General features: G+C 59.2%; 49 protein-coding genes and 3 pseudogenes. 43 read left to right on the top strand and 9 right to left on the bottom strand.

Going from position 1 to position 55,786, the window contains the following annotated elements:
- Positions 1-16: 16 nt before the first annotated feature.
- Positions 17-277: pseudogene (locus BM374_RS35885) on the bottom strand (transposase); the annotation flags it as partial.
- Between the two features lie 765 nt (positions 278-1,042).
- On the opposite strand from BM374_RS35885, the gene BM374_RS35880 reads away from it, so the two are divergent.
- The 4 genes from BM374_RS35880 to BM374_RS35865 all read left to right on the top strand — a co-directional run bounded on the left by BM374_RS35880 (position 1,043) and on the right by BM374_RS35865 (position 5,446).
- Positions 1,043-2,137: an ABC transporter ATP-binding protein gene (locus BM374_RS35880; RefSeq protein WP_244552831.1), complete on the top strand. Its 1,095-nt coding sequence runs from the start codon at positions 1,043-1,045 to the stop codon at positions 2,135-2,137.
- Between the two features lie 106 nt (positions 2,138-2,243).
- Entirely contained in the window at positions 2,244-3,293 is a 1,050-nt protein-coding gene (locus tag BM374_RS35875; protein ID WP_244552829.1) for an ABC transporter substrate-binding protein, read from the top strand.
- A 67-nt stretch (positions 3,294-3,360) separates the two neighbouring features.
- On the top strand, positions 3,361-4,611 hold the full coding sequence (locus BM374_RS35870; protein ID WP_092303464.1) for an ABC transporter permease: 1,251 nt from the start codon (positions 3,361-3,363) through the stop codon (positions 4,609-4,611).
- Positions 4,612-4,615: 4 nt separating this feature from the next.
- Positions 4,616-5,446 carry an ABC transporter permease gene (locus BM374_RS35865; protein ID WP_092303462.1) on the top strand — a complete coding sequence of 277 codons (831 nt, stop codon included), beginning with the start codon at positions 4,616-4,618 and terminating at the stop codon, positions 5,444-5,446.
- Positions 5,447-5,792: 346 nt separating this feature from the next.
- On the opposite strand, the gene BM374_RS35860 is transcribed toward BM374_RS35865, so the two are convergent.
- From BM374_RS35860 to tnpA, 4 genes and pseudogenes are all read right to left on the bottom strand, one after another.
- Positions 5,793-6,368 (bottom strand): UPF0149 family protein, encoded by a 576-nt coding sequence (locus BM374_RS35860; RefSeq protein ID WP_244552828.1) that lies wholly within the window; start codon positions 6,366-6,368, stop codon positions 5,793-5,795.
- A gap of 41 nt (positions 6,369-6,409) precedes the next feature.
- Positions 6,410-7,967 (bottom strand): annotated as a pseudogene (gene tnpC, locus BM374_RS35855) (IS66 family transposase).
- Positions 7,968-8,017: 50 nt separating this feature from the next.
- Entirely contained in the window at positions 8,018-8,371 is a 354-nt protein-coding gene (gene tnpB, locus BM374_RS35850; protein WP_092303460.1) for an IS66 family insertion sequence element accessory protein TnpB, read from the bottom strand.
- Positions 8,368-8,829, bottom strand: a complete 462-nt coding sequence (gene tnpA / locus BM374_RS35845) for an IS66-like element accessory protein TnpA (RefSeq protein ID WP_092303458.1) — start codon at positions 8,827-8,829, stop codon at positions 8,368-8,370. The genes tnpB and tnpA overlap by 4 nt, the downstream gene beginning before the upstream one ends.
- Positions 8,830-9,460: 631 nt before the next feature.
- On the opposite strand from tnpA, the gene BM374_RS40395 reads away from it, so the two are divergent.
- The 13 genes from BM374_RS40395 to BM374_RS39715 all read left to right on the top strand — a co-directional run bounded on the left by BM374_RS40395 (position 9,461) and on the right by BM374_RS39715 (position 24,716).
- On the top strand, positions 9,461-9,886 hold the full coding sequence (locus BM374_RS40395) for a 3-keto-5-aminohexanoate cleavage protein (RefSeq protein ID WP_502689489.1): 426 nt from the start codon (positions 9,461-9,463) through the stop codon (positions 9,884-9,886).
- A gap of 3 nt (positions 9,887-9,889) precedes the next feature.
- On the top strand, positions 9,890-11,974 hold the full coding sequence (locus BM374_RS35840) for an acetate--CoA ligase family protein (RefSeq protein ID WP_092303456.1): 2,085 nt from the start codon (positions 9,890-9,892) through the stop codon (positions 11,972-11,974).
- Positions 11,967-12,764, top strand: coding sequence for a carnitinyl-CoA dehydratase (locus BM374_RS35835; protein ID WP_092303454.1), 798 nt, complete (start codon positions 11,967-11,969; stop codon positions 12,762-12,764). Before BM374_RS35840 ends, BM374_RS35835 begins: the two co-directional genes overlap by 8 nt.
- A gap of 1,280 nt (positions 12,765-14,044) precedes the next feature.
- Positions 14,045-15,241 carry an acyl-CoA dehydrogenase family protein gene (locus BM374_RS35825; protein WP_092303450.1) on the top strand — a complete coding sequence of 399 codons (1,197 nt, stop codon included), beginning with the start codon at positions 14,045-14,047 and terminating at the stop codon, positions 15,239-15,241.
- A gap of 49 nt (positions 15,242-15,290) precedes the next feature.
- Complete coding sequence (locus tag BM374_RS35820) at positions 15,291-16,451, top strand: acyl-CoA dehydrogenase family protein (protein ID WP_092303448.1); 1,161 nt, start codon at positions 15,291-15,293, stop codon at positions 16,449-16,451.
- Between the two features lie 148 nt (positions 16,452-16,599).
- On the top strand, positions 16,600-17,349 hold the full coding sequence (locus BM374_RS35815; protein ID WP_092303446.1) for an electron transfer flavoprotein subunit beta/FixA family protein: 750 nt from the start codon (positions 16,600-16,602) through the stop codon (positions 17,347-17,349).
- Positions 17,350-17,372: 23 nt separating this feature from the next.
- Entirely contained in the window at positions 17,373-18,302 is a 930-nt protein-coding gene (locus tag BM374_RS35810; protein ID WP_092303444.1) for an electron transfer flavoprotein subunit alpha/FixB family protein, read from the top strand.
- A 316-nt stretch (positions 18,303-18,618) separates the two neighbouring features.
- Positions 18,619-19,722 carry an amidohydrolase family protein gene (locus tag BM374_RS35800; protein WP_092303440.1) on the top strand — a complete coding sequence of 368 codons (1,104 nt, stop codon included), beginning with the start codon at positions 18,619-18,621 and terminating at the stop codon, positions 19,720-19,722.
- Between the two features lie 873 nt (positions 19,723-20,595).
- Positions 20,596-21,066 carry a thioesterase family protein gene (locus tag BM374_RS35795; protein ID WP_092303438.1) on the top strand — a complete coding sequence of 157 codons (471 nt, stop codon included), beginning with the start codon at positions 20,596-20,598 and terminating at the stop codon, positions 21,064-21,066.
- Between the two features lie 144 nt (positions 21,067-21,210).
- A complete protein-coding gene (locus BM374_RS35790) occupies positions 21,211-22,170 on the top strand; it encodes a 3-hydroxyacyl-CoA dehydrogenase NAD-binding domain-containing protein (RefSeq protein ID WP_092303436.1) in 960 nt (319 codons plus the stop codon).
- A 158-nt stretch (positions 22,171-22,328) separates the two neighbouring features.
- On the top strand, positions 22,329-23,213 hold the full coding sequence (locus BM374_RS35785; RefSeq protein ID WP_092303434.1) for a beta-keto acid cleavage family enzyme: 885 nt from the start codon (positions 22,329-22,331) through the stop codon (positions 23,211-23,213).
- 556 nt (positions 23,214-23,769) lie between these two features.
- A complete protein-coding gene (locus tag BM374_RS39720) occupies positions 23,770-24,297 on the top strand; it encodes a Rossmann-fold NAD(P)-binding domain-containing protein (RefSeq protein WP_244552827.1) in 528 nt (175 codons plus the stop codon).
- Positions 24,216-24,716, top strand: a complete 501-nt coding sequence (locus tag BM374_RS39715) for an NAD(P)-dependent oxidoreductase (RefSeq protein WP_244552826.1) — start codon at positions 24,216-24,218, stop codon at positions 24,714-24,716. Before BM374_RS39720 ends, BM374_RS39715 begins: the two co-directional genes overlap by 82 nt.
- A gap of 62 nt (positions 24,717-24,778) precedes the next feature.
- Here BM374_RS39715 and BM374_RS35775 read toward each other — a convergent pair whose 3' ends face one another.
- Entirely contained in the window at positions 24,779-25,009 is a 231-nt protein-coding gene (locus BM374_RS35775; protein WP_092303432.1) for a hypothetical protein, read from the bottom strand.
- Positions 25,010-25,241: 232 nt separating this feature from the next.
- Between BM374_RS35775 and eutB the strand changes: the two genes are divergently transcribed.
- The 15 genes from eutB (at position 25,242) to purU (ending at position 42,038) form a co-directional block, all read left to right on the top strand.
- Positions 25,242-26,228: a hydroxyectoine utilization dehydratase EutB gene (gene eutB / locus BM374_RS35770; RefSeq protein ID WP_092303429.1), complete on the top strand. Its 987-nt coding sequence runs from the start codon at positions 25,242-25,244 to the stop codon at positions 26,226-26,228.
- A complete protein-coding gene (gene eutC / locus BM374_RS35765) occupies positions 26,228-27,220 on the top strand; it encodes an ectoine utilization protein EutC (RefSeq protein WP_092303427.1) in 993 nt (330 codons plus the stop codon). Before eutB ends, eutC begins: the two co-directional genes overlap by 1 nt.
- Before the next feature lie 912 nt (positions 27,221-28,132).
- The gene (locus BM374_RS35760; RefSeq protein WP_092303425.1) at positions 28,133-28,966 is read left to right on the top strand and encodes a transporter substrate-binding domain-containing protein; all 834 of its coding nucleotides are present in this window, start codon (positions 28,133-28,135) and stop codon (positions 28,964-28,966) included.
- Between the two features lie 56 nt (positions 28,967-29,022).
- Complete coding sequence (locus BM374_RS35755; RefSeq protein ID WP_092303423.1) at positions 29,023-29,997, top strand: amino acid ABC transporter permease; 975 nt, start codon at positions 29,023-29,025, stop codon at positions 29,995-29,997.
- Between the two features lie 125 nt (positions 29,998-30,122).
- Positions 30,123-30,866 (top strand): amino acid ABC transporter ATP-binding protein, encoded by a 744-nt coding sequence (locus BM374_RS35750; protein ID WP_283807109.1) that lies wholly within the window; start codon positions 30,123-30,125, stop codon positions 30,864-30,866.
- 104 nt (positions 30,867-30,970) lie between these two features.
- A complete protein-coding gene (locus tag BM374_RS35745) occupies positions 30,971-32,167 on the top strand; it encodes a M20 aminoacylase family protein (RefSeq protein WP_092303421.1) in 1,197 nt (398 codons plus the stop codon).
- 61 nt (positions 32,168-32,228) lie between these two features.
- Complete coding sequence (locus BM374_RS35740) at positions 32,229-33,032, top strand: N-formylglutamate amidohydrolase (protein WP_092303419.1); 804 nt, start codon at positions 32,229-32,231, stop codon at positions 33,030-33,032.
- 141 nt (positions 33,033-33,173) lie between these two features.
- The gene (locus BM374_RS35735) at positions 33,174-33,647 is read left to right on the top strand and encodes a RidA family protein (RefSeq protein ID WP_092303417.1); all 474 of its coding nucleotides are present in this window, start codon (positions 33,174-33,176) and stop codon (positions 33,645-33,647) included.
- 543 nt (positions 33,648-34,190) lie between these two features.
- Positions 34,191-34,955, top strand: coding sequence for an aspartate/glutamate racemase family protein (locus tag BM374_RS39085; RefSeq protein ID WP_349510020.1), 765 nt, complete (start codon positions 34,191-34,193; stop codon positions 34,953-34,955).
- Positions 34,956-35,277: 322 nt separating this feature from the next.
- A complete protein-coding gene (locus tag BM374_RS39710) occupies positions 35,278-35,556 on the top strand; it encodes a hypothetical protein (RefSeq protein ID WP_244552825.1) in 279 nt (92 codons plus the stop codon).
- Between the two features lie 170 nt (positions 35,557-35,726).
- Positions 35,727-36,158 (top strand): peptidase dimerization domain-containing protein, encoded by a 432-nt coding sequence (locus tag BM374_RS39705; protein ID WP_244552824.1) that lies wholly within the window; start codon positions 35,727-35,729, stop codon positions 36,156-36,158.
- Between the two features lie 480 nt (positions 36,159-36,638).
- A complete protein-coding gene (folD, locus tag BM374_RS35720; protein WP_092303415.1) occupies positions 36,639-37,595 on the top strand; it encodes a bifunctional methylenetetrahydrofolate dehydrogenase/methenyltetrahydrofolate cyclohydrolase FolD in 957 nt (318 codons plus the stop codon).
- Between the two features lie 702 nt (positions 37,596-38,297).
- Positions 38,298-38,597, top strand: a complete 300-nt coding sequence (locus BM374_RS38255; RefSeq protein ID WP_143270333.1) for an acyl-CoA dehydrogenase family protein — start codon at positions 38,298-38,300, stop codon at positions 38,595-38,597.
- 8 nt (positions 38,598-38,605) lie between these two features.
- On the top strand, positions 38,606-41,113 hold the full coding sequence (locus BM374_RS35710; RefSeq protein WP_092303411.1) for a GcvT family protein: 2,508 nt from the start codon (positions 38,606-38,608) through the stop codon (positions 41,111-41,113).
- A 61-nt stretch (positions 41,114-41,174) separates the two neighbouring features.
- Positions 41,175-42,038 carry a formyltetrahydrofolate deformylase gene (gene purU, locus BM374_RS35705; RefSeq protein WP_210188623.1) on the top strand — a complete coding sequence of 288 codons (864 nt, stop codon included), beginning with the start codon at positions 41,175-41,177 and terminating at the stop codon, positions 42,036-42,038.
- 85 nt (positions 42,039-42,123) lie between these two features.
- On the opposite strand, the gene BM374_RS35700 is transcribed toward purU, so the two are convergent.
- Positions 42,124-42,600 carry an Lrp/AsnC family transcriptional regulator gene (locus BM374_RS35700; protein WP_092303409.1) on the bottom strand — a complete coding sequence of 159 codons (477 nt, stop codon included), beginning with the start codon at positions 42,598-42,600 and terminating at the stop codon, positions 42,124-42,126.
- A gap of 139 nt (positions 42,601-42,739) precedes the next feature.
- On the opposite strand from BM374_RS35700, the gene BM374_RS35695 reads away from it, so the two are divergent.
- The 4 genes from BM374_RS35695 (at position 42,740) to BM374_RS35680 (ending at position 47,681) form a co-directional block, all read left to right on the top strand.
- Positions 42,740-44,131, top strand: a complete 1,392-nt coding sequence (locus BM374_RS35695; protein ID WP_092303470.1) for an FAD-dependent oxidoreductase — start codon at positions 42,740-42,742, stop codon at positions 44,129-44,131.
- A 28-nt stretch (positions 44,132-44,159) separates the two neighbouring features.
- Positions 44,160-44,534 (top strand): cupin domain-containing protein, encoded by a 375-nt coding sequence (locus tag BM374_RS35690; protein WP_092303407.1) that lies wholly within the window; start codon positions 44,160-44,162, stop codon positions 44,532-44,534.
- Between the two features lie 168 nt (positions 44,535-44,702).
- Positions 44,703-45,692 (top strand): threonine/serine dehydratase family protein, encoded by a 990-nt coding sequence (locus tag BM374_RS35685; protein WP_092303405.1) that lies wholly within the window; start codon positions 44,703-44,705, stop codon positions 45,690-45,692.
- An 807-nt stretch (positions 45,693-46,499) separates the two neighbouring features.
- Entirely contained in the window at positions 46,500-47,681 is a 1,182-nt protein-coding gene (locus BM374_RS35680) for a M24 family metallopeptidase (RefSeq protein ID WP_092303403.1), read from the top strand.
- Here BM374_RS35680 and BM374_RS35675 read toward each other — a convergent pair.
- Positions 47,674-47,895: a hypothetical protein gene (locus BM374_RS35675; RefSeq protein WP_092303401.1), complete on the bottom strand. Its 222-nt coding sequence runs from the start codon at positions 47,893-47,895 to the stop codon at positions 47,674-47,676. The two genes, BM374_RS35680 and BM374_RS35675, sit on opposite strands and share 8 nt — an antisense overlap.
- Before the next feature lie 1,251 nt (positions 47,896-49,146).
- Here BM374_RS35675 and BM374_RS40390 point away from each other — a divergent pair.
- The 6 genes and pseudogenes from BM374_RS40390 to BM374_RS40195 all read left to right on the top strand — a co-directional run bounded on the left by BM374_RS40390 (position 49,147) and on the right by BM374_RS40195 (position 53,088).
- Positions 49,147-49,443 (top strand): twin-arginine translocation signal domain-containing protein, encoded by a 297-nt coding sequence (locus BM374_RS40390; protein ID WP_143270332.1) that lies wholly within the window; start codon positions 49,147-49,149, stop codon positions 49,441-49,443.
- Positions 49,346-50,200 (top strand): extracellular solute-binding protein, encoded by an 855-nt coding sequence (locus tag BM374_RS35670; protein ID WP_092303399.1) that lies wholly within the window; start codon positions 49,346-49,348, stop codon positions 50,198-50,200. The genes BM374_RS40390 and BM374_RS35670 overlap by 98 nt, the downstream gene beginning before the upstream one ends.
- Positions 50,201-50,358: 158 nt before the next feature.
- Entirely contained in the window at positions 50,359-51,183 is an 825-nt protein-coding gene (locus BM374_RS35665; RefSeq protein ID WP_092303397.1) for an ABC transporter permease, read from the top strand.
- Positions 51,173-51,973 (top strand): ABC transporter permease, encoded by an 801-nt coding sequence (locus tag BM374_RS35660; protein WP_092303395.1) that lies wholly within the window; start codon positions 51,173-51,175, stop codon positions 51,971-51,973. The genes BM374_RS35665 and BM374_RS35660 overlap by 11 nt, the downstream gene beginning before the upstream one ends.
- A 13-nt stretch (positions 51,974-51,986) precedes the next feature.
- Positions 51,987-52,458, top strand: a pseudogene (locus BM374_RS40200) (ABC transporter ATP-binding protein); the annotation flags it as partial.
- A gap of 90 nt (positions 52,459-52,548) precedes the next feature.
- Positions 52,549-53,088, top strand: a complete 540-nt coding sequence (locus tag BM374_RS40195) for a TOBE domain-containing protein (RefSeq protein ID WP_349510018.1) — start codon at positions 52,549-52,551, stop codon at positions 53,086-53,088.
- Between the two features lie 448 nt (positions 53,089-53,536).
- Here the strand turns inward: BM374_RS40195 and BM374_RS35650 are convergent, their stop codons facing one another.
- Positions 53,537-54,958, bottom strand: a complete 1,422-nt coding sequence (locus tag BM374_RS35650) for a M20/M25/M40 family metallo-hydrolase (protein ID WP_092303393.1) — start codon at positions 54,956-54,958, stop codon at positions 53,537-53,539.
- 617 nt (positions 54,959-55,575) lie between these two features.
- On the opposite strand from BM374_RS35650, the gene BM374_RS35645 reads away from it, so the two are divergent.
- On the top strand, positions 55,576-55,786 hold a 211-nt coding region (locus BM374_RS35645; protein ID WP_143270331.1), incomplete at its 3' end, for a transposase.

The following is a 55,786-nucleotide window of genomic DNA, read 5'->3' as shown; positions in this document are numbered from 1 at the left end:
GCGGCGGGCCCTACCATTTTTTTGAAAGGAGCTCGCGAAGGGCGGCTGCATCGAGCATCTGCTCGGCAAGAAGCTTCTTCAGCTTCGCGTTCTCCTCCTCCAGGGTTCTCAGCCGCTTGGCCTCGGAGACATCCATGCCGCCGAATTTGGCCTTCCAGTTGTAGATTGTCGCTTCGGAGATCCGGTGCCTGCGAGCCAGATCGGCCGTCTTCGCCCCGGCCTCATGCTCCTTCAACACCGCGATAATCTGCTCTTCCGTAAACCTTGCTCGCTTCATCTGTCCGTCCTTCTTCAGGCCGGACTCTAACTACTTCTGGAGGAAATACTCAGTGGCAGGTCAGCGGTCCTCGCTCGGCTGCGTGCACCTTCAGGAACGCGATCATCTAATCCTCAGTGAACCGTCGCTTCAACCGAGCGTCCCGCGTCTGGCTTGACAAGGAAGATGCGGACGATTGATCGCGATGTCTCATCAGGATCGTCGATTTCCTGACATGTTGCGTTCCTCGTGCCGAACTTGCGACACTGCTCATGGAGCGATGTTGCGATCACATGGGCGATCTGTAGAGCCAATTCCCTATATTCCATTCGCAGTCTGATGATGCGTCGCCTGATTTGATCGTCGGCGGCTGAAGACTGGGTTCAGGATCTTCATCTGCGTAGGCAGTCACGGATTGGCTTCTTCGTTTCAAAGCTCAGATAGCCTTTCGTGCCCTGACGCGCTTACGCAGTTTACAAGTGACATAGATATTCGCATCCGCCGGCGCTGGCGCAGGATTTCGGCTACGCGGGGACGAAAATTAAAGAAATTCAGCTCTGCGAGGCCGATAATCTTTTCGTGAAAAGAAGAACTTCCGTCGACCGCAAGGTCGCGCGGTCAAACGTAGGCTGGGACGGAATGCGCCATTTGGTCAACCGAAGACGGCTCGTGCAGGCCTATTCCTGTGATATCGAGAAGCTGCAATCCATCAAACAAGAACATCAGGGTCTGGTAGTCGGCGGCGCTGCAGTACCGGGAGAAGCGCCCGGACCGAGGAGAAAGCCGATGCCGCGCACGGATGATGCCTTTGTGAAGTTTTCCAGCGTCCAGAAAACCTACGACGGCCAAACTCTGGTCGTTAAGAATCTTAATTTGGACATCGCCCGAGGTGAGTTCTTGACCATGCTGGGTCCCTCCGGCTCCGGCAAGACGACGACTCTCATGATGCTCGCGGGTTTCGAGGTGCCCACCCACGGGACGATTCTTCTCGGGGGAATCCCAATTGATAAAATGCCCCCGCACAAGCGCGACATCGGCATGGTGTTCCAAAGCTATGCGTTATTTCCGCATATGACGGTGGAGGAGAATCTCGCCTTCCCACTCAAGGTTCGCAATCTCGCCCGAGCTGACATCGGGACCAGGATCAAGAGGGCGCTCGACATGGTCCGGCTCGGCGCCTATGGCACCCGGCGTCCCGGTCAACTTTCCGGTGGCCAGCAGCAGCGCGTCGCGCTTGCCCGAGCCCTAATCTTCGATCCCAAGCTCGTGTTGATGGACGAGCCGCTCGGTGCGTTGGATAAGCAATTGCGCGAGCAGATGCAGCTCGAAATCAAGCATATCCACGAGGGGCTCGACATCACGGTTGTCTATGTGACGCATGACCAGGGCGAGGCGCTGACCATGTCGGACCGAATCGCGGTTTTCAACGACGGGGTCATCCAGCAGCTCGCTGCGCCCGCCGAGCTGTACGAGCGGCCACAGAACGCCTTTGTCGCCCAGTTTATCGGCGAGAACAATCGGCTGCAGGGACGCGTCGTGGCGATGAACGGCGGGACGTGCAAGGTGGAGATTGCGGGCGCAGGGAATGTGGAGGCGCTGGCGATCAATGTCGAGGCGGTTGGCCGGCCGACTGTGCTGTCGTTGCGGCCAGAACGAGTGAAGCTGAACCCGACGCCGGGTTCGCTGCCGAACATCTTCGCCGCGGAGGTTGCGGAGGTGATCTATCTCGGGGATCACGTGCGCGCCCGGGTTTCGGTCTGCGGCCGTGATGATTTTGTGGTCAAGCTGCCCAATTCGGAATGTGTGGTCCAGATCGAGGCTGGTTCTGCGATCACCATCGGTTGGAAGACAGAGGATTGTCGAGCGCTCGATGCGCTCTGACGACGACCGAGCCTTCACGGCAACAAGGTGACCTGGTTCTTTGGCAACGCACCTCCATCCTTGGGGGTGACATAGCAGCGAGAGGGGAGACATGAGAAAGTCATTGATGATCGCGAGCATCCTAGCCATGACCGGCTTCGCAGCGGTGGTGCTTGCGCCCGCGAAGCCAGCTTTCGCCGGCGATCAGCTAACGGTCACCTCCTGGGGCGGCGCCTTGCAGAAGAGCATGCGCGGCGCCTATTTCGAGCCATTCTCGAAGGTGACCGGCATTAAGGTCACCGAAGACGAGTGGAACGGCGAGATCGCCAAGATCCGCGCCATGGTCGAGTCCAAGACTGTGAGTTGGGACGTTGTGGACGGCGACCGGAGGTCTGCAATCCAATTGTGCAATGAAGGCATCCTCGAGAAGATTGACTGGACCAGGCTTGGACTCGACCGGTCCAAGTTCATCGGGGGCGACAAGTATGACTGCGGGGTGCCTTCCTTCATAAGTGCCACCGTCGTTGCATATGACAAGGATAAGCTGCCGAACGGCCCGAAGACCATGGCTGACCTTTTCGATCTGAAGAAATTTCCCGGCAAGCGCGGGCTGTGGAAGAACCCTTACCAAAATCTCGAATGGGCACTGGTTGCGGACGGCGTGGCTACCAAGGACGTCTACGCGGTCCTCAGCACGCCCGAGGGTGTCGACCGCGCTTTTAAGAAGCTCGACACGATCAAGAAGGATGTTGTCTGGTGGGAAGCCGGCGCCCAGCCGCCGCAGCTCCTCGCCGATGGTCAGGTTGTCATGACGTCGGCCTGGAACGGCCGCGTCTACGATGCGATAAAAAACTCCGGCAAGCATTTCGGGATCATGTGGGATGCCGAGATGTGGGGTGCGGATCTCTGGGTGATTCCGAGGGGTGGTCCGCGGTTGGATGATGCCTACAAATTCATCGCCTTCGCCAGTTCTGCTCAAGCGCAGGCCGACCTGACACACTATATCTCCTACGGGCCCACCAACAAGGACGCGCTCGCGCTTGTCGATGCGCCGATCCTTCCCGACCTCCCTACTGCGCCCGAACATATGGCCAATTCTATTGAGACCAATCATGCCTTCTGGGCTGAAAGGGGCGACGAACTGCGCCAGCGCTTCACGGCCTGGCTCGCGAAATAGACTAAAGTGGGACGGCCGGGCGCTTCGGTCTCCTCGCCGCAATCGACAAACTGAGAGAGACGCTTCGATGTCGACAACGGTCGTCCAAATCGCTGGCGAGCCCGACACCGTTCCGCTGCGGCTCAAGCTGCAGCGGATCGAGCGCCGGCGCAAGCTGAAGGCCGTTACGCTGGTCCTGCCGCTGCTGCTGTTCATTCTGTTCGCGTTCGTACTACCGATCGGTCAGATGATGTTCAACGCAGTCCATGACAGTACGCTGCTGACACTGATGCCGCGAACCACGGCAGCGCTACGCGCTTGGGATGGCAAGGACTTGCCCGACGAGGTTGCCTATGCCGCTCTCGCCGGAGACCTCAGCCAGGCTTGGGAGCAAAAGACCATGGGTGCCATTGGCAAGCGGATGAACTATGAGCTGCCCGGCACCGGCAGCGAGTTCACGTCGAGCGCCCAAAAGGCGCGAACCCTTTCCGCAGGCCCATACAAGGCGGCGTTGATCGAGATCAGTCCGTTGTGGGCGCGGCACGACGTCTGGAGCCTACTTAAGCGCGGAAGCTCGGCCTATACGGCCTATTACCTGCTGCGCTCGGTCGACTACCAATATGGCCCTGACAGCCAGATCGTTGCCTCTCCCCCGGACAACTCGATCTTCCGCATGATCTTCCTGCGCACGCTAGGCATCAGCATTGCTGTGACCGCCGCGACCCTGCTGCTAGGCTTCCCGCTGGCCTATCTGCTGGCAACCTTGCCGCCAAAGACCAGCAATCTGCTTATGATCATGGTCGTGCTGCCGTTTTGGACCTCGCTGCTGGTGCGCACGACGGCTTGGGTCGTGCTTCTACAGCAGCATGGCGTGGTTAACGACGTCCTGCTGGCGTTACATCTTATATCGCAGCCTGCCGAGCTCATCTACAACCGGGTAGGCACGGTGTTGGCCATGACTCATATCCAGCTGCCATTCACGCTGCTGCCCATCTACAGCGTCATGAAGACGATTCCGCCCATCCATGTCCGCGCCGCCCGCTCGCTCGGTGCCGGCCCGTTCTACGCCTTCTGGAAGGTCTACTTCCCGCAGACCCTGCCGGGGATCGCCGCCGGCTGCCTGCTGACTTTCATCTTGTGCCTGGGCTATTACATCACCCCGGCCCTCGTCGGGGGGCCGAACGACCAGATGATCAGCTACTTCGTCGCCCACTACACGAACGAGGAACTCAATTGGGGGATGGCTTCGGCCCTTGGCGCTATCCTGCTCACCGCGACGCTGCTGCTTTATTATGTTTTTAACAAGTTAGTCGGTGTCGACCGGATTAAGCTGGGATAGAACAATGGCCGCTTTCCCTTATGCCTCGCCTCTGGAGAAGGGCTGGTACTATCTGCACCGGGTAATGTGCGGGATGGTACTGCTGTTTCTGATCGCGCCCATCCTCGTGATCATCCCGCTCTCCTTCAATTCCGTGCCTTTCTTCACCTATCCAATCTCGGGGCCGTCGCTGCGTTGGTACGATGAATTCTTCTTAACAATCCGCTGGCAGGGCGCGCTATACAACTCGATCTTCGTCGCGGTATCGGTCACGCTGCTGTCGACCGTGCTGGGCACGCTAGCCGCGCTCGGACTTAGTCGCCCGAACTTCCCCTGGCGCACAGCAGTGATGAGCCTGCTAATTTCGCCTATCGTCGTGCCGGTCGTAATCACTGCGGTGGCCGTATATTTCTTCTATGCAAATGTGGGGCTGCTCAACACCTACACCGGGCTGATTTTGGCGCACACGACGCTGGCCACGCCGTTCGTCGTCATCACCGTGACCGCGACCCTGATGAGTTTCGACCACTCCCTGACCCGCGCGGCCGCCGGACTTGGCGCGCCGCCGATCACTGTCTTCTTCAAAGTCATCCTGCCGCTCATCCTGCCGGGCATGATTTCAGGTGCCCTATTTGCCTTTGGCACCTCGTTCGACGAAGTGGTGGTCGCTCTTTTCATCGCAAGCGCTGGGCAGCGGACCTTGCCGAAGGTCATGTTTTCTGGCATCCGCGAGCAGATCAGTCCGACTATTACTGCCGCCGCCACCGTGCTGATCCTTTTCTCAATCGCCATGCTGACAACCGTTGAGCTGCTGCGGCGGCGCTCGGAACGCATGCGCGGCATCCGTAGCAATTGACGTTTCCTGTCGCATTAAATCTCATGCAGGAAATCCCTGCTGGATCGCCGCGAGCGCCTCCTCGTCGGCCACCGATTCAACCGAGTGTACCTGCTACCTTTGGCTGAACTGCGCGCGGGGACAGCGCAGGGCGACCGAGTCTTTGAGAGGGGGTGTTCATGCGAGGGCTGTAGAAGCCGACGCGACTCAAGTCGCTGTCGGCTGCGATCGACGACCTGGGCAGGGGGGGCCGGTTTCTGCTCGTTACTGAGGCGCTCCAGCGCGCTGGGTCGTACCCTGGCGTGAATGAACCTCCTTGTTGCGTTTGAACTATGGTAACCGGTATGAACTCCCACGTCCGCAGTGATCAGCGGGCGCGTGGGTAGCGGATCGGCATCCAGTATTGGCGCAGCGCCTCGACGGTCGCTGGAATGTCGAGGTGGGCATTGCGGAGAAAGTCCTCGGTCTCGCGGCCGCTTCGCGGCGGTCCGAGCCGCGGACGGCCCTGATCGTCGCGACAGTGCAGCAGGATGGGCAGCAGCAGGCCGTGATTGACGTTGCTGGCGTCCAGCAACGGCGCCCACACCGACAGCCTGAGCCGCATCGCGGCATAGAAGCCCTGGCACCAGGGACGCGGATCGATATCGCCATTGACTTCACGCGGGTGCATCGGCGCGAACTGGCGAGGCGTGGTCGACAGGGTCTGGCTGATCTCGTTATGACGCAGCGCGACGGCGGAAATCGCCGCGAACTCCGGGGTGCCGCCGTGGTTGAAAGCATCGGCATCGATGGCGAGCAGCGGGCAGATCCAGTCGAGTGGGCTCATCGACACCGGTCCGGTCACGATCGCGGCGACATAGCCATCGAGCGTGGGAATGCTGGTGGCGACAGGATGCCGATCAACGCGAGCCTGGAGCCATCGCTCGAGTTCCTCAAGTGGCATCGCGGCTGCCGCCGACGACGCTGCTTTATGACGACGCGGGCTCATGCCGCGGCCTGTGCGGTGCGCTGGCACGCCGCCTTCCAGTTCCAGGCGAGCAGCTCGTGCAGCTGATGGCTCTTGGTTCGCCCGGACACGATGCGCTCCAGCACGTCGGCCAGGTAGGCCTGCGGATCGAGTTCATGGAGCTTTGCCGTGTTCACGAGCGACGCCAGGATCGCCCAGCTCTCGGCGCCGCCCTCGCTGCCGCTGAACAACGAGTTGCGTCTTCCCATGGCAATCGGGCGCATGGAACGCTCGACCGTGTTGGAATCGACCTCGACGCGGCCGTCACGGAGAAACAGCGTCAGGCCATCCCAGTGATTGAGCGCATAGTTGATCGCCTCTGCCAGCTTCGACTGGGAGAAGAGCTGGCCCACGATCTCGGTCAGTCGCGCCTTGAGCGCCGCCATCAACGCTGCGCTCCTGGTGCGGCGGGTGGCCAGCCGCTGCTCCGCACTGTTGCCGCGGATCTCCGCCTCGATGGCATAGACCGCCTGCAGGCGTTCGATCACCTCGCGCGCAAACGGCGACTGGGTCGTCTTGAACACCTCGACGAATTTGCGTCGGGCATGGGCGAGACAAAAGGCGAGCTGGATCGCGCCGCCGTGACCGCGGGCGAGCGCCTTGTAGGCGGCATAACCATCCACCTGCAGAATGCCGGAAAAACCCGTCAATTGTCCGGCGATCTCCTCGGTGCCGCGGCCGTCGGCGAACACGTAGGCGACCGCCGGCGGCGAAGGGCCACCCCATGGCCGGTCATCCATGGCATGCGCCCAGAACTGGCAGATGCGAGTGCGATGTCGTCCGGGATCGAGCACCGGCACCGGGGTCTCGTCGCAGAACACGCGCGGCGAGGCCTGGATTGTGCGCAGCTGGAGCTCATAGAGGCTCTTGAGCCACCAGGCCGCACGCTTCACCCAACCGGCAAGCGTCGACCGGTCAAGATGGACGCCCTGGCCGGCCAAAATCTGCACCTGCCGGTACAGCGGCAAATACCAGGAGAACTTGGAGACCACCACGTGAGTCACGAGCGCGGTCGAGGCCATGCCGCTCTCGATCAGGCGCGGCAACGCCTTCACCTGGACCACGCCATCGGTGCAGCTGCGGCCGCCGTATTTGGGACGGATCGTCCGCGGCACGCGCAGGATCGCCGGGATCACGTCCAGCACCTCGCTGACGTCCTCGCCGATCTTGTGGAGCTGGCCCTGGCAGCACGGGGGCGGTCGCCTCCGGCTCCAGCACCTGCTCACAGCGCCGCAGGTGCTTGGGCAGCGCGCCGATGTTGCGGCGCGCCTTCTTGCGCAGCTTATCAGACGGCTTCGCCGCAGGCGCATCGTCGTTGGCAGCCGCAGGCGGGGTGGCGCCGGTCTCAAGGTCGTCAAGCTCAAGCGCGAGTTGCTCGGCCACGAGCGTGGCAAGCCGCTTTGAGCGCTTCCCGAAGATCATCTCCTTGAGCGTCTGCATCGCCACGCGCAGCTTCTCGTTCTCGACGTCAAGCGCGAGCACCATCTCGGTCAGAGTCGCCGGATCGGTCGGGAGAGCATCGGGGCGAATCGCCATAATCGAACGATACATGCGCCCGCTCCATGCTCCAGCGAAATCCTCACCTCTCAGCCAACAACGGTCGGCTGCTTCACAGGCTTGGGTGAGACACGCGTCCACTCGAGTCCGTCGAGCAGCATCGCGAGCTGCGTCGCACTTAGATGCACCACACCGTCGCGGATCGGCGGCCAGGTGAAACGCCCCTGGTGCAACCACTTCGTCACCAGCACCATGCCGCTGCCGTCCCACGCCAAAAGCTTCACTCTGTCCATGCGTTTGCTGCGGAACACGAAGACGTCGCCACAATACGGGTTCGCATGCAGCGCTTCGCTCACCAGCGCCGACAGCGTGTGCACCGACTTGCGGAAATCGACCGGCTGTGTCGCCAGCACCACCTTGAGGTCAGACCGCAGCGCAATCAACGGATGCCCCGAAGCGCCGACAGCACCGTCGAAAGCGTCGCCAGCTCCACGCCCGGCTCAACCCGGATGCGCGCCCCACTCAGTTCGATCTCGATCACTCCGCAGGCCTTCGCCGGCGGCGCGGCGATCTCCAAAGGCCTCGTCTGTGCTGGCGAACTGCACTCGGACTCGCCGGCCGTCTCGCCGTCGCTCTCGGCCCCAATTTGGATCGGCACGAAGCTCGACGCCTTGCCGGCCACCACCGCCGCAACCTGGCGTCGCCACACCGTGAGCAGCCCGCGGGAAACGCCATTGCGTCGCGCCACCTCGGAGATGTTCGCACCTTCCTCAAAGCTCTCCGCCGCGATCCGGGCCTTCTCCTCGCCCGTCCATCCTCGCCGCCGGCGCTCCCCCGTGATTACCTCGACGCGACGATAGGAATCGCCTTCCTGCCTGGCATCAAGCATGGCATTTGCCATCGTTCCACCTCCAACGAACCGCTCATGCCAGGCTGTATCGCGCGCAAGCCGAGGGATGGCTAGGTGGGGGCGTCACGCCGGTTACGAACTATGCATAGGTGAACTGGGGCCAGCAATCGGAAACGATATCAATGTGTGCGAGCAAACGTTTTCCGGCCGCAGTGAGGAGGAAACGCTGGCGCGGCTGCTGCTCTCTTGCTGCGCTTGGAGCGAACGCAGAGCAATCATTTGGCCCTGCTCGCCTTGTACATCCATATCCCGCGCACGCGCATAATTCCTCGATCCTCAAAGGCTGACGAGAAATTATGGGCGCTGCTCGCGCGGCAGACGCCGCCGCCAAGGTCGTTCCCAATATTATTGTAGTCTCCTCGGCTGCCGGCTCCCTTTGAAGTGGGATTAACCAGCATGGTTTCACCAACCCGTTGAAGCTTGGAAAGACCTCTCATAGCGACCTTGCATCAGTCCTTAGGCTGACAGCGCGAAGCTTCATGCTTTGCTATTGCGCGCACAATTTCTGCTCGACCGCCGACAATATTAGTGAAATCCCGATTCTGCACCGAGGTATTAGTTTGAAGTTATTGCCGCTTTGGCGCGGCTTCGGAAGTAGGTTCCGGAGAGAGGAAAGGTCGGAATGATTTCCGAGGGGTTCGGCACCTGTGCGGCGGCACAGGCTTGGAGTTCGAGGGAACGTAGCCCGGAACAGATTGCGGACTCCGCAATCGAGGAAGTAGGGGCGGCAATGGTGTCCATCCATGTGCCCGATCTCCAACCTGCGCAGGGCTCGCAGAGGCCGGCGCTGTATCGGGCGGTGGCAGGGCGCACCTGGAAGTTTGACATCAATTGGGTCATTAACCTGAGTGCGGCGGTGGGCGGCGCCTCCACATTGGTTGTGGCAGAATCTCGCTCGCACCTAGAATCGCGGCCGCGTGGGATCGATGGACGTGTGCCGGTGGGGCCGCGTGTCGCGCGACGCGGGCGTCGAGCGCATCTGCGAAAGCGCGTCGGAAATCCAGCGCAATACCATTTCTCGGCGCTGGTGCGCCTGTGTGGGATCTGATCAATGCATAGACTGGAACGTCTCCTGCGTCCGAAATCGATCGCTGTGTTCGGTGGCATGCAGGCGGCCCGCGTCGTCGCGCAATCGATCAAGATGGGCTTTGCCGGCGAGATCTGGCCGGTACATCCGGCCAAGGACGAGGTTCATGGTCGCAAGGCCTACCGTTCAGTGGCTGACCTGCCCGATGCGCCCGATGCGGCCTTTGTCGGCGTCAACCGGCACCTCACCATAGAGGTGGTCAAGGGGCTGGCCGAGCGTGGTGCCGGGGGGGGCGTCTGCTATGCCTCAGGTTTTCTCGAAACCGGAGCGTATGACCCGGACGGCGAACGGCTGCAGGCCGAGCTCGTCACTGCCGCCGGCAAGATGCCGATCATTGGTCCGAACTGCTATGGACTGATCAACTATGCCGACGGCGCGCTCTTGTGGCCCGACAATCATGGCGGCATCAGGCTGGCCGAGGGAGGCCGTGGCGTCGCCATCATCACGCAGTCCTCGAGCATCGCTATCAACATAACGATGCAGAAACGTGGCCTGCCCATCGCTTTTCTGATGACTGCGGGGAATCAGGCTCAGACCGGTCTTTCCGAAATGGCGCTCGGTCTGATCGAGGATGAGCGGGTCACCGCACTTGGCCTGCATATCGAGGCCTTTGACTCGGTAGTCGGCTTCGAAAGGTTGGCGGCCAAGGCTCGTGAGCTAAAGAAGCCCATAATTGCCATGAAGGTTGGTCGTTCCGAGCAGGCAAGGCAGGCGACGGTCTCGCACACCGCATCGCTGGCCGGCTCCGATGCTGCTTCCGGCGCCTTCCTTAAGCGGCTCGGCATCGCGCGCGTCGATTCTGTCCCGGCATTCATCGAGGCACTAAAGCTGCTGCACATCACCGGACCTCTTTCCGGCTATAAGCTCTCCTCAATGAGCTGCTCGGGTGGCGAGGCTTCCCTCATGGGCGACAGTGCCGAAGGCCGCCCGGTTTACTTCCCGGGGCTAACGGCCGACCACCGCGCCCTTATCAAATCCACGCTCGGGCCGCTGGTCGCGGTCGCCAATCCGCTCGACTACCATACCTTCATCTGGAACAACGAGCCGGCGATGACAGCCACCTTCACGGCCATGGTATCGGGTGGCTTCGACCTCAACATTCTGGTGATCGATTTCCCGCGCCGCGACCGCTTGAAAGTTGATGAGTGGGGTTTGGCGACCTTGCGTTCCTTTGAAGCGGCGCTGAAGACGACCAAGGCGCACGGCGCGATCGTGTCCACGATTCCCGAGAACTTGCCAGAGGACTACGCGGCCGGGCTGATCGCCCGCGGTATCGCGCCACTGTTCGGTATCTCGGAAGCTATGGAGGCAGCTCAGGCGGCGGCGTTCATCGGCGAGGTTTGGCGCGAGCCGCAGGCGCAGCCTGTCAACACCACGGCTACAGAGGCGTCATCTGAGGCCAAGCGCCTGACGCTGGACGAAGCCGAAGCCAAGGAGAAGCTGATCAAGGCAGGCCTTCCGGTGCCGAGAGGGAAGCGCGCCAGCAATGTGGAGGAAGCGGTGAGTTCATCAATGGCGCTCGGCTTTCCAGTTGCGCTGAAGGCGCTGGGTGTCAGCCATAAATCGGAAGTTGGCGCGGTGCGGCTGAACCTCACGGACGCTGGCTCCGTCAATACAGCGGCACATGCTCTCTTGCCGCTCGGATCTGGTCTCTATGCGGAGCGAATGGTGAGCGACGGGGTCGCCGAGCTGATCGTCGGCTTCACCCGCGATCCGATATTCGGCGCGGTGATGACGCTCGGCAGCGGCGGTGTGCTGGTCGAGCTGTTGCGGGACAGCGTCACCCTAATGCTGCCGGCCACGCGCGAGGACATCGGGACCGCGCTGCGCGGCCTAAAACTCTACCCATTGCTCGAAGGTTTCCGTGGTCGGCCGAAGGCCGATATCGCGGCGGCTATCGATACCATAGCAAGAATCGCCGACTTCGTTCAGAGGAATGCCGGCGAGATCGAGGAACTCGATATCAATCCACTGATCGTCTGTGGAGAAGGCAAAGGCGCTTGGATCGCCGATGCGCTGCTGGTACTTGGAGAACAGAAGAATGGCTGACGTCATCACCACTCGCCGTGAAGGCACTATCCTTGAGGTCACGCTCGACCGCCCGAAAGCCAATGCCATTGACTGGAAGACGTCGCGGCTGATGGGGGAGGTCTTTAAAGCGTTTCGCGACGATCCGAACCTGCGCGTCGCGATCCTCAAGACTGCCGGCGACAAGTTCTTCTGCGCCGGCTGGGATCTCAAGGTGGCTGCCAGCGGCGACGTAGAGGGCGCAGAAGTGGTCGACCGAGATTTGGGTGTCGGTGGATTCGGCGGGCTGCAGGAACTGCCCGACTTGAACAAGCCGGTGATTGCTTGCGTCAACGGCATGGCGGTCGGGGGAGGCCTCGAGCTGGCGCTCTCATGCGATCTGATCTATGCGTCGGATCATTCTTCCTTCGCGCTGCCGGAGATCCGCGCCGGAACGCTGGCCGACGCAGCCACAATCAAACTGCCGAAGCGTATCCCCTATTACATTGCAATGGACCTTCTGCTGACCGGCCGTTGGATGGATGCCGCAGAGGCGCATCGCTGGGGACTGGTCAACGAGGTGCTGTCCAAGGAGCGGCTCGAGGAGCGTGTCTGGGAGGTTGCTAGGCTGCTCGCTAGCGGCCCACCCCTGGTCTTCGCAGCGATCAAAGAAACGGCGCGCGTGGCGGAATCGCTGACCTTCCAGAAAGCGAGAGACAAGGTAGCCCGCCGCCAGCTTGCAACGGTCGACGCGCTCTACGACTCAGAGGACACGCGCGAGGGCCGCCGGGCTTTCGCAGAAAAGCGAGAACCGGTTTGGAAGGGGAGATAATCGCAAAATTGCCGAGGTGGCGCTCCAGTTGCGTGGTAACGTCCCAGGCAGCACACGCCGCCCGATGAGAAGCGCTGCCGTCCCGTTTGTCTCGAGTACTGCATTCCACATTTCAAGGGATGATCGTCCGCCGGAGAGTTCTCTCATCGCCTTCGTCAATGGTCCTGCTCTCCTCATTGGGGCGGCGCCTGGCGGGCTCAGGCTTCTCTTGATAATCGATCGCAAATCTTGACATGTGTTCGCGTTTAAGCGCGTGGTTCGACATGGCATTAGCGGTTCCGTCGGACAGCATGCCATGGAGCGACGTCAGCCGCGGACCGTCCCCGCGAGACCCGCATCATGAGAACTAGGGCGACCCATGAATGCTCTGCTCGGCGCGGGCCTCAATCGCGGATCAAGACGCCTTGATCCACCCGATCATGGAGCGGTGAGCTTCGATGGTTGCATCGATATCGTGCTGATCTCAGGGGCGGGCCCTCAACTCGCCGGAGACGAATTCCTCTTCACGTGGCTTAAGCTGGCGCCGCTCCAACATGACGCCGCGAATTTCGCGCCGTCCTCGGATCACTTTCTCGACATTGCCGCGAATGGCGACCAGGACGCCGCTCGCCGCCGCAGGATGCGCGCAACATAGGCGCAGTGGCTCTTGACGCGGACTTCCTCGGACCATTCCGTCTGCACCTGCCCAGCGGAGCAGATTCTATCCGATATTCGCAAGCTGCCTGCCTTTCCGGCCAGTGCCTCTGCCCCGTCGCACATGGCGCGACTTCAAACCGTAGAGTTGGCAATGCTGGAGCAGTTCTTAACCGCGGCAGATACTCCCTGGGCTGTCGCCGAGCGAGCGAGGCAAAGATCGTGCGGGTTCAGTCTCGATGACCGTTCCGCGCTGCCACAGCGGGATGTCATGCTCCTTCCGATTGCGAAGAAGTCTGCGAGCACTCCGTTGAGTCGCCTTTGCGAGGACCGAAATCCGGTTCAGCGCCCGCACGCCCTTACTCCGAAGCCATGATGGCGCATTAACTCATCCAACCCTGCCAAGACGCTGCATTTAGGCGCGAACCGAAGCCTCAATGCACAAAAAAAGAATTGAGGCAGACTATAGTTACCTGGGTCGAAGGAGTTCTGAGTGTGATCGCTGAAACAGGCGGCCATGGACCCGATGGGATCGAGGGTCGGAAGAGCTCAACACCTTGTGCGCAGGCCGCTCAACGGATCCGCGTCGTCAAATTGGCGCGCGGATAGCGGTAGTTCACAGCTGAATTCGCTCAGTGGGGAGTCTAATGGATCTCGCGTTCACAAAAGAAGAGCGGGCATTCCGCGAAGAAGTGCGTCAGTTCCTGCGGGACAACGTGCTACCGGAGATCCGGCGCAAGCTGGCCGAAGGTCGGAAGCTTGCAAAAGATGAGATTGCCGCTGGGGCACGTATCCTCAACAAGAGGGGCGTCCCGACTTGGCCCAAAGAATATGGAGGCGCGGGGTGGACCCTCGTGCAGCAGTACATTTTCGAAGAGGAGGTGCGTGCGTTTCCGGCGCAGCTTACGTTCGGCATGGGGGAATCCCTGGTTGGCCCGGTGATCTACACCTTCGGCAGCGAGGTGCAGAAAAAATACTATCTGCCGCGTATCGCGAACGCTGAGGATTGGTGGTGTCAGGGCTTCTCGGAGCCCGGCGCGGGCTCCGACCTTGCCTCATTGAAGACGCGGGCCGTGCGCAATGGGGACCGCTATGTTGTCGACGGCCAGAAGATCTGGACGAGCGGGGCGCAATACGCCGATTGGATCTTTTGCTTGGTCAGGACCGATCCTGACGTGAAAAAACAACAAGGTATATCCTTCCTCCTCATCGACTTGAAGACGCCCGGCGTTACCGTGCGTCCAATCCGGTTGATTGACGGCGATCATGTGGTAAACGAAGTATTCTTTGACAGTGTTCGTGTTCCGATTGAGAATCTCGTTGGTGAGGAGAACAAGGGGTGGGGATACGCCAAGTATCTTCTCGGCAACGAACGCTTCGGCGATGCCGGCGTAGGCATTTCTAAGGAGCGCATCCGGCTCGCCAAGGAACTCGCCGAGCGGGCTTGCGTCCGCGGGGCGCGCCTCATCGATCAGACCGCTTTTCGGGAAAAGGTCGCCGCGGTCGAAGTTCAGCTGAAGGCGCTCGAGATAACTCAGCTTCGCGTGGTTGCGAGCGCATCGAAGCAACAGAAAGGTACGCAGGATCCCGCAAGCTCCATCCTAAAGTTGAGGGGCTCGGAGGTCGAACAGGCGTCGGCGGAACTTCTCATGGATGCGGCCGGACCCTACGCGCTTCGCGATCTCTCGCAAGAAGAGCGTGAGGGCCGCAACGAGCCGCCGGTCGGCGCCTATGGCGCAGCGCGGAGTGCCCCCACTTACTTCTACAGCCGCGCGGCCTCGATCTATTCGGGCTCCAGCGAAATTCAAAAGAACATCATCGCTAAGGCGATCCTCGGCCTCTGATGCCTCAAGGGTCGCTGGCACCGCGTCCCGGTTCAGGAGAAATTCGGCAGTGAACTTTGATCTATCAGAAGAGCAGCGGCTCTTGAAGGATAGCGTCGAGCGACTGATGCTTGACAGTTATAGCTTCGGTGACCGCCGCAAATACCAGACGGAGAAGCGCGGCTTCAGTGAAGCGATGTGGGCGCGCTATGCTGAACTCGGACTCTTGGCGTTACCATTTGCCGAGGAGCATGGCGGCTTCGGCGGCGGCGCCGTCGAGACGATGATCGTCATGGAGGCCTTTGGCAAGGCGCTGATCCTGGAGCCCTACTTTGCGACCGTGGTTCTCGCTGGCGGCCTGCTTCGGCTTGGTGCAAGCGAGGCGCAAAAGGCCGAGTTGATCCCCTTGATCGCGGAAGGCCGGACAAAATTAGCCTTTGCTTATGCGGAGCCGCAGTCGCGCTACGATCTCGTCGACGTTGAGACGCGGGCGAAGCGGGACGGGGACGGATGGATTCTGAACGGCAGCAAGGACCTCGTTCTCCACGGCGATGCGGCCGACAAGATTATTGTATCGGCGCGAACGGCCGGAGACACGCGAGAGAATGATGGGGTCGGACTCTTCTTGGTCGACGCCGATGCGCCGGGCCTTACACGGCGCGGTTATCCGACCCAGGATGGTTTGCGTGCGGCCGACATTACTCTTGAGAGGGTGCGCGTTGAGACAGCCAATGTCATTGGCGATCCTGCAGGCGCGTTTCCGGTCATTTCGCGGGTGGCGGACGAGGCTGTCGCGGCGCTCTGCGCCGAAGCAGTCGGCTCGTTTACCCAAATGCAGGCCATCACTCTCGACTATCTCAAGACGCGCGAGCAATTCGGTAAGAAGATTGGCTCATTTCAGGTGCTGCAGCACCGGGCGGTCGACATGTTTGTCGATTTGGAGCAGTCGCGCTCGATGGCCATTTACGCCGCGATCATGGCGGTCGAAAGCGACGCATCCGAGCGCGAGCGCGCGGTCTCGGCGGCAAAGGTCCAAATTGGCCGGTCGGCTAAAGCGATCGGGCAACAGTCAATTCAGCTCCATGGCGGCATTGGAATGACTATGGAGCACAGCGTCGGTCACTATTTCAAGCATGTGACCATGCTCGACACGCTGTTCGGGGATGCCGAGCATCACCTGAGACGGCTTGCCGCCCTTGGAGGGCTGAGTGGCGATCAGCGAATGGAATAAGATCCAAAGGAATTTGGTGCGGGTGAACTGATCAAGCTGGAAGGTCGCGCATGATCGCGATTGTCGTGGTCAGCGGTCTTTCCGTAGACGCGATGACGCCGCGACGGAAAGCGGACGCATTCGATGCTGAAATAGCTTAGAGGATGAAATGAAGCTGCTTGTGCCCGTGAAGCGGGTTATCGACGCAAATGTAAAGGCCCGGGTGAAGGCAGACGGCTCTGGCGTGGAACTCGCCAACGTAAAGATGGCGATAAATCCTTTCGACGAAATCGCGGTGGAAGAAGCTATTCGGCTGAAGGAAGCGGGCAAGGCGGAGGAAATAGTCGTCGTTTCGATCGGCCCGGCGCAGGCGGCTGAGACGCTGCGTACAGCACTTGCCATGGGTGCAGATCGGGCCATCCTCGTTAAAGTGGACGAACTGGTCGAGCCGCTCGGTGTAGCCAAGGTGCTCAAGGGCGTCGTCGAGGTTGAACGACCCCGCCTGGTCATACTTGGCAAGCAAGCGATCGATGACGACAGCAATCAAACCGGCCAGATGCTAGCCGGATTGCTCGGCTGGGCGCAGGGCACCTTCGCCTCAAAGGTTGAGGTTGCCGCCGATCGTGCCCGGGTAACGCGTGAGGTGGATGGCGGTCTGCAGACGGTCGATTTGAAGCTGCCGGCAATTATCACCGTGGACCTGCGTTTGAACCAGCCGCGCTATGCCTCTTTGCCCAACATCATGAAAGCCAAGAAGAAGCCTCTGGACGAGAAGGTCCCGGCCGATTTCGGCGCCGACGTAAAGGCCAAGCTCAAGGTCATCAAGACCGAGGAACCGAGTAGCCGCAAGACGGGAGTCAAGGTTGGGTCCGTCGCCGAGCTGGTGGACAAGCTCAAGAACGAAGCCGGCGTGCTCTAAGGCGCACTAGTGGAGACAGCCTCATGACTATCTTGTTAATCGGCGAACACGACAATACCTCTCTATCTGAGCAGACGGCCAAGGCTCTGACGGCGTCCCTGCAGATCGGGTCGGATGTCGACGTGCTGATCTCTGGCAAGGACGCCAAGGCAGCTGCTGACGCCGCCTCCAAGCTCAAGGGTGTACGAAAGGTTCTATTGGCCGAGGCCGATGAACTCACCGAGCGTCTACCCGAACCGACAGCAGCACTAATCGTGTCGCTTGCCGGCTGCTACGATGTCATCGTCGCCCCTGCTACCTCGACAGGCAAGAACGTTGCCCCGCGTGTAGCGGCGCTGCTCGATGTCGCGCAGGTTTCCGAGATCATCGAAGTGGTTTCGTCCGATACCTTCAAACGCCCGATCTGCGCGGGCAATGTCATCCAAACCGTGCAGTCGACCGACGCCAAGAAGGTTATCACGGTGCGCACCGCTTCCTTTGCATCTGCGCCTGAAGGCGGTTCGGCCTCGATCGAGACGATCCGGCCTGCGACCAACCCCGGCATCTCCTCCTTCGTGGAAAACAGGCTGTCCGAGAGCGAGCGTCCCGAGCTGACCTCGGCCAAGATCATCATCTCCGGGGGGCGTGCGTTGGGGTCGGCCGAGAAGTTCGAAGACGTCATCCTGCCCATCGCAGACAAACTGGGGGCGGCCGTCGGTGCTTCTCGCGCCGCCGTTGATGCTGGCTACGCGCCGAACGACTGGCAGGTAGGTCAGACCGGCAAGGTGGTTGCGCCGGACCTCTACATCGCGGTAGGCATCTCGGGCGCTATCCAACACTTAGCCGGCATGAAGGATTCGAAGATCATCGTGGCGATAAATAAGGACGAAGAGGCCCCAATCTTCCAAGTCGCCGACTACGGCGTTGTTGGCGACCTCTTCGCCATCCTGCCCGAACTCGAAAAAGTACTTTGATCTCAACTATCTCGCGCTCAGACGGCTTTCAATCGCGGGTAGGCGGTGCTCAGCTCGTGCTGAGTGAGGAGCGCGAGACGATTCTCGGGCATCGAGGTGAGATCGCGGTGCACCGGATGTTCCGCCGAGATAACGCGGCTTGCACTCAGGAGACGTGCTTCGCAGGAGGGATCGGCCTGGGCGCCAATGCCTCGTGACGCGGGCGCCCTCTAACTCTGGCGCTGCGGTGAATCTCGGGCGGCTTTCAGGAGCGTCCGTGCTTCCATACCCTTCCGTAGCATCCGCGCGGGACGTTTCAGTTCGGTAGGTAGCAGCAATGAACGGACATCCTAAAAAAAGCTCCCGTTCCAAATCCGGTGGCGAAGCCAAGGCCTATGTCGATCCGTGCGTGAGTGAACCGATCCTGGACCCCACGCGACCGATCATTGATCCGCATCATCACCTATGGGATTGGCGGCGATTTGTAGCGGGCATGAGGCCTCAGTGTGCCTACGACAATGTCCTGCACCGCACGCCGCGTTACTTGCTGGACGAACTGCTCGCGGATCTGGAGAGCGGACACGACATCCGAGCCACCGTCCATTTGGAATGCGGCTCGATGTATCGCGGATCGGGCGCGACCGAGATGACGCCCGTCGGAGAAACGGAATTCGTCAACGGCATAGCGGCCATGGGCGCCAGTGGCACATACGGCGACCGTCGGCCTTGCGCTGGAATCGTTGGCTATGCCGATCTCACCCTAGGATCGCGCGCTGCGGCGGTGCTCGAAGCTCATATGGCGGCGGGCGCAGGACGATTTCGTGGCATTCGGCAAAGCGCGTCGTATGACGCGGATCCAGATGTCTTAGGATATCCCTCGCGACGGCCCCAAAGGCTCTATCGCGACGCGCAATTCCGTGCGGGGTTCCGCAGTCTTGCACCGCTCAATCTTTCCTTCGACGCATGGCTTCTCGATCCGCAGCTTCCGGATCTGATAGATCTAGCGCGCGCCTTTCCCGACTCACCAATTTGCCTGAACCACGTCGGCACGCCGCTGGGGTACGGCTCCTATGCCGGCAAACGCAAAGATCGGTTTGATATTTGGCGCGCTAATATCGAGGCGCTCTCCGAATGCCAAAACATTTATGTGAAACTCGGCGGCCTTGGTATGCACTACTCCGGTTTTCCATCGCTGATGGCCGAACCACCAGCATCCTCCGTGCAGCTCGCCGAAGAATGGCGCCCCTATATCGAGACCTGTATCGAGGCCTTTTCCCCCTCGCGCGCGATGTTCGAGAGCAATTTTCCGGTCGATGCGTTGACGTGCAGCTACGCAACCTTATGGAACGCCTTCAAGCGCATAACCGCCTCCTATTCGTCAGCTGAGAAACATGAACTCTTTTTCGGCGCCGCGGCCCGATTCTATCGACTGCAGGTCTAGCCGACGATCCGGTGTGTGCTTCCATACGCCCCATTCTTCTGAAATTGGCTGTTCAAGCGCAAGTTCCGGGAGCTAAGCCCAACCGTCCAAGTATATTTTAACCTTGGCACGACGTGGTCGTCACTTTCCCAATGAAGGTGCCGTTACACAGCCGGTGGGCGCCCTTCTGCTCGAGCAATACGATGAGTGGAGCATTCAGCGTGGGCCGCTCCGCTGAGCGATCATTCTATCATGTGGGAGAGCACGCCCGCCTTAGCCTGGTCTATCAGCGCGGCGAGCCATGGCGCTTGGGCTGGTCGGCAAGCTCCCGCCGCTCTGTTTACGGCGGCGCCGGCGTCGTCGGGGGAATCGTTGCCGGATAAAGGGCGCGACGACGCGCCTCCTGCTTATCCGCTTCATCGAGATGGGCGGCGCGCCGAAGCGCTCCATTCCAGCACTATCGAGAAGCAGACAAGCCACTTTCCGGTCAGCTATTCTCGTGTGCAGTGCTATCATCGAAGCGCGTAGCGCGCGTTCTCACAGCTTGCGAAAACCTGCCGCATCTTTTCAGCTGTCTCGGACCAATCGACCTAGCGGCGGCAAATCATCTCCATCACGTGCGCCTTGCAGATTGGCTAATCTGAGCAGTCACTTCCGACGCTGCAATCTCGGTAACAACACGTCCATATTGCGTGAAAGCTTCGCAATCCCCAAACAGGCACAGCATTTCGGCCGTGCCCGCGCCAAAATTGGCGAAATTCGGCTTTGCTGCGACGCTATAGTCTTGCGTGGCGCCTAAGGCGAGGCCCTCGGCGCTATCATCAACCCGGGTGACATCCGGACATCCCAGAAGTTAGGCCGCCGGCGGCCGAGCCAAGTACCTCGACAAAAGCTATGTTCATCTACCGCTGCTCCGTTCAGAGATCTTGGCTTGATATGAACGGCCATATGAACGCCCGTCCGTACTTCGATGTGTTTTACGAGGCCGGAGACCTTGCTTGCCGGGACTTGGGGTTAGGCATGTCCTATCTCGAGGAAGGCCATTCCGTCTTCACCGGCGATTTCCACATCACTTACGTCCGCGAGGTTCGCGCCGGAGGAAGCCTGACGGTGGCCACTCGTGTACTCGATCTCGACGCTAGGCGCTTCGTGTTTCACCAGGAGATGATAGACGACCGCGACGGCGCGCTCGCGGCGACGGCGGAGCAGCTGCAGCTCAACGTCGGCGTTGCAAGCCGGAAAGTTGAGCCGTTCCGCCCCGAGGTCTTCGAGCGCCTCCAGAAGGTGCAGCGTAGTCCGGATGCGGGTCCGCCGCGAAATGTCGGCCGAGCGGCATCTCTCATGGTGCGTGCGCCGGCCCGATGAGCTGGCGCCCCAACATTCTCGCGCCGATCGCGCGGCTCGGCCGAAGCGTCGCCGGCAGGGCCTTCGTAAACTTTCAATGCCAGAAAAGGACTTACCGATGGACATTCATCATGCCGGTGGGCTCAGCAGATCGGAGGCCAAGTCATGAGCGTTTTCCGTGGGCCTGATCGCATTCGCAGGGTCGCCTGCCTCGGAACGGGACTGATCGGCGGCGGGTTCATCGCGCTCTTTCTCTCGCGTGGGCTCGACGTTTTCGTGTGGGACCCGGCGCCAGACGCCAAGGATCGCCTAAACCAACTCCTCACGACGGCCTGGCCGACTCTGGAACGCCTCGGCGCGCGCGCGGAGGATCGCGGCACCTTAAGCTGGGCGAAAACGGCGGCAGAAGCCGTGGCGGCCGCAGATTTCGTGCAAGAGAGTGCTCCCGACCGGCTGGAACTGAAGCGAAGCCTCTACGATGAGATCGAGCCGTTAGTGCCGGCGGATGCGGTTATCGCCTCATCTACCTCCGGGATCACCATCGCTGATCTCCAAGCCGGGCGAACGCAGTCGCCACGCGTAGTCATCGGACACCCATTCAACCCGCCTTATCTAATCCCGTTGGTGGAGATCGCCGGTGCGCCGTATACGAGTGGGGAGGCGCTCGCTGCTGCAGATGCCTTTTACCAGTCGGTCGGTAAAGTCGTCATCCGCATGGATCACGAGATTCCTGGTTTCATAGCCAATCATCTGCAGGCAGCGCTGGAGCGGGAGGCCATGCACCTCGTGGCTGAGGGCCACGCGACGCCACAGCAAGTCGATGCCGCGGTTGTGCATGGTCTCGCCCCACGCTGGACCGCAATCGGTCCCTGCATGGTGCGCAACATGGGGAATCTTGCCGGCATCCGCCCCTATTTCGAGCGCTTCCATCTGGGCAGCGAGCCGCTTCTTTCCCACTTGCAACCCGCGGAGTTCACGCCTGAGCTGATCCAAGCGATGGAGGAGGGCTGCCGCGCCATGGCGTCTGGTCGCGATAATGCCGCCCTTGCGGCAGCGCGAGACCGCATGGTGATCGAGACGCTGCTTGCGCAGCGCCGCGCAGGGCTATCGACACACGGCATCTGAACGGGGTGTGGGTGGAGATCGAGGGCTTGTCCCGGAAATCTGGACCTGCGCCCTGCACGAATGTTGGAAGCTCGACGCGTTCGCTATCGCTGGAGATCGCACTAGTCGCTCAAGGCAGGCTCGGCTCAGTCCAAACGGAAACACTATAGGAGTTCTCAATGTCTCAAAAGGTTATCATCACATGCGCAGTGACCGGCGGGGGCGCTGCGGTGCTTACGAAGCATCCCAACATTCCCAAGACGCCAGCGCAAATTGCTGACGCAGCGTTGGAGGCTGCTAAAGCCGGGGCTGCGGTTGTTCACCTTCACGTCCGTGATCCAGAGACTGGAGCCCCGTCCAACCGATTTGATCTCTACGATCAGGTCGTCAAGAGGGTTCGCGACGCGGCTACCGACGTCGTCATCAACTTGACGAGCGGAATGGACGGCGAGCTTGTGCTCGATTCCATTGACCCGTTGAAGATCGGAGCGGCGACCACGCTCAAGACCCCCTTGGGGCGCTGTCTCCACGCTGTCAAACTGCAGCCAGAGCTTAGCAGCTTGGATTGCGGCACCATGGCGTACGGCGAACGCATTTTTGTTGCGCGCATGTCGGACGTTCGAGAGCTTGCGAAGCTCATGCGAGAAGCCGGCGTCAAGCCCGAGCTTGAATGCTTCGATCTCGGGCACATCGAAATTGCCAAAAGGCTCATATCCGAACACGCTGTTCAAGATCCTCCCCTCTTCCAATTCTGTCTGGGCACGGGCAACGGCGCTCCCGCTGTTCCGATTGCTGTGCAGGCGATGCGAGACCTTTTGCCGCCAGGCGCTGTCTGGGGCGGGTTCGGTTGCGCTGCCGATGAAATGCGCATGGTAGGACAGTTGGTGGCAATGGGCGGACACGTCCGGGTAGGATTGGAAGATAACATCTATCTGCGACGTGGCGTGCTTGCCTCCAACGCCGAGCTCGTCGACAATGCTGTGGGGATCATCGAGCGCATGGGCGCCAGCGTCGCCACGCCGGCCGAGGCGCGGGCAATTCTCGGCGTCGAAAAGCGCGGATAAACCGCACTCAGAATCCAGCATGGACTGCGCCATGCTGGATTCCGCACCACTGAAAACCCCCGTGTTGCAAGCGTTTCCGATGCGATCGACGATTTGATTTGTCCATCATTCTAGCTGGCGTCGTGGGCGACGCGACGAGACTGCGGGCCTGGAATTTCGATACTGGCGGGCGTGCTTCCCTCTGTGGTCACGATTCTCCGATGGCTGCCTTGGTTACGGGTAAGGTCCGTTCCACCCTGGCTGCCTAAGGAGTGGGCGAAGAAGCTTTTTGATTGGCGATCTCGCGGAGCAAACGCGGCTCTGTTCGACTGTCCGGGCCGCGGTTGAGCTAGCCGACATGCCGCGTATGCTCTTACGCTTTATTGCAAAAGCTTAGCTCGATGATCAAGCGCTCAAAGCTGCTCCAAAAATGCTTCCATGCAGAAAAATTGCGCTCTTCGCGCAGATCAGCCGAAATTCTTCGATCATCAATCGCTAAACTGGTCCTCGCAAAGAAATCAACAGAGGCGCCTCTCCTGGCGGTTTCCCTTTCTCTGAAACACGCGTGCAAAGGGACTTGGACAAGATGATCATGACATCCGCTACATCTGCAGCCAGCGATGCCGTCACCGTGCTCGTCTATGGTTCCGACGTCGATCGGTATGGATCATTGATCCGGCATCGCTTTCCTACTCTGTGCGTCTTGAGCGCCAAAAACACGGCATCACTAGAGCGCCACGTGGCCGATGCAGACATTATCCTGGCCTCCGCCTCCAGCTTTCCTGTCAAGCTCTTGGAAAAAGCGCGTCGGCTGCGTTGGTTTCAGTCAACCACCGCCGGCGTTGAATCGATCTTGCCGATTCGGCATCGCATCGGCGACCTCATCCTTACAAATGCACGGGGCATTCATGGCGAACTTATAGCCGATTTCGTCATGACGGGCATGGGCATGATGCACTGGGATTTCCCCGGTTTATGCGGGATCAGTCTGATAGGGAATGGCATACGCGATGCATTCCGCCGATGTCCGAGCGAACGCTCGGCATTATCGGGCTCGGCTCGATCGGTGCCGCTATCGCACGCCGCGGTAAGAGCGCTGGAATGACGGTGGTCGGCTCAAAACGTGACATCACTGAACCGATTCCAGGTGTCGACAGGCTTTTTCCGCCGGACGAACTCGCTGAGCTTTTGCAACTCTCCGACTTTGTGGTGATGGCCGTTCCCCACGTTCCCGAAACTACCAAGTTGATTGGTCGCGAGCAGCTTCAGCTCATGCGCCGCAGTGCCTTCCTGATCAACATTGCCCGCGGTTTAGTGATCGCGCAGAGCGATCTCATCGAAGCGCTTCAGGCAAATACAATCGCCGGCGCGCTACTCGACGTGTTTGAGCGGGAACCACTCCCAGCCGACAGTCCGCTTTGGACGATGCCCAACGTTATCATCACTCCCCACGTCTCCGGTTACCCGAGCAAATCCCGCTCGCGTATTCGAGCTCTTCAGCGGGAACGTGCAGCGATTTCTTGAGCAGAAGTCGCTGCGCAATGTGGTTGACCTGAAGCGAGGCTACTGACGCAGGTCCGCGAGCCTCAGACATTCAATATGTGCGACTTCTGGTGCAAGACGTGCTCGCCCAAGTTGCAGCCGTTTCCGGTGGGCAGGATCAGCGGTGTCGCCGTTTCAGCATCCGGAACAGGCCGGCGGTGGAGGAATGCACCGAACCGGTATCGCTGCAACGTCAGATCGCCCCCGCGTGCGAAGCCGTAGCTTGATGCATCGAAGCGTCGCATCTTCGCAATCGAGCGCCGAAATTCGACCATACAACGGCCTTCCATTTGGAAATTCGGCTTCAATTCGAACTATACTTGACTTTACGATGCTGATGTCTCCTGGGCCTCTCAATCTCGAGCGAGGGGCCTGCGCAATGCCGTTGACGCCTGTGCCCGGATACTCAGCTCGGCTCTCCGGCCGTCCCGGAGATGGATAATGCGGGCATCTGCCGGATAGCGTTGGAGCTCATCTCCAGATGGCACGGTTGATTGGAAGAATGGTATGTTCGAACTGAATGGTATTCGTGATGCACGTGGGCGTATCGCCCCTCACATCCTCTCGACACCACTCGTACGCTCGCCGACTCTCTCAGAGATTTGCCGAGTTCCGGTGGGCCTGAAGCTTGAGCACTATCAGACCACCGGCAGTTTCAAGTTGCGCGGTGCGACCAACGCGATCCTCAAGCTGACCGAAGCTGAGCGGGCACGTGGAGTCATCGCCGCTTCGACGGGAAATCATGGTCGAGCGCTTTCCCATGCAGCCAAGGCTGTGGGCTCGCGTGCAACAATCTGCATGTCGCGGCTGGTGCCTGAAAACAAGGTCTCTGAAATCCGGCGCCTCGGCGCCGATGTGCGGATCATCGGCGAGTCGCACGACGAGGCGCAGCAGGAAGTCGATCGCCTGGTGGCCGAAACGGGACTCGTGATGCTGCCGCCCTTCGACCATCCGGACGTGGTGGCCGGGCAGGGGACGATCGGTCTCGAAATTGTCGAAGCAATGCCGGATGTTGCTACCGTGCTCGTACCGCTCTCGGGTGGTGGGCTGGTAGCCGGAGTTGCGGCAGCGGTAAAGGGCTTGCGGCCACGTGCGAAGATTGTGGGAATCACCATGGAGCGCGGCGCGGCGATGAAGGCGAGTCTCGACGCCGGTCGGCCGGTACAGGTCAAGGAATTTCCAAGCCTTGCCGATTCGCTCGGCGGCGGTATCGGCCTCGACAACAAGGTGACGTTCGACATGTGCCGGGTCCTGCTCGATGAAATAGTGCTGCTGAGCGAGAGTGAAATCGCGGCCGGCATTCGTCATGCGTACGAAAATGAGCGCGAGATTCTCGAAGGCGCCGGCGCCGTCGGCATCGCGGCGCTGCTCTCCGGCAAGTGCGCCGGATTGCGAGGGCCAGTCGCGCTCGTACTCTCAGGTCGCAATATCGACATGGAGCTGCATCGACGCGTCATCAATAAAGTGAGCAATCCTCTTGGGGAGGAGGTTTGATGCGGAGAATCAACATTCTGACAGAGCGCGACCTTAGGCAGGTCGTGCCGCTTGACCTCGAAGCTGTGCAGTGCGTCGAAGATGCATTCCGTTCGCTTGCCACCAAGGCAGTTGCGATGCCGCCGATCCTGCGACTGGATATTCCAGAACATCGGGGCGAGGTGGACGTCAAGACAGCCCACATTCCAGGCCTCGACAGCTTCGCTATCAAGATTAGTCCCGGTTTTTTTGACAACCCCAAGATCGGTCTCCCAAGTACCAATGGCATGATGGTGCTGCTTTCCAGCAAAACCGGTCTGGTGCAGGCGTTGCTGCTGGACAACGGGTATTTGACCAATGTACGCACGGCCGCCGCAGGCGCGGTGGCAGCAAATCATCTCGCCCGCAAGGACGCTTCAGTGGCTGCGATTCTGGGGGCAGGAATTCAGGCGAGGCTACAACTGCAGGCGCTCGCGCTGGTCCGGCCGATTCGTGAGGCTCGCATCTGGGCGCGCGATGCCTCCAAGGCCCGAACGGTTGCACGGGAACTCTCGGCGCAACTCGGTTTTCCCATTGCCGCGTACAAGGAACCAAAAAATGCGGTGGCCGGCTCGCATGTCATCATCACAACGACGGCGGCCAATCAACCGGTTCTGAGCGCTGCATGGCTGGAACCCGGGCAGCATCTAATCGCGATGGGATCGGACGCCGAGCACAAGAATGAAATCGAGCCAACCGCGATCGCACATGCGGATCTCTACGTCGCCGACAGCCTCGCCCAGACCCGGCGCCTTGGCGAACTCCACCATGCCATTGCGGCGGGAGCGGTCGCGGGCGGCGCAGAGTTTCCAGAGCTTGGAGAAATCATTGTCGGGTCGAAGGTGGGGCGCACGAGCAAGGCTCAGATCATCATTGCCGATCTCACCGGCACCGGCATCCAGGACACCGCCATCGCTACTCTTGCCTTTGCGAGGGCAGAGGCAGCAGGCGTCGGGTCGCTGTTCGAGAGTTGAGCAGCTGAGGCGGTCGAACGCGGAATCTTCGCTCTCAGAAACTCAAACCCGATGAAGCCTTCCGTCAAGGAGTGCCGCTGAGCGGTTGTGTTGTCAACGGCGCTCCCTTTTCTGAGTCGCAGCTTTCGAATGTTGAGCGCCAGCCAAGTGGCAACTGTACAACTTGCCACTCAGGCGCCTCGTCCGTGACATCCGCCGTAAGATCAACGTCATGCAGCTCGGGGCGGCCCTCGAGCATCGGGCGTCACGTACGGCGCAATTCTGATCTCGAGAGCTGCGATCCGCGCACAAGAATGCTCTGTATCTTCAACGCCGCTTACATGGAATGCGTCGCTTAAGGAGAAATTCAGCGCAACTTGCGAATTCGGCCTGGAGGCTTGCTGCTGACGGCTATCGCCCGCGGTGACACGCCGAAGATCCTCCAGAGGCGACAGTGGCAAGGAGAAATGACTGCCCTGCTGAAAGAAACCTGTCGCTGCCTACCCTCGAGAGTCACGCAATCTAAGAGAAGGTGGCGAACGGTCGAACGTAGCCGAGGCTCACGCGTCAGCTCTCTCGACGCGGTTCATCAAGGAGGCCGACGAATTCCGGTTTCGGCGGACGGCCAGCAATGATCATTCGCCAAAATATGCCGAACTCCGTCGCCAGAGGTCGAGGGCTGGCGAGGTGCTGAGCCGGAAAGCGAAATACATATGGAATTGGCAACTTGGATCTAAGTGCGGCAACGTTGAGCATACGCCTACTCATGCGAGGGCATACTCAGCCGGACTGAAATCTGTCGAATAAGGGCACCCTAACGTCGGATTTAAGCGTGGACGCACGTCTTATTGCATTAATCCATATCAAAGCGTCGTTACAGTCGCCACAAGGTCAAAGGCAATATGAGACGTTGTAACGGGGAGGAGACATCGCATGAACAGACTTGCAAGAATGTTGCCGGTAGCAGTTTCGCTCGCAGCGGCTCTGGCGGCTCTGCCCGCGAATGCGGGTGCCGTGCTCGATCGCGTGCTCGCCACAAAGACTCTAAAAGTGGCGGCCGGGGTGGACTGGCCGCCGGCATCATTCATGAACGATAAGGGTCAGCTCGATGGTTATGATGTCGACGTCGTCAAGGGCATCGCGAAATATCTGGGCGTGCAGGTCCAATTCGTAACGCCGGGCTGGGACGTTGTCGCCGCAGCCAAGTGGGAGGGCCGTTGGGACATGGCGCTTGGTCAGATCACGCCGACCAAGGCGCGTGCCGAAAAACTCAGCTTCCCAGTCATTTACATCTATGGGCAGTCGGTTGCCGTTGTTCACAAGGACAGTAAGGCGAACCAGCTTTCCGATCTCGATGGGAAGACAGTCGGCGTCACCGCAAACACGACGCAAGAGGCCTATACCAATCGCAACCTGACGCCAGACTGGCTCGGCGGTCGGCCAGTGGAATTTCAATTGAAGCCCGGCAAGGTGAAGACCTACGAAAGCACCAATATTGCACTTGACGACCTTCGTCTCGGCGATGGTGTTCGTCTCGATGCGGTCGTCGCTCCGGCACCGATAGTGGGCAGGGCGATCAAATCCGGCTATCCGATCAAGCGCCTCGGTGGCGTGCTGTTCTCCGCCCCGGCAAGTTTCGCGACCCTGCACGGGGACAAAGAATTTGACGACAAGATTGCGGCCGCCGTCAAAAGCATGAAGGACGATGGCTCACTCTCTGAGCTGTCGCTAAAGTGGTACGGGGCCGATTACACCGTTGCAAATTAAGCCCAAGTGGGCGGGTGGCGGTCCGCACTAGCTGGGCCGCCCTTTGAGGGCGAAGCATGCTCTATTCTGATACTGTTGAATCTGAGGTGCTTGTTCACAAGCCGTGGTTTGTCGTCTCGATCTTCGCGCTTGTGCTCTTGTTGTTTCTTGTCTTCAACCTGACGGGTACCGCGGTTGGCGAACTCATGCGGCCGGTGATCGGCGATCCGCTGCAAAGTGGCCTCTACGGGCGTTTTGCGATCGCGTTCGCGATTGCCGCCATCTTCTGCCTGAACCTGGTGCTGATCGGCTTTGCCTCGCTCAGGCTCCAAATCGGCATTGTCTGGCTTGAAGTGCTGCTTCTTCTTCTCGCGTTTTTCGCAGCCTTTCACTTGAGCCTGCCGTTCATTCGGGAAAAGCTTCCCTTCCTCATCGCGCAGGGATTGGTCACGACAATCTATATCTCGGCGATTTCGATCATCTTCGCTTCGATCGTCGCGATCGTGGCCGCCGTTGCAAAGCTTTCAGGCAATGGTTTTGCGTACGCCATCGCCAGCTTTTACACCTCGTTCTTTCGCGGCATGCCGCTCCTCATGCAGATCTACCTGATCTATCTCGGTCTGCCGCAACTGGGATTTGTGATTGATGCCGTCCCTGCAGGTGTGCTGGCGCTTTCGCTCTGCGTCGGGGCATACATGACGGAAATCTTCCGTTCGGGCATTCTGAGCATTGACCGCGGCCAATGGGAGGCATCCCGATCCATGGGTTTCGGGTTCAGCCTCACGATGCGCAGGATCATCCTGCCCCAGGCGCTTCCTGTGATCGTTCCTCCAATGGGCAACATGTTCATTGCGATGCTGAAAGACAGTTCGCTTGTCTCGGCCATCGGCGTTTGGGAGCTGACGTTCCTTGCCCGCACGGTTGGTCAGGACAGTTTCCATCACATGGAGATGCTGATATCGGCCGCCGTCATCTATTGGCTTATGTCAATCTGCCTCGAGCTTGTTCAGTCTCGAGTCGAGCGACGTTTCGCCAGGAGCAAGGCGCGATGAACGTCGGCCAGGGCAACGAAGCCAAGAACGTTTCAATGTCGCGCCTCATCTCTGAGGTGCCCGTGGATCTGCCTCAAGCTGATTCGATCCCGGGTCGAGCGTCATTTCGCCAGGAGCAAGCGGCGGTGGCCGAGGACAAGATTATCGAAGCGAGGAAGGTATCGAAGTGGTACGGGACCTTCAGGGTTTTGACGGACATCAATCTCAATGTTCGCAAGGGTGAGCGCATCGTCATTTGCGGCCCCTCCGGATCGGGGAAATCAACCCTGATCCGCTGCTTCAACCGGCTTGAAGCGCACCAGGAGGGCGAGATCATCGTGAACGGGATCAGGCTGCACAACAAAATGCGCAACGTGGGCGAAGTTCGGAAGAACGTCGGCATGGTCTTTCAGCACTTTAATCTCTTTCCACATATGACTGTGCTGATGAATTGCATGGTTGGTCCGATGTGGATCAAGGGGATGCCCGAGACCGCAGCAAGGCGGAACGCCTTGAGATTCCTCGAGCGCGTGCGCATTCCAGAACAGGCGGACAAGTACCCGGTTCAGCTCTCCGGAGGACAGCAGCAGCGTGTTGCAATCGCCCGCTCGCTCTGCATGGAGCCTGCGGTCATGCTGTTCGATGAACCGACCTCGTCGCTCGATCCGGAAATGGTTGCTGAAGTGTTGGAGACGATGACCAGCCTGGCGCGCGACGGCATGACTATGGTTTGCGTCACGCACGAGATGGGCTTTGCACGTGCCGTCGCGGACCGTGTACTCTTCATGGACACCGGTCGGATCGTCGAAGAGGGCAAGCCCCAGGATTTCTTTACCAATCCGCAGCACGACAGAACGAAGCTCTTCCTCAGCCAGATCTTATCGCACTGAAGGGCCTCACCCCAACTTCAGAGTCGCGCCGTGCCTCTCGTTGCAGAATAAGTTCATGGCGACGCGGGCAAGCGCGTCCCGGTAGCTCAAATCGAGGATCCTCAATGAAAATCATACCGGAGATTCAATCTGCTCAAGAAGAGATGAAGGCCCTCCGCCGCTGGTTCCACGCTTATCCAGAGCTTAGCTTTGAGGAAGAGCAAACCTCGGAGCGCGTCGCAAAGACGTTGGAGGGGTACGGCATTGAGGTGCATCGTGGCCTTGCCCGTACGGGTGTCGTTGGAGTTCTGCGCGCAGGGCACGGCAATCGTTCCGTGGGCTTGCGCGCCGACATGGATGCGTTGCCGATGCACGAGCTCAATACGTTCGCTCATCGCTCGCAGTACCCTGGCAAGATGCATGCCTGTGGTCACGACGGGCACATGGCGATGCTCCTCGGCGCCGCTCGCTACCTGGCGAAGAGCCGAGACTTTGATGGCACGATCGTGTTGATCTTTTCGCCTGCGGAGGAAAATGGATCGGGCGCAAAGGTCATGATCGACGAGGGGATTTTCGACAAGTTCCCGGTCGACGCTGTTTTTGGACTGCACAATTCGCCGGGCACGCCTCTTAACACTTTCGGCGTCCGGCCAGGCCCAATCCTCGCGGGGAGCGCGGAGTTTGATATTCGCATTATCGGCGTCGGCGCACACGCTGCTTTCCCGCAAGACGGGAAGGACCCGGTCCTAACTGGTGCGCAGCTCGTGACCGCGCTGCAGGGAATCATCACGCGCAATAAAAAGCCGCTCGATACCGCGGTACTTTCGGTCACTCAGTTTCATGGAGGCGAGGCCAGAAACGTTATCCCGGATATCGTGACAATCGGCGGTACCGTAAGAGCATTTAGCGAAGCGACGCTAGACCTTATTGAATCGCGGATGCGTACAATCGTTGGGAGCGTCGCTGAAGCGAATGAATGTAAGGGCGAACTGAAGGTCAGGCGTTGTGCGCCGACGATCAATTCACCGGATGAAACGCAGTTTGCGGCTAAAGTCATGAAATCGATTGTTGGTGAAAGCAAGGTCAACCTCGACGTCGAGCCATCAATGGGCGGTGAGGACTTCGCCTACATGCTACAGGCGCGTCCCGGTTCTTTCGCCTTTTTGGGCGCTGGAAATGGCGAGCACCGCGAACTGGGCCACGGACCAGGCCCCTGCAGTCTCCACAACACGAGTTATGACTTCAATGACGAAATACTGCCAGTGGGATCCACCTACTATGTCGAGCTAGCACGGCAGTGGCTTGGCGGCGCCCGCGCGTAAAGTCGGGTAGTTTCACGTGCGGACGACAGAGCAGACACTATAGGACATTAGAAAGCAGGCAATGAGCGAGCGCGGCAGCTTTTATCTGGGTAATGATGACCCCTCACCAGTCGAGATCCTTCACGCAAAAGCTCATAGCGAATTTCTCCTGATGTGTGAGCATGGAGGAAGAAAAGTTCCAAAATGCCTTGGAGATCTCGGGGTAGATCGCAGCGAGATGGATAGGCACATCGCCTACGATGTCGGAGCGGAAGCCGTGGCCCGCCGCGTCGCCAGTGCTCTTTGCGCACCGCTATTTATCCAACCGTACAGCAGGTTGGTCGTTGATTGCAATCGCCCGCCCGAAGCTGCGGACTTGATTCCAGAGGTGAGCGATGGCACCAAAATTCCTGGGAACCTTGGGTTGACGCGGGAAGAACAGAGTCTCCGTTTCGAACAGATCCATCGACCATTTCACGAAGCAGTTTCAGCCGGCCTAGATCGCGTGACGGCCCGGGGACAACAACCAGTACTTCTGACAATTCATAGCTTTACACCGATCATGCGGCGCACGGGCGAAGTGCGAGAGATTGAATTTTGCATTTCTTGCAATAGAGACGATCGCCTCGCAAAGGCGATGCTCTTCGAAGTACGTGCTGCTTATCCGGCCGTGAATGTTGGCTTCAATGATCCCTATCCTGTCACCGATATGGAAGACTACGCCATACCTGTGCATGGCGAGCGCCGAGGAATTCCACATGTTCTCGTCGAAGTCAGAAGTGATCTCATTTCCGACGAGGCGGGACAAACGAAGTGGGCGCACATCGTTTCCAGCACAATCCGTGCTGCGGTGGAGAGGGTGAAGCCTCGAGATGCTATGTCATAGCTGACCAGCAGAGCTAGGTCATGGCGAAGGTTACAGCGCGAGTCATGCGGCCGGGGTGAGCCAAGCCAAGCCAAGCCAAGCCAAGATCGAACGTGCAACGCTCTTGGTCAAATCACTGGTGCTGAGCGTGTGAACTGAACAATGACTGACCTTAAACGTACAATTACCGAAATTCCGCCGGCTCGGCGAGCCTCTGCTCTTTACCAGCCCTGGGTCATAAGCGGCACCCAATTGTTTGTCTCGGGCCAAGTCTCCGATCACCCAATGGTCTCTGTGAGAGGTATCGTTGGCGAAGATCTGAGCACTGAACAAGGCGTGATGGCGGCCCGCCTGTGCGGGCTCAACCTGATAGCACAAATCACCGATGCAGTCGCCGGCGACCTTTCATTAGTCAAGAAAATCCTGCGGGTGACGGGCTATGTGCGGTGCGCACGAGAATTTACCGATATCCCGAAAATTGTTAACGGATGCTCAGAGGCATTAATCGAGGTCCTTGGACCAGAAGTTGGCGGTCACGCAAGGACAAGCGTTGGCGTATTCGCGCTTCCGAGGCTATTCGCGGTGGAATGTGACGCGATCGTAGAACTGAACGGTATCGTCGATCGCACCCGCTAGAGCATCCGCCGAGCTGAATGAATCGAAAGAGATTCCCAAATCAGCGGTGAGATGATTCAAGCTGCCTGCCGGAACTGGAGGCCGGCAGGCATGTCGAAGGCTCTCTCGCTGGATCTTCGGGTTAGGGTTTGGGCCGCGGTGAAGGCGGGGGCATCGCACCGCGAGGCGGGCGAACGAAGGTGGGACGGTGGACGCCGGTTTTGTAGCTGCCGATCTGGCGAAGATCGGTGAGGTCCGCGAGGAAACGGTCGGCGTCAATATCCGGCATGCTGGTTCCTGATGGGGTCCGCAAAAAACCTTTGGGGCGATGGGGAATAAACTAAAACAGAGGTTGGCTGGGGAGCCACCGGATGATGTAGTGTTCCGCCTCGTTCACGGATCGTGCGGATTGTCGTGGAGGCAGCCTAACAAGCGTCAAAGCCGACATTGCCCGATGTATAGCTCATCGCGCCGACTTTGCGCGACCAATTGGGAAGTGTGACGCTTTCCTGCGCTACTAGCCAGGCAATCGGCCGCAGAAATCCGGCGCAACGAACCCTGCCATTGCTCAATATCGACTTTGACATTTGCTATTATGTGCTGATGACGACAGTAGATTTGCCCTCCCTCGGTATCCTACTCCTAGATCGCGCGCTTCCCCCCGACGTCACACCACCGACGCCGCCGGCGGGATCGATGCGAAGTCCAGCTACCTTCGGTTTTCCAACTATCTCGGAAACCGTCGCTGGTGCTTATGGCGACGATGTCATTCGAGGCAAGCCAGAGCTGGACTCGGCCTACATCGCGGCTGCCCGACGCTTGGTCGAACGAGGCGCCGTCGCAATAAGCTCCAACTGCGGCTTCACTGTTCGGTATCAGGCGGCGGTGGCCGCGTCGGTGAAAGTCCCTGTTGTGCTGTCTAGTCTACTCCTGTTGCCGGCGTTGCTCCGCCAGCTGCCAGCTGCCTCGAAGCTTGCCGTCGTAACCTTCGATTCAACGCATTGCGGAGAAGATCTGCTCGGGCTCGACGATCCTGCAGCACGGGCGCGGGTGGTTATCGGCGGAATCGAAGGCGGCAAATTGTGGCACAACGAGATGAGGCGTACGCCGCTGCCGACCAGTCTTGAAGATATTGAGGAAGAAGTGGCCGCCCGCATCGCGCGACTCCGAACTGCGCACCCGGAAATCGCGGCAATCCTGTTCGAATGCACGGTCTTCCCCTTGGTTGCGCCCGCCATCCGCCGGATTACAGGGCTGCCCGTCTATGACATCACCGCCCTGTGCCGGATGACGTTCGCATCCGTCGCGCGCGGGTGTGTAACGGTTTAGTCTTCAGGGACGCCCTCCAGGAGGTACGCAGGCCGCCCAATTGGAGCGATTAGACTTTAAGCGATCGGCGTCCAGGCCATCGGCGCACCCGCTCGCTGCGGCATGACATTCGATGGACTGGTCGGCGTCGGCCGTCCGCCTCCAACGTCGCTAGTCCAGGCGTCTATGACGAAGTCCTGCGTTAAGATGAAAAATTCGCCTGATGGATGTGCGCTTGGACAGAAGTTCACCGGCTTTCTTTTTCATGCCGGCGTCCCAAGTGCGTTTAGAGATTGAACAATGAGCAGGCGCAGTAACGACCTTCGGTCGGAAGTCCGACGCCGTGATCAAGCTGCGTCACGCCATGCATCGGGAGCCTGAGTTCTCCAACGCGGAATGGAAGACGCAGGAGCAGATCCGCAGCATACTGCAGCGTTTCGGCCTCGAAGCAGTCAAGGTATTCCGCAACACCGGCCTCTATTTCGTCATCGAAGGCACCGCCTCCGGTCCGAAGCGGTCGATTGCTGCGCGTGGCGACATCGATGCGCTCCCAATCCAGGAGGCGCGAGGATCTGCCCTATCGCTAGCAGGTCGATGGCATTATGAATGCCTGCGGCCATGACATGCACGGCTCTATCGCGCTCGGCACTGCGCTGGCCTTCCACCGGTGCGGGTCTTGTTCCAGCCGGCGGAGGAGGCGGAGCCGCTCGGTGCAACAGGAGAAGCTGCTGGGCGGCTTCGATCGAGCAGTTGGCTTCCGCGTCAGTCTCGGGATTCCTACCGGCAAATTCGGTGCACGGGAGAGGGGCGGTAAGCAAATCCGCCGACCAGTTCAAGCTCACCATCACCGGCGAAATGGCCCATGGCGCGACACCGCATCACGGCGTGGACGCAATCGCTGCCGCCTTGGTCAATGAGGTGCAGAAGGTGGTCTCGCGCGAGATGCCAGTCGCCGCCGGCGCAGTCATTACAATCGGGACCATCCATGGCGGCGAGGCGACGAACATCATCTGCCCCTCCGTTGTCATGCAGGGGACGACCAGGACCTGCAGCCAGGAGTGCCGGGCGCTGCTGTCGAAACGCATGCGCGAGCTGGCCGAAGGCGTCGCTCCGGGGCCGCGACGTGGGATACGTAACAAGAGCAGAGTATCTATCAGACCGGCAACAGCCCCCGATTGTGTCAAGCCGCCACGCGCAACGTGGTCTTCGGTTCTTACGCTCTGAACCTCTTTGAATCCTAGGTAGGTGATAAGCAGCAAGACTTCATCGGTACCGTGCCAGCTCGAACGTTTCCGGGCTCAAATCATCTCTCGTGCCCTGCTCAAGTACATTCGGCGGTCGACCGCTGAATGAAAAGGCGATGAGTTTTCCGTTCAATTGCAGAATTTCTGAGCTGTCAGGCACGACATTAGGGAATTTCGGCTTCAGCAGCTTGGTAATAGGTGCGTAAACAGATGGTAGATGGCGAAGCCTGACAGTCGTCGATGCGGTTCCCGCTGACCTCTACACGAGTTTGTGGTCATTTATCCTGAGGGCAGGGCGAGAATCAGCACTAGGAGCTGAATGGTAAAGCAATGCTGGTTGTCTAATGCGAGGGAGAATCTTGCGTGAAGTGGCCAATGAGCACCCCATGTTTCTAAGTCTCGGCGTCCTCGGATCGTCGAGAGCTTATCAGCTTGCCTCAAGCGTCCTCAGGATTCAGTCATGAAGGCTATCAAAATTGATGGAAGGTCCATCGCCGAGGCCCTCCGGGCTAGCGTCGCGCGCGATGTGGCATTACTCCGGGACGAATGCAAGTTTACCCCGGGGCTCGCCGTGGTGCTGGTTGGCAAGGATCCGGCCAGTTCGGTTTACGTGAAGACAAAGGCCAGACAGGCGCAAGCCGTGGGGTTCAAATCTCAGCAATTCCAGCTGCCGAGCGATGTCGATGAGGCTGAGCTGCTGGCAGTGATAGAGGAGCTCAATGCTGACGAGTCCATAGATGGTATCCTGGTTCAGCTTCCGCTCCCCGGGCACATAAACCGTTGGCGCGTGCTGGAGGCGATCAGTCCGGCCAAGGATGTCGACGGCTTTCATCCCTACAATGTTGGAAGGCTGGCAGCCGGTCGACCAGCTCTCGCGCCTTGCACTCCGCTGGGTATCGTCCATCTCATCAACACAGTCGTGAGCGACTTGAATGGTCTCGACGTTGTCGTTATTGGTCGCTCGAATATCGTCGGAAAGCCTCTGGCACTTCTGCTCGGCGACGCCGGATGTACCGTAACAGGCGCGCAGCTCCAGACGCGAAACCTGCCTAGTATCTGTCGAAAGGCCGACATCGTCGTCGCTGCCGCAGGTTGCGCTGAGCTTGTCAGGGGCAATTGGCTCAAGCCGGGTGCGATTGTCATTGATGTCGGTATCAATCGTGCGATCGATTCAATCGGCAATATCAGACTTGTCGGAGATGTAGCATTCGCCGAGGCGAGCGAGCGCGCAAGCTACATAACTCCGGTGCCTGGCGGTGTCGGGCCCATGACAGTTGCCTACTTGCTCGCGAACACCGTCAAGGCGGCAGTTTCGCGGCGAGGTTTGTCCTTGGTCAGGAATTTTGAATCCAGCTACATTTCGCAATCCTGCTCGCGGGAGCACGATCGTGCGCTTGATTTGGAGCGGTTAACTTAGAGTGTCGGCATCGTCGCCGTTTAGCGGGCATTTCTTGCAATCACTCTATTCGTGGAACTGAGCAAAGCGACTCCGTCTTAGCGTGGCGCCAAGTTTCTCAGCCGGCGATAGCTGTCGACGATGCAGGCGACGGCGTGTCCGTATTCGTCGAGCGCCTCCAGGAAGAAGCCTTCCATGGCCAACGGCCGATCCTGACGCTCGGTTTTTCCTGAGCGATACCCGGAGAACGGCAGGCGCTGATTTGGCACGACCTGGCTGAGCAGATGAACATGCCCTCAAGGGTTCGAAAGAAGTGCGAAGCGACGGTCAGGCTTGAGAAAGAGAGTGGTTCGCGGAGTTATTGGGTAGGGCGTTGGACAATGTACATCACGTGGGAGCCACGCCGTGGAATTGACACCTGACCAACCTCAGGAAGTTCTCAACAGGGTGCGATCGCGAGCGGGTCTCCAAGCACGGTTTTATCACATCGCGAATTGAACGGCGGCGAGAAACGGCTGAACGCCGGCTGGCGTTATCGGCATGTCAGGTAACGCCCGCCGATCGCTCCAAATCTCAGAGCGGCTCAATGTCAAAGGCTCGCGCGACAGAAGAGCTTCAGTTTTGCCGATCAGGCGCAGAATTCCTGCTTCGCGAAGGCCCACATTAATGAAATTCGGATCTGGGGACCGATAACATCCAAACATCAAACTTTCGGTTTGGCCAATGGATGGAAATCAAAATGCTCAGGAGGCGGTCGAATTTTGCAGAGTGCTGCAGAAAGTCCGCACAGTGTCACGCATCGTTCGTCGACAGCGGCGTCAACTATCAGGCGCAACACTTGTGCAATCGTTCGATATCGCAGGAGGGGCTCATGAAAGGCACGGCGAAAGAAATCTCCAGATCGAGGGGTACGTGATGCGCCACGCCGCCAAGTGCGAAACCGTAAATGACCGCGAGGATTCGAATGATATCCGAGCACTGATCCTGGATCTCGCTCAGATCCGCCTGCAATCATTTTTCTGAGTCGTCGAATGCAAAACAAGCTACCCTCCCATGCCGAATACGTCATCGTCGGCGGTGGCATCATCGGTCTGTCCATCGCCTATCACCTGACGCGGCTTGGGCATCGCGATGTTTTGCTGCTCGAACGCGATCAGCTCACCTGCGGGACCACTTGGCATGCGGCGGGGCTGGTGACTCAGCTTCGAGCCAGCGAAAACATGGCGAAGCTGGCCCAATACACGGCGGGTTTGTTCGAAGAACTCGAGAAGCTGACTGGGCAGCACACCGGATTTCGTCAATGTGGATCCATTACTGTCGCGGCGACACCGGCGCGCCTTGAGGAGCTGAAGCGAGGAGCGTCGATGGGACGCTCCTTCGGGCTCGATGTCGAAATTATCGACGCCGCCGAGGCGAGGCGCCGCGTGCCGTTGCTCGATGTGGCCGACGTACTTGGAGCGGCGTGGATTCCCTCCGATGGCAAGACGAATCCGGTGGATACGGCGCGCGCGTTCGCGGTCGGCGCGCGGAAGGGAGGGGCCAAAATCCTGGAGCGTACACCAGTAACGCGCATCGTAGTCGAAAAGGGGCGCATCGCCGGCGTCGAGACTGCAGAAGGCATCGTGCGCACTGAAAAAGTCGTCATCTGCGCGGGGATGTGGACCCGGGCGCTCGCTGCCGATCTCAATTGGACGGTGCCGCTGCACGCGGCAGAACACTTTTACGTCGTGACAGAGTCTATTGCCGGCTTGCCGCCCGATACTCCAACGGTGCGCGACCTTGATGCGTGCTTCTATGCAAAGGAAGATGCGGGCAAGTTGCTGGTGGGTTTCTTCGAAACCAACGGCAAACCTTGGGGGATGGAGGGAATTCCGCGTGAGTTCAGCTTCGATTCCCTGCCTGACGACCTCGATCACATCGAGCCCTATCTTGCCGATGCCATGCGGCGAATGCCGCAGCTGGCAAACGTGGGGCTCCAATTGAACTTCAATGGTCCGGAGAGCTTCACGCCGGACAACCGATTTCTGCTGGGACCTGCGCCTGACATCGGGGGCCTCTATGTAGCCTCGGGCTTCAATTCCTGCGGTATCGAGTCATCGGGCGGGGCTGGAAAAGTCATGGCCGAGTGGATGTCGACGGGCATGCCCGCCAACGACTATTGGGAAATGGACGTTCGACGCGCTATGCCGTTCCAGCGCAACCGCCGATATTTGCGGGATCGAACTGGCGAGGCGGTTGGGCTCCTTTACGCCCTGCATTGGCCTCACAAGTCGCCCGCGACGGCACGTAACGTGCGCGTCTCGCCGCTGCATGATCGGCTGTTAGCTGCTGGCGCGAAGTTCGGCGAGGCTGCCGGGTGGGAGCGGGCGCAATGGTTTGGCGTCCCTGAAGCGGAGGCGAACGCCTGCGCCACATTTGCCCGCGACGATTGGTTCAAGGCGAGTGGGGCGGAACACGAGGCGACTCGCTCCGGCGTGACTCTGTTTGATCAGACCTCCTTCGCGCATCTGCTGGTGCAGGGGCGTGACGCGCTCGCCTTTCTTCAGCGCCTTTCCACTAACGATCTTGACGCTCCAGTGGGCCGCATTGTGTACACGCCGTGGCTCAACGAGCGCGGCGGCATGGAGTCGGACGTCACCATCGCACGAACGGCCGAAGAGGAATTCCTGGTTGTAACGGCCGCCGTACAACGCATTCGGGATCTCGCCTGGCTGCGAACGCATGCTAGAGATGCTGGTCATGTATCCGTCAGCGACGTGTCGTCAGGCTACACATGCCTCTCCGTTATGGGACCGCTCTCGCGAGAACTGCTTATGCGCGTGAGCCCGGCGGATTTTTCCGATGCAGCGTTTCCGTTCGCGGCGGTTAGAGAAATCGAGATTGGCTATGCCCTGGCGTTCGCTTTCCGCATGACCTTCGTCGGGGAGCTCGGATGGGAGCTGCACATTCCGACCGAACAGGCGCTGGGCGTCTACGACGCGCTCATCGCTGCAGGACGCGATCTCGATCTGCGTCACGCGGGCTACGTGGCACTGAACACATTGCGTCTTGAGGCGGGTTACCGCGACTGGGGCGCGGACGTAAGCGATGAGGATTCGCCGCTCGAAGCGGGACTTGGGTTCACGATCGCGTGGAAAAAGCGTGAGGATTTCATCGGGCGGGCAGCTCTTGAACCGCAGCGCGGGCACGTTCCGCGTCGACGTCTAGTGCAATTGGCTGCGCCCCGTGCGGTGCCGCTCATGTTCGGCACAGAGCCGGTCTGGCGCAATGGATCGCTCGTAGGCTATCTGCGCTCCGCCGGCTTCGGTCACACCCTGGGCTGCGGCGTCGGCATGGGATATCTGCACTCCGACAGCGGCGTGAGTGCCGAATGGCTGTCTGAAGGAGCTTTCGAGATAGAGATCGCGGGCAAAAGGCACCCTGCCATCGCATCACTCCGCGCGTTCTATGATTCGAACCGCACTCGAGTGAAAGGCGAAATGCGCAAGGTCGAAGACCTCATCGCTCCGGAGCTGCTCATGGCACGCTCCAAGGGATGATTGTTACCTCAACCATTCTTCAACGCAGTTTTCGAGGGGCCGCCGTCGGGCGGGGACCGCAATGTCGGATCGTTCCATGATCCTCGCCTTATCCTGCCCTGATCGTCCAGGCATCGTCTCGGCGGTCTCGAGTCTTCTGTTTGAAGCCGGTTGCAACATCCTCGACGCTCAGCAGTTCGATGATACCGAGACCGGTCACTTTTTCATGCGCGTTGTCTTCGACCGCCTCGATCTGGCGAAATCAGAGGCGGAAATCATCACATTGATCGAGGGCCTCGCCGAACGCTTCGCCATGAAGTGTTCTTTGCGGCAGAGCGCCGTCAAGAAACGTGTGATGCTACTGGTTTCCAAATTCGATCATTGTCTGGCTGATCTGCTCTATCGCTGGCGCATCGGCGAACTGCCGATGGAGGTGACGGGAATCGTTTCCAACCACGGCCGCGAGCATCTGGTTTCCAGTGACCTGACCGAGCTGCCCTTCTATCATCTTCCTGTCACCAAGCAGACAAAGATGGAGCAGGAGGCGCGAATCTGGGAACTCGTGCAGGAGACCAACACCGATCTCGTTGTCCTCGCACGTTACATGCAGATTCTGTCGGACGGCTTCTCGGCCAAACTGTCGGGGCGCTGCATCAACATTCATCACTCCTTCTTGCCAGGGTTCAAGGGCGCTAAGCCCTATCACCAAGCCCATGAGCGAGGCGTCAAATTGATCGGTGCGACGGCGCATTATGTCACGTCCGATCTCGACGAAGGACCGATTATCGAGCAGGATGTCGAGAGAATCTCGCATCGGGACACGCCGGACGATCTCATCCGTAAGGGCCGTGACATTGAACGGCGCGTACTCGCCCGCGCCGTGCGCCATCACCTTGAGGATCGCGTGGTACTGAATGGTAGGAAGACTGTCGTCTTCACCGGCTGACCGAAACATGCAGAGTTAGAGAGTGGCGCGAGAGGGTTGCTCGTGGTTCTACTTCAATCGAAAATCCACGCGATCGAGACACACGTCATTCCTCCGACGGAGTCTCAATCGGAACCGCAAAACCCGCCTTTACGCGGTCCATTATGACCATCGTCTTGACCGCCTTAATGTCCGGGTTCTCATAAAAGAATCGCCGAGTAAATTGCTCATAATCTTCCATGCTATGCGCGGTAATGTAGAGAACAAAGTCGGCATCGCCAGTGACGTAAAATCCGTTGACGACTTCAGCCGACGATTTAATGGCCTTCTTGAACCTATCGATAATATCTGACCGCTCGCGCTCCAACGTTACCAGCACAAGCATTTGGATAGGATTTCCTACCGCCTTCGGCGAAACAATCGAGACGTCAGCCTCGATGATGCCTTCTGAGCGGAGCCTCTTCAAGCGTCGTTGACATGCGGTAGCGGAAAGCCCCGCCAGTTCGCCGATCGTCTCGGAAGTCAGCCGATTATTCTTTTGCACGATCTCAAGGATGCGTGCGTCTATTCGATCATACTGCATAGCGGCTTCAGCCTTAGGTGAACTTCGCCGCAAAATACGTGCCTGATGCAGGAAATCATCCGAGCGGCAGGAAAGTGCGACGCAAATATCCTTGCAGCATCAGTATCCTGAATGCATGGACAATTTCAACGGGCCTGGGATGGATAATTTCTGGTTAAAACAGGCGTTCGAGCGCCTTGGGAAGCCGCAAGTGCGGTCGCTGTCGAAGCATGTCTTGGCTGACGTGACGATCGTCGGCGGCGGTTACTTGGGATTATGGACAGCCATCAGGATCAAGGAAGAGTCGCCCTCCCTCAAAGTCGTCGTGGTGGAAAGGGATCTGTGTGGGGCGGGCGCAAGCGGGCGCAACGGCGGATTCGTCACCAGCTACTGGGCCAAATACCTCTCGTTGCACAAGAAATGCGGTACGCATGAAGCCGCTCGGATTGCAAAAAGTTCGGCAGAAGCGGTATTGGAAATCGGCACTTTCTGCCGGGAGAATGGCATAGACGCGGAGTTCCGCGCGGACGGGTGGCTTTGGACCGCGACCTCTGCAACACAAGTCGGCTGCTGGAATGTCCTGCTCAATGAGCTGGCCAAGCATCATGTGCGGCCCTTTGAGGTTCTGGACAATGCGGAAGTGGCGCGCTTGGGCGGGACCGATCGCAATCTGGCCGGCGTCTTCGAACCAGGTGCCGCCACGGTCCAGCCGGCCATCCTTGCGCTTGGCCTCCGAACTCATGCTCAGAAGCTGGGCGTGACGATCTACGAGCATTCGCCCATGACCCGCCTTGAGCGGACCAGGACCCCAAAAGTCGTAACTCGCAAAGGCTCAGTTACGAGCGAGAAGGTCGTTCTGGCCATGAACGCCTGGGGGGCCCAGTTCTCACATCTGCGCCGCAAAGTGGCAATCGTGTCCAGCGATATGATCGCAACGACGGCCAACCCGGACCAGCTGAACGAGATCGGCTTAAAAAAGGGAGTTGCGATATGCGATTCCCGCATGTTCCTGAACTATTACCGAAATACCCCTGATGGCCGCATCGTCTTCGGCAAATCGCTGGGACACTTCGCGTTCGCCGGGCGGGTCGCCGATCACTATGAAGGGCCATCGCCCAGAGCCGGCGAAGTGGAAGAAAGCTTCCGGAACCTTTACCCGATGCTTCATGGCATGGACGTCGAATCATCCTGGACTGGCCCAATCGACAGATCCGTGGACGGTCTGCCGTTCTTCGGCCGTCTGGACGATCACCCGGACATTTTTTTCGGCATCGGCTTTTCCGGCCAGGGCATCGGGCCGACCGTCCTGGGTGGAAGGATACTCGCCTCGCTTGCTCTCGACGAAGCAAACCAGTGGTCCCACTGCGGATTGGTCCGTGACGATGTCGAAGAATTCCCGATAGAACCTTTCCGCTATGTCGGTTCTATCCTTGTGCGCGAAGCCTTACGCCGGAAGGAGGGCCTGGAAGATCGTGCCCGGCGCCCCGACGCCCTTACTCTTGCGATCGCGAAGCTTGCTCCCGTCGGTTATGTGCCTTCGAGGCGCAACTGACATTTCAACCTACAAACAGGAATAGATCATGACTCCGGTTGTTCTCAAAGCACCCGTCAACCTGCCCTCCGACTCCCTCGACAGCATCAGCCCGGTTTCTCGCCCGGTCGGTGAGCCGGTCTCGATTATGCGCAGCAAGGTTGCCTTCCACTCCGCGACGGACGAAACCAACGTCGGCGTCTGGGAATGCTCGCCTGGAAGATGGCTTCGTCAAGTTGCCGAGGCGGAATTCTGCACCTTTCTGTCGGGACGCTGTACGTTTACGCCAGATGGTGGTCCCGCGGTCGTTCTTGAGGCCGGCGACTCCATATATTTTCACGCGAACACGAATGGCGAATGGAATGTCATCGAGCCGCTTCGAAAGGCGTACGTCATTCTTCCTGGGGCACGCTCGCGAGTGTGATCGCAGACTGACCGAACATCCTGAGCATTGCGTCCGAGCGTCGGAGGCTGCGATCAGGACCGCAATCACGCTTTCATGCCTGCGCCGTCGGACAGACCGAAGGCAGGGGGCGTACCCACAAAGAAGGTGAACTTCGCAGATCTTCGGTTCTGCTGCTGAAAATTGGCTATGATGGAACAATCTCTCCCGGTCGGCCCCGCCGACATCGATGCTGCGGCACGCGTGATCGCGCCCTTCGCCATCCGCACACCGCTTCTGTCGTCCCCGGCGCTCAACGAGCGCGTCGGCGCAAATGTCTTCCTGAAGGCGGAGATGCTGCAGCGGACCGGCTCCTTCAAGTTTCGCGGCGCTTTCAACAAGATCTCCTCGATTCCGGAGGACAAGCGCAGCAAAGGCGTCGTCGCGTTCTCCTCAGGCAACCACGCCCAGGGCGTGGCGGCGGCGGCCAGGATTCTCAACGTGCAGGCGACCATCGTCATGCCGTCGGATGCCCCGCTGTCGAAACGCGAGCGTACCAAGTCCTACGGCGCCGAAGTCGTGCTCTATGATCGTGACCGCGGCGACCGCGAGGCGATCGCACGAAGCATCGCCGAGGAGCGCGGCGCGACGCTGGTCAAGCCCTATGACGATCCCTTCGTGATCGCAGGGCAGGGCACGGCCGGTCGTGAGATTCTGGAAGACATGGCGGCGCTCGGGACTAAGCCTGATATCGTGGTGGCGCCAACCTCCGGTGGCGGCCTGATCGCCGGTATTGCGACCGCGGTGAAGGCGCGCTATCCACAGGCGCAACTGATCGCGGCCGAGCCTGAGGGCTTTGACGATCACAGCCGCTCACTCGCCGCTGGGCATCGTGAACCGCACGCGTCCGGTGGCCGCACCATCTGCGACGCGCTGATGGCGTTGATGCCGGGCGAGATCACCTTCGCCATCAACCGCAAGCTCCTGTCGCGCGGCGTCACGGCGTCGGATGCGGAAGTCGGTGCTGCGATCGCGTTTGCATACCGAGAATTGAAGCTCGTAGTCGAGCCCGGCGGCGCCATCGCTCTTGCGGCGCTTCTTGCGGGTCGTCTCGATGCGACCGGCAATAACGTCGTCATCGTGCTCTCGGGCGGCAATATCGATGCCGACCTGTTCGCAGAATTTGTTGCCCGACACTGAACCTGAGGAGGGTGGAGCATTGAGCTCCGCCCGTTCGCGCTTATCGTCGTGAGCCCGATCGTCAATGCACGAAACCGACGCGTTTCTTTGACGGTGTCTGTTTCGTGTCTTGGGCAAGTACCCTTGAAGTTGCTGTTCACCGTGCCGTCACCATCGCTTGGATGGGGCATCGTGGTGAACTGCGGTCGGCCGATCAGCACTGGGGCTGTCGGTCCCTGCTTGACCACCGCCGGTGCTGCCGTCGTCCTTGAGCTGGCTGGTCTCGTCTGGCACCTGGTTCGGCGAGACATTGGCTCTCGCTTCGATGCTCTAGCTCCGACAGCCGGGTTGGCCTTGCGTACTCTGTGGCAGCTTCACGATGCCGCTATTATGGCGCGCGATGTTCGACGGTTGGCGGCGGATTATTACCCGACAGCATAACGAACTCGCTCCTCGTGAGGCGGTGATCGGTGTTGGCAGAAAAGCCTCTTGCCGGACTCGCACCTGTTCGAATCGGGGATAATCTCGCGCGCGCTGCTCGCGTGGTCTCTTTAATCGCGTGAATGCTTCGGATGCTCGGCGGTGGGCGCAGAGTTTCGGCCGTCAAGGCGCCTACATCAGCGAAATTAGGCGTTCAGTCCCGGTAATAATCTCATGGTGAGACGATGCCGTCGCGTGTCGAAGCGTCCTACAATACCTGCTGCTTGGCCTTTGCCCGACGTCCTCGCCTTCGCGAAGCAGATCTGCAACAAACTTCCCGATGCCTCTCTCATCTCATCCACAATCGCAAGTGGTTGATCCGAGGTGGGACCCGATGGAGCTAAGACAATGATGATCAGCAAAGGGCCGCAGGCCTTCCCGCGAACTGAGTACTTGCGCAGGCTTGCCGAAGTGAAATCAGAAATCACGCGGCGCGACATCGATGCGCTCGTGGTAACCAACCCCTCGAACATCGCCTATCTCACGGGCTACACCGCGCGATCGTTTTCCGTCCCACAAGGACTTGTGGTTTCGATCCAGCAGGAGGAGCCAACGATCATCCTGCGCAAGCAGGATGGGCCCGCAGCCGTGCATCAGACCTTCATGGGGCGTGATAAGGTAATTGGCTATCCAGAAGCGCTCATAGGCAACCCTGACAAGGATGGCTACGACGCATTGATCGATTTCCTTCTCGAACTCGGTGTCGCAAAGCGCGGCGTCGGCCTCGAATTAGATCACCTCCCGGCCAGATCGGCGGAGAAGTTCAAGGCACTACTGCCTCAGGCGAGAATCGTGGATTGCGCTGGCGCCGTGACCTTGATCCGAATGGTCAAGTCCGATCTCGAGATATCCCTCATGAAGGAAGCGGCTGCGATCACCGATGCGGGAATCATACGTGCGGCGGAAGTGATACGCCCTGGCGTGCGAGAGGCGGACGCCATGGCCGAGATTGTCACGACGCTGTTGCGCGGCGCCAATGGCAAGCCCGGAACGTGGATTGCAAACCCCTATTTATGCGTCTCGCCGCTCATCGGAACAAGCCACATCCCGTGGACCGAGAATGTCCTTCGCGACGGCTCGCAGGCCAACGTTGAGATCGCCGGTGTGCGCCATGGCTATACTGCGCCGATCAGCCGAACCTTCTCAATCGGCCGGCCCTCGGACCGTCTCCGTCGCGTACATGAGGCCGAAGTCGCCGGCCTGGAGGCCGGGCTGGCCACCGTCCGTGCGGGACGTACCTGCAACGACGTCGCCCAGGCAGTCTATCGCACGATTGAGAAGCTGGGCGTCAAGAAAGAGTCCCGTTGTGGCTACCCCGTTGGCATCGATTGGATGGAGCGGGTAGCCAGCTTCAAAGAAGGGGATATGACGGTTCTGAAGCCGAACATGACCTTCCATCTGCATCTGGGTAACTGGATGATCGATGGGGATGAGGACTTCGGTTATGTCATCAGCGAGACCTTGCGTGTGACCGAGTCCGGCGTCGAAGTGCTGACGAGTGCGCCACGGAAGCTTTTCGAAATCACTTGAGCTGGAGCCTGTAGGGTTTCTCCGACGGCCAGTCGCCGACCGGCGCGCGTCGCGGCGACTTGCTGCTCGCGGAGAGACCCTTCCCTTCCTTGATCAGCAGAAGCACGAGGGAAGCATTTGCTGTCACATGGATTTTGCGGTCCTCTGAAAACGCATGCCAGTTGTCGGTAAGATCGGGGAACCAGGCTGTCTCGAGCCACACCGGCGCCTGCATCTCGCGCCGGTTCCGGTCATGTGTTTATGAGCCGCTGACGTCGACGTGATCGCGAGGAGCTCTGACGGCCCCCAACGATCATTCATGGAGAAGGCGTGGCGCCGGTTGCATTGGCGCACAATCGTTGATGGCGTTTCTTGTCTGATCAACATCAGAGAGTCCTCGGGGCGCGCCAGATGGGCGCTGGTTCGAGGACCAGCGAAAAGTCCGTTGCTTTCCAACGCATTGAAGCTTTCAGGCAAGGTCCAGTTCATCCTGCGACGGGATCGCGCTTGACGCCGTGAGCCCGGCAATTGTGAGAAGCATCAGGACGGCTTCTGCTGAGTCAGCAATGGTCCGATCGCGGCAGCGTGACCAGTGCTTCCGTTCAGAATTCCGGCATCGCGCGCAACAGATGCGCCTTGCGAATTAGACTCGTTCTAGCTGAACACCTCGCCCGTACTTCGCCGCAAGCCCCGAATGTAATCTAGTACCGTAGGACCGCCGAAATCCTTGCCGATAGTCCGCCAGTGCCCTGCCTTCATGCAATGGGTGCTGTGACCGCGACTGTGCCGACCATGATTGCCGGCTGGGCCTGCCGCCGCAGTTTGTGCCAGGAGCCAAGCATAATACGCCGCAAAGGCGCACGAAATCTTCACGTGATGGCTTGAAGTTGCAGGATTTCTGCTATGGCAGGCTCAATATCAATTAAACTCAGATGGACGGTCCGGTAATATTTGCGTGAGATAGGACCTAGCGGTTGACCAAAGTCACGGAATCAGCCGGCTCAAGAGGAGGCCGAATTTGCCAAGTCACCGAGAGCTACGGGCGCGTCGCCGCGGCCAGGGACTTGCGGCTGATCTTTCTCGAGTTCGTGGCTGTTCTCGGTGCGAGCGGGTCGGCTTGGACCACCGACTGTTGCTACTCGCCGGCTTCGAGTCACCTGAGGGGGCGACTCCTCGATTCCGGTCCTTCCATCGCTTCAGTGCTGTCCTGGCGGCGCAACGAGCGTATCGTTTTCCGAAGCCATGTGCTTTTTCTGCACCTGAATGTGCAGAGCCACCTCGAATTTTCGCTCAAAGGGAATGGCCGGAAGGTTGCTGAGAGACAGCTGAGTGGCAGTCAGGAGCGGCGCATGACGCTTCGGCAGCGATACCGGAGTCTCCGCCCGATGAATAGTCCGGCCTGCTCGACGCAACGAGAGTTCTTGCCGCCGAACCTCTTTTGTAAAAGTGAGAAGCAGGTGAAACAATAGAGAGGGAGGTCGGGAAAATGAAAAGGCGAGCGTTCTTAAAATTCGCGACAGCGGCCGCCGCCGGCGCAGTGGCCATGCCGTACGTCCGGGCTCAGTCGAAAAAATTTGCCGGCATTACCTTGCGTGCAAACGGATTCGGTGGCGCCTTCGACGAAGCTCTTCGAAAGAGTGTGGTCGCGCCACTCGAAGAGAAGTACGGACTGAAGAGCCAAATTCATCGCCGGTGCGACAGGAGCAGACCTCGTCAAACTGATCGCGAACAAGGACAATCCTCCGTACGACATGTTTATGGCCGACAGCTCTTACATAATTGAACTCCTTAAGGCTGGTGTCATCGAAGAGATCAAGGCGTCAGACGTTCCCAACATCAAACGCATCCTTCCCGGCTTCCGAGAATACGGCGATTACGGTGTGCCATTCTGCGTCTCGTCCGTCGTTCCTGTGTACAATTCAAAATACATCAAGCAGCCACTCACGTCGTACTCGGATATTGCCCGGGCTGATCTCGCCGATCGCGCGGTCATTCCGACCCCGGACAACGTCGCCAGCGCCCTGTATCTTCTTGGCTTGGCCGAGGAAAATGGTGGCTCGGTTTCGGACTTGGAGCCAGCGTTCAAGGTGCTGGCCGCCGCGAAGAGGAATATTGTCGCGCTCGCGCAGACAACCGTCGCCGAGCTGCAGATGTTCCAGAACGAAGAGGTCTATGCGGGATTCTTCTGGGATGGCCGCGCCTACGAACTTCGAACGAAGGGCATCCCCATCGTGACCGTTGTTCCGCCTCAAGGCGTGTACGCGACGACGAGCTATGTCAATGTCGTCAAGGGGATGAAATATCCGGAAGCCGCCCACGCGTTTGCTGAGCAGCTGCTCTCGGATCAAGGTATGCTCGGACTGCCTCAGGCGCTTCGGTTTGGCGCCACCACGGACGTCAAGTTGCCCGACGAACTTCGCCAGGACCTCCTGTTCAACTCCCCTGAGCGCAATGCGCTGAAGAAGAAGATTGACTGGGAAAAGCTGTGGGAAGGACGCAGTGGCCGGATCGAAAAGGTCAATAAGATAATTCGAAGCTAGGTTGGGGGGCGATACCATTGTGGTGTTACGCAGACCCTTGAGGGTCTGCGCAAGACCACTCTAAATTCAGCAGGTCCCTACCAGTTATTGGAAGGTCGATCGTGAAGGAGCCTCTGCTTAGTCGACGTATCGTGAGGCCAGCGCTTTTGCTGGCCCCAATGATCATTCTTCTCACCGGTTTTCTGGTGGTGCCGGTGCTCGGATTGCTGCGGTCGAGTTTTCTGTCCGGCAACCATCTTCTCGAGGGCAGCGGTTTCAGCCTTGAGCAATATTTCCACTTCTTCTCGGATTCGTATTACACGTCAGTGCTGGTGGAGACGTTTTTCGACGGACTTGTTGTCAGCCTTATCTGCGTGGTGATCGGCTTTCCTACGGGATATTCGCTTGCGCGCCTGCCGCCACTGGCGCGGCGATGGCGGATGATTATTGTCATCATGCCGCTGACGCTCAGTCTCGTCGTCGTCGTATTTGGCTGGTTGATAATCCTTGGCCGGAACGGTCTCCTCAATTCGCTCTTCGTAAGTCTCGGGATTTTTGCCTCGCCGAAAATCCTCCTCTTTTCACGGCCTGCCGTGCTGATTGTCCTGGTGCAGCAGTTCCTTCCATTCATGATTTTGTCTGTCATGAGTGTCGTGACACAAATAGATCCAGTGCTGGAGCAGGCGGCTGCAAACCTGCGCGCCAATCGTTTTGCCACTTTCCGAAAGGTTATAATTCCACTCGCGGTTCCTGGTATTCTCGTTGGCTTCAATCTCGTCTTCGTGCTGTCGGTTTCAGCATTCATCACGCCGCGTCTTATCGGTGGAAGTCGCGTCGCGATGCTCGGAAGCCTCATCTATGAGCGCATCATGGCGGAACTGAACTGGCCGTCCGGAGCAGCCATGGCTTTCGTCCTCTTCGTGAGCGGACTTGGTTTTACCGCGGCGCTCAACGCTTTGGCTGCGTCACGTTTCATCGTTCGAGGGCGTCGTCATGCGCTTTGATCTCATTGACCACGCAATGGCTGTGACTGGCGCGATCATTCGCGTGCTCGTCTATTCGATTCTCACGCTGCCAGCGATTCTGGTCGTTATGTCATCTTTCACCAACGGCGAGACGATGAGCTTCCCTCCCACTGGCTTTTCTCTGCGCTGGTATAGGGCGGCGTTCGAGAACGATCTGTTCATGACTGCGCTCTGGACCAGCACGTACCTTGCCGTGCTCGTTGCCATCATCGCGCTGGCAATTGGCTTTTCCGCCGCGTTCGCAATCAACCGGTTTTCCTTTCGAGGGAAAGCGTTCCTGCAGGGTCTGGCTTTCTCGCCATTGATCGTCCCGGCTGTCGTGCTGGGCATCGGACTGTTGCAGCTCTTCGCGTGGCTGGACCTTACGCAGACAATCTACCCGTTGCTCCTGGGCCATCTGGTTCTTGCGATCCCGTACGTCGTTCGCACGATTCTCGCGAGCCTTACCCTGCACGACCAGCAGCTTGAGCAGGCGGCGATGAACCTCAGGGCGACGCCGTTGCGGGTCATTCGCCGTATTACCTTGCCGCTCATCCTGCCCGGCTTGCTCTCTGCTGCGATCTTTGCCTTTGTGACATCGTTCGGAAACGTGACGGTTTCGGCGTTTCTCACCTATGGCGGTCGCGTGACCCTGCCGGTGCAGATCTTTGCTTACCTCGATACGAGTTCTGACCCACTGGTTGCGGCCGTATCGAGTCTCATGATCGTGGTGACAATGGTCGTCATCCTGGCGATTGAGCGTTTGATCGGCACAGAAAGATTAGCGTAAGACGAGAGGGAAGATGCTAGCACTGTCGAAAGAGCATGAAAACACCGTGCGAGAAGCTGGTGATTTTGTCGTCGAATTGCGCTCTGTTTCAAAGTACTACGGGGAGCTCGCTGCTGTCGAAGACACGTCGCTCGGCGTCCGTCGTGGCGAACTGCTTTGCCTGCTTGGACCATCAGGCTGCGGCAAGACAACGACCCTGCGCATGGTCGCTGGATTTGTAGAGCCGACCTCGGGCACCATAAGTATCAATGGCGTCGACATGACGCATCAGCCGCCTTATCGGCGGGATACTGGAATGGTGTTTCAGAGTTATGCCTTGTTTCCGCACATGAGCGTCGCTGAAAACATCGCATTTGGACTGGAAAATCTGAAGTGGCCTCGCGACAAGCGCGAGGAGCGGGTTGATGAGATGCTCAAGCTTGTTGAGTTGCCCCATCTGGCCCGGCGACTGCCCGAGTCAACTTTCAGGTGGTCAGCAGCAACGGGTTGCCCTAGCGCGCGCACTCGCGATGAGACCGGCAGTACTGCTGCTTGACGAGCCGTTCTCAAATCTGGACGCGCAGCTGCGGGTGCGCATGCGAGAAGAGCTGCGAGAAGTGGTGCGCAGCGTCAATGTCACGACACTGTTTGTGACGCATGATCAGGAAGAGGCGCTGACGATGTCGGACCGCATTGTCGTCATGAACGCCGGTCGGGTCGAGCAGGTTGGTACGCCTGGCGAGATCTACGAGACGCCGGCGACGCCGTTCGTCGCCAAATTCATCGGCTGGTGTTCTCTCCTGAAAGGAACGGTAGGAACTGATGGCAGTTTCACGTCCGTTGCCGGGCTGCGTCTGGCGGGTAATTGGAGTGCTGGGCCTGCGACCGCGGTGATCCGGCCAGAACACGTCAAGCTGTCGGCTGATGGCGCTGCCGGACTGTCCTGTCAGGCCCGCGTCCTTCAGGCACATTACTATGGAGGCGCGACGCGGATCATGCTTGACATCAACGGAGAGCAACTGACGATGCAGGAGCGCTTTCCGTTCGGGCGCAATTTGAGTCCCGGCGATCTCCTCAGCATCACAATCGGCGCGAATGACATCCGCGTCATTCCAGCGAATGAAGGTCATTCCTGAGCCCGCGCTCAACTAATTCGAGCGTGTACGGGAAGAAGGACCCCAGGCCAAACGCTGTTCCGAGGTCACCGACCAAAATCGAGTCCGCTGACGCACTTGATCATTGCCATGGTCCCTGACTGAAGCTGCGGACCTGCGCCCGATCGAAGGCAAGATGATCGTGTGGAGCTGCAGGCCAATGCTGACCCACACCCTGAAACAGAGTCGGAAGTCAGCCTGAAGGACGTTGTGGGTAACGGGATTGCGACTGAGCGAAGTGGGCGAGCATGGGTTGGGGAAGGGACGTTTCGACCCGTCATGCCAATGCCAGCTCCCGGCACGTCAGATCGTCGCCCCCTGTCAAGACTGCTTGCTCGCCCATCCAACGCCTTTCCTTTAGCCCAAGGCCGTCGGCTGAGCAGTTTGATGCAGCCGAGCCCTCCTTTTTGCCGGGAAGAAGAACCTGGTTTCAAGGGGCCGGTTCCGCGGGAGCTGATTCACGTGAGCATTCAAACCTGCCCAATGCATCCAGGAGAGCCGCTCCGGTGCGTACTCCCTTCAGAAAGCAGTCAATCTTGATGTTCTCGTTCGGAGCGTGATTGGCTTCGTCGAAGTTGGCGTAGGGCACCACAAACGAGGGGACGCCGAGGATCTTCGTGAACACGTAGTCCGGCAGGGATCCGCCAAGCGAGGGGTAGATGAGAGGCTCTACGCCGTGCGCGGTGTGCACTGCAGACTGAACAACGTCTGAAAACGGTGCATCAAGCGGCGTCCTCGACGGCGGCGTGGACTCGAGGCGAACGAACTCGACGTGCGGAGCGCGCGTTTTCACGTGAGCCTCTATCTTCGCTAGAATGTCATCAGGGTCTTGCCGTTCTACAAGACGGACATCACATTTGACGAGGGCCTCGTGGGGCAGGACTGTTTTCGCTCCGGGGCCACCATAGCCGCCGTTGAATCCGTTGATGGTCAACGTTGGGTGAAACATGAGCCTATCCCCCAGCAGCCGATCTGCCGGGCTGTCCAGCACTTTGAGGCCGAGACTCCGCTTGATGTCTTCAGGGTCCAAAGGCAATCGTGCTGCTGCGGCGCGGTCAAGGTCTGTTGGCGCCACGACATCATCATAAAAGCCATCAACTGTAATCTCCCCGTCTGCATTCTTCATTGTTGCCAGCAAGTGTACCAGCATCCAGATCGGGTTTGGGACGACACCGCCGAAGTTGCCTGAATGAACATCGCTATTGGCCGCGCGGGCCCGCAGTTCGAAGGCCGCGATTCCGCGAACGCCGTACGTAATGACCGGCCGACCTGACTCGTGCAAAGGGCCATCGGCTGTTACGACCAGGTCTGTTCTTAGCTGGTCGCGGTGGGCGCGAACGAAATCCGCTATGTGCGGGCTTCCGTTCTCTTCTTCGCCTTCTAGCAGGAACAGGACGTTGCATGGCAACCGGCCATGGACCGCCAAATATGACTCAACGGCCAGGATCTGAGCGAAATGTTGACCCTTATTGTCTCCGGCGCCGCGCGCATATATGCGCCCTTCTCGGATCGTCGGTTCGAATGGTGGGCTGATCCAGGCGTCCAGCGGATCTGGAGGCTGAACGTCATAGTGGCCGTAGAGCAAGACCGTTGGTGATCCAGGAGCGCACTCCCAGCGCCCCACTACCATCGGGTGCCCGGATGTCGGAATCGTCCGAGCTTCGAACCCCAGGCGACTCAGCATGTGTACAAGGAGTTCGGCCACCTCGCCGATGCCGATGTTGTGGGCGCTGATACTGGGGTGTCTCAGGTAATCGAGCAAACGACTGACGAACTGATCTTTATTCGTCTCGATGTGCTCGAAAACCCTGGACAATTCCACGCCGGCGATCGGGGCAGTATCCGCACTCATAGGCGGCACTCGCTTTCTCGGAGATATTAGCCAGTCTAGGCTGAAACTACCTAGTCATGATAGGATTGATGACGCGGCGAAGGCACGCATTCGATGCTATTGTTCGCCGAAACTCGGCTTTTTCGAACAGCCAAGTATGTTTTTTCGGCGAACACGTATGGCTGTTGTGGATGTGCCCGCCGGCAAGGCGTAGGGAGGGTTGCTTACAGCTGAATATTGCCGCATTGCGATCGGAGAAGCCTCGAGTCCAGGATCCGATTCGCGCGCGAGTTGAGCGCCGGCGAGGCTAAACACCGGCTTGCGAATCGTTCAGCGTAGCAATTTGCCGCTCCGATCATTCCAAATTACATCCACCTCTTGAGCCTTGAGGGCGTCGCCTCAAACGCCGATGACGGAAACGTCACGCTCGGCCCATCATGCGCAGAATTTCTGCTGCACGAGGCGTTAGATTAGCGAAATTCAAATTTGCGACCCGGCAATATCCAAAATTGAGCTTTTCGGTTGAGAAGGTCGCGGGGATCGAGCTTTGCAAGGTCACCCCCGAGGTGCGGGCTGACCTTGCCCCTCGGGCTTAATCCAGTTTGAAGTTCGTTCTGGCCCACGACAAGGACCAGAGCATGAAGCGCAGCCGCTTTACGGAAGAACAGATCATCGGGATTTTGAAGGAGCATGAGGCCGGCGTGTCGGTCGCCGATCTTTGCCGCAAGCATGGCGTCAGCGACGCCAGCATCTACAAATGGAAGGCCAAGTTCGGTGGGCTGGAGGTGTCGGAGGCCAAGCGGCTGAAGACGCTGGAGGACGAGAACACGCGGCTGAAACGGTTGCTGG

The sequence above is a fragment of the Bradyrhizobium sp. Ghvi genome, from assembly GCF_900115265.1.
Classification (GTDB): domain Bacteria; phylum Pseudomonadota; class Alphaproteobacteria; order Rhizobiales; family Xanthobacteraceae; genus Bradyrhizobium.
Note: the sequence above shows the minus strand (reverse complement) of the source record. Positions and strands in the feature narration are given on the sequence as shown.

Bases quoted from the DNA above. Each gene is read 5' to 3' on its own strand.
- BM374_RS35880 (WP_244552831.1), top strand. From the start codon at position 1,043: ATGCCGCGCACGGATGATGCCTTTGTGAAGTTTTCCAGCGTCCAGAAA.
- BM374_RS35875 (WP_244552829.1), top strand. From the start codon at position 2,244: ATGATCGCGAGCATCCTAGCCATGACCGGCTTCGCAGCGGTGGTGCTT.
- BM374_RS35870 (WP_092303464.1), top strand. From the start codon at position 3,361: ATGTCGACAACGGTCGTCCAAATCGCTGGCGAGCCCGACACCGTTCCG.
- BM374_RS35865 (WP_092303462.1), top strand. From the start codon at position 4,616: ATGGCCGCTTTCCCTTATGCCTCGCCTCTGGAGAAGGGCTGGTACTAT.
- BM374_RS35860 (WP_244552828.1), bottom strand. From the start codon at position 6,368: ATGCCACTTGAGGAACTCGAGCGATGGCTCCAGGCTCGCGTTGATCGG.
- tnpA (WP_092303458.1), bottom strand. From the start codon at position 8,829: ATGGCAAATGCCATGCTTGATGCCAGGCAGGAAGGCGATTCCTATCGT.
- BM374_RS40395 (WP_502689489.1), top strand. From the start codon at position 9,461: ATGATTTCCGAGGGGTTCGGCACCTGTGCGGCGGCACAGGCTTGGAGT.
- BM374_RS35840 (WP_092303456.1), top strand. From the start codon at position 9,890: ATGCATAGACTGGAACGTCTCCTGCGTCCGAAATCGATCGCTGTGTTC.
- BM374_RS35835 (WP_092303454.1), top strand. From the start codon at position 11,967: ATGGCTGACGTCATCACCACTCGCCGTGAAGGCACTATCCTTGAGGTC.
- BM374_RS35825 (WP_092303450.1), top strand. From the start codon at position 14,045: ATGGATCTCGCGTTCACAAAAGAAGAGCGGGCATTCCGCGAAGAAGTG.
- BM374_RS35815 (WP_092303446.1), top strand. From the start codon at position 16,600: ATGAAGCTGCTTGTGCCCGTGAAGCGGGTTATCGACGCAAATGTAAAG.
- BM374_RS35810 (WP_092303444.1), top strand. From the start codon at position 17,373: ATGACTATCTTGTTAATCGGCGAACACGACAATACCTCTCTATCTGAG.
- BM374_RS35800 (WP_092303440.1), top strand. From the start codon at position 18,619: ATGAACGGACATCCTAAAAAAAGCTCCCGTTCCAAATCCGGTGGCGAA.
- BM374_RS35795 (WP_092303438.1), top strand. From the start codon at position 20,596: ATGTTCATCTACCGCTGCTCCGTTCAGAGATCTTGGCTTGATATGAAC.
- BM374_RS35790 (WP_092303436.1), top strand. From the start codon at position 21,211: ATGAGCGTTTTCCGTGGGCCTGATCGCATTCGCAGGGTCGCCTGCCTC.
- BM374_RS35785 (WP_092303434.1), top strand. From the start codon at position 22,329: ATGTCTCAAAAGGTTATCATCACATGCGCAGTGACCGGCGGGGGCGCT.
- BM374_RS39715 (WP_244552826.1), top strand. From the start codon at position 24,216: ATGTCCGAGCGAACGCTCGGCATTATCGGGCTCGGCTCGATCGGTGCC.
- BM374_RS35775 (WP_092303432.1), bottom strand. From the start codon at position 25,009: ATGGTCGAATTTCGGCGCTCGATTGCGAAGATGCGACGCTTCGATGCA.
- eutB (WP_092303429.1), top strand. From the start codon at position 25,242: ATGTTCGAACTGAATGGTATTCGTGATGCACGTGGGCGTATCGCCCCT.
- eutC (WP_092303427.1), top strand. From the start codon at position 26,228: ATGCGGAGAATCAACATTCTGACAGAGCGCGACCTTAGGCAGGTCGTG.
- BM374_RS35760 (WP_092303425.1), top strand. From the start codon at position 28,133: ATGAACAGACTTGCAAGAATGTTGCCGGTAGCAGTTTCGCTCGCAGCG.
- BM374_RS35755 (WP_092303423.1), top strand. From the start codon at position 29,023: ATGCTCTATTCTGATACTGTTGAATCTGAGGTGCTTGTTCACAAGCCG.
- BM374_RS35745 (WP_092303421.1), top strand. From the start codon at position 30,971: ATGAAAATCATACCGGAGATTCAATCTGCTCAAGAAGAGATGAAGGCC.
- BM374_RS35740 (WP_092303419.1), top strand. From the start codon at position 32,229: ATGAGCGAGCGCGGCAGCTTTTATCTGGGTAATGATGACCCCTCACCA.
- BM374_RS35735 (WP_092303417.1), top strand. From the start codon at position 33,174: ATGACTGACCTTAAACGTACAATTACCGAAATTCCGCCGGCTCGGCGA.
- folD (WP_092303415.1), top strand. From the start codon at position 36,639: ATGAAGGCTATCAAAATTGATGGAAGGTCCATCGCCGAGGCCCTCCGG.
- BM374_RS38255 (WP_143270333.1), top strand. From the start codon at position 38,298: ATGGATGGAAATCAAAATGCTCAGGAGGCGGTCGAATTTTGCAGAGTG.
- BM374_RS35710 (WP_092303411.1), top strand. From the start codon at position 38,606: ATGCAAAACAAGCTACCCTCCCATGCCGAATACGTCATCGTCGGCGGT.
- purU (WP_210188623.1), top strand. From the start codon at position 41,175: ATGTCGGATCGTTCCATGATCCTCGCCTTATCCTGCCCTGATCGTCCA.
- BM374_RS35700 (WP_092303409.1), bottom strand. From the start codon at position 42,600: ATGCAGTATGATCGAATAGACGCACGCATCCTTGAGATCGTGCAAAAG.
- BM374_RS35695 (WP_092303470.1), top strand. From the start codon at position 42,740: ATGGATAATTTCTGGTTAAAACAGGCGTTCGAGCGCCTTGGGAAGCCG.
- BM374_RS35690 (WP_092303407.1), top strand. From the start codon at position 44,160: ATGACTCCGGTTGTTCTCAAAGCACCCGTCAACCTGCCCTCCGACTCC.
- BM374_RS35685 (WP_092303405.1), top strand. From the start codon at position 44,703: ATGATGGAACAATCTCTCCCGGTCGGCCCCGCCGACATCGATGCTGCG.
- BM374_RS35680 (WP_092303403.1), top strand. From the start codon at position 46,500: ATGATGATCAGCAAAGGGCCGCAGGCCTTCCCGCGAACTGAGTACTTG.
- BM374_RS35675 (WP_092303401.1), bottom strand. From the start codon at position 47,895: ATGCAGGCGCCGGTGTGGCTCGAGACAGCCTGGTTCCCCGATCTTACC.
- BM374_RS40390 (WP_143270332.1), top strand. From the start codon at position 49,147: ATGAAAAGGCGAGCGTTCTTAAAATTCGCGACAGCGGCCGCCGCCGGC.
- BM374_RS35665 (WP_092303397.1), top strand. From the start codon at position 50,359: ATGATCATTCTTCTCACCGGTTTTCTGGTGGTGCCGGTGCTCGGATTG.
- BM374_RS35660 (WP_092303395.1), top strand. From the start codon at position 51,173: ATGCGCTTTGATCTCATTGACCACGCAATGGCTGTGACTGGCGCGATC.
- BM374_RS40195 (WP_349510018.1), top strand. From the start codon at position 52,549: ATGCGAGAAGAGCTGCGAGAAGTGGTGCGCAGCGTCAATGTCACGACA.
- BM374_RS35650 (WP_092303393.1), bottom strand. From the start codon at position 54,958: ATGAGTGCGGATACTGCCCCGATCGCCGGCGTGGAATTGTCCAGGGTT.